Consider the following 57671-nt stretch of genomic DNA (forward strand, 5'->3'; position numbering starts at 1 on the left):
TCCGCAGACACAGGGGAAAATTGAACGGTATCACAGAACGATGAAAAACGTAGTGAAATTAAACCACTTTTACCATCCAGAAGAACTTATCGAAGCCCTGGGAAACTTTGTGGACAACTATAACAACAGACGTTATCACGAATCGCTGCAAAACTTAACACCTGCAGATGTCTACTGTGGACGATCTGAAAGAATTTTGGAAAAAAGACAACAGGTAAAAATCGATTCTCTGAATAAAAGAAGACAATTGTATAATCAACAAAAATTAATAAATTTATAACTCGAAAGTCTCCTTAAGGTTTCATCCTAATGTGTCTAATTTAGTTTGAAGACGTACAGTCAGGATTCTTATATCTACTATCCATTTCCGCTGATCTCGGAAGCAGGTTCAGCTTGAAGTATTGCACATTTTTTGCATATACAAGGATGTGATCATGATTGTCAGAAAAGAAACGTGCATCATTCTGGGGTGCATATTTTTTTTGCCAAATTACATTTGCAATAAAATTTTCTCTACCAAAAATCTCATCACACACTATCTTCGCATAATGCACTTCTGTGTCATCAAGATTTATCCAAATCGAACCGTCTCTCGATAATAAAGGATATGCCGACTCCATTCTGTTTTTAAAAAAAGTTAACCAGGAACTGTGGTTGAAATTATCATTATAACCAAAACCATCGTTCCCTGTATTGTATGGAGGGTCGATATAAATTAGTTTGATTTGGTCTGAAAATCTTTTCTTTAAGGAGTGAAGAGTTAATAAATTATTCCCCTTTATGAGCATGTTTAACTCCTTGCCAAATGTTTCAACAGGCCTGATATCTGTCGAGGTATATTCTTTAAAAGAAGTCATTACTTTGACAGATAATAGCTTATCAATCTCATCAGGAGCTAATATTTCATTCCAAAAGAACTCACTTAATTTTTCATCCTCTTCACTTTGTTTTCCTTCTAAAACACAATCTTTATAAGGCCATGCGAGAACTACTTCTCTACCTTCGTTCATGTATTCATCATCCTCAATTAAACCAATCTTATTTTTGAAGGACGTATAACTATCTGGGAGAAATGCTTTATTAGTCACAAACTTTTGGAACTTGATTTTGTCGAATACTAAGATTCCATCCACATCCTGAAAGAAATATTGTTTGATGCTCGCGCTTTTTAAGAGTATTTTGATGAGGGAAGTGTCAAGTTGGAGCGCCAACTCGATAATTTTATTCTTCAGAAGCTTGCCATCTACGACCAGCCTTTCATCTTGCTGTAAAAGTTCTTTTAAGTCTTCTAAAAGGTTCTGCATACGACCCGTTATTCTTTATTTTGTTTTCAATTTCTCGATGGACTGCTCAAGGATTTCTTGTGCCAATGATTTGCTACTTATATCCGAAAGAAGTTTGTCGTATGGATTAACAATTGTCTTTCTCGTACCTGAAAAAGCATCAAACTCTTCCATTTGGCAATGTCAAACCTGACAGTTATTGCCAAAGATAGGAAACTAAAACGCAGTATAAAGTATTTTTTCATATGTTAAGAGGTGTTAAAACTGACTAACATACATACGAAAGGCACAGGAATTGAAGTTATAATAGTACTTCATAATTTAGGTTAATAATTGGTTAGTTAGTTAAAAATCCTAGAGCTCCCCGCTCTAGGATTTTTCATCTTCGATATTCCACTATTCGCGAGTAAGCTTTTTTAATTACATAAAACACAGAACGTTTCAAACGAAAATAAAATAATACAAGTATGGAAATAGTAACAAACGAGAAAGCGATCGTTATTACTGGCGGTCCCGGAATGGGTAAAACTTCTATAATTGATATGTTAAGACAAGCAGGGTATCCTTGTATAGGGGAGTCAGGCAGACAGATTATACGCCAGCAGCTTAAAATAAAGGGTACGAGCCTTCCCTGGGCAGACAGAGAAGCTTATGCAATGGAGATGTTTCGAACAGGGCTTACTGATTATAAACTGGCTTCGGAAAATGATACGTATACATTTTTTGACAGAGGGCTTCCGGATGTAATTGGGTACCTAAAATTATGTGAGTTACCTGTTCCCGATCATCTGTGGTTGGCTACAAAACGAAATCGTTACCATAACAAAGTTTTCATTACGCCTCCTTGGCCCGAAATATATGTGAATGATAAGGAGCGAAAACAGTCTCTTGAAGAGGCGATTGCAACCTATGAAGCGATGGCCGAGGTGTATGCTACACTCGGTTACACAATAATAGAAATTCCCAAACTATCTTTGGAAGAAAGGGTGAGTTTTCTTATAAATTTCCTTATCCTCTCCTAACCCGAACCGATGAAACCTGATGGTCCGTTCCACTTTTTTTTGCAAAAATTAAAATGTCGATTCAACAAGTTCCAACACCCAATTACCGGCGTCGTCGAGTATACCGTAAGTATGCTGGCTATTTCCATCGGTAAAATCATACTTATGCGCCAACATCTTCCCATTATGAAAATCATCCAAATAGGTATATACAAATTCTAAAACGACACTTCCGTTCTTATCTATTAAACCATAGGAAAAACCCTCCTTAAAAATACCTTTGCCATGATCAACGAGTTGCACTAGGGTCTCACTGATCTCATCTAGAAGTGGTCTTTTGTCAAAAGAAGCGGTTGCGTGGTTATCGACATACTGAATTCCTTTAGGAAACTCTGCCACGACTTGCCCCACGCTATCGATCAACTGTACTGGCGTTCCATACTTTTCCTGTACCAATGCATAACCTTTGTAAAAATGTGTGCAGTTCTGATATTTAGCAGGAATAACCAGTTCATTGTTTTTGTTGATATATCCATACTGCCGTTCTTTTGAAACAACAATTGCCCGACCGTTATGAAAATTGTACGGTTGTAGAGAATACATGAATGGTATAACTTCCTCACCTTTTGCATTTATAAATCCCCAATTATGCTCCTCATTTTGAACGGCCGCCAAGCCATCGTAAAAATGTCCGACTTGTTTATATTTAGCTGGTATTACTTCTTCAAATTTTTCGTTGGTAAACCCATATTTCTTGGTCGGAAAGTGTTCAAAAGAGGTTAATCCTTCTTGACTGAATGGTGGAAAATTATCTCCTTTGAAAAGCGTTTTCTTCGCCAAGAAACGATCTCTTTCCGAAAAACTATTACCGATACCGCAAAGCGTTTCATATTTTTTGTCCAGTAAAGCAATCTGTTCTCCTTTGCGATTGATATAAGCCAATTCTCCGGTATGCAGGATAACAATAGTATTGTCCTCGGAAAGAAAAGGTGATGTTTTGCTAAAAGAAAGCGTTCCTATACGTTGTCCGTGAACATCAGCCAAAATTGTTTTCCCCTGTTTGTTCTCTACGAAAAAAACACCTTTTTTGATCGAAAGATCCCCGCTTCCAAATAACGACGAAGACACGGGCTTTATCCCGCTCGATAATACCTTACCTTCTATATCGATAATGGAAATGCCTTGATTTGTTTGCATAGTGAGCTCATTATTGACAAACTCGGAATTAATCTTTCCTCCACGCGTCAGAAAGGTACCTTCTACTGTTTTGTGTTGAGCAATAGCGGGAAGTTCGACGAACAAATAGAAAGTAATTAAAATTAGTATGCTGCGTTGATCTACCATATCTTTGATATTTACGGCAAGTTAGAAATATTCTTCCTAAAATTCTAACTTTTTTACCTAGATGACAGCAGATTATGCGCCCCATTTCTTGTCCTGTGGTAAGTCTATTATAACGCGTAATCAGTATTTTTGATATTAACTCCTACACAACGGTCAGCGCCAGGTAGCATTGAATATGTAGAGAGTAGACACGTGCTTGATAACTTAATAGAAAAAAAAGATGAAACTAAAAACAATTGATCAAACTATTCAGATCAATGCGACGGCCGAAAAGGTCTGGAAAGCATTATGGGATAAAGAACATTATAAAAAATGGGCGACAGCATATATGCCAGGTTCACATTATACCGGCGATCTGAAACAAGGTAACCGAATAAAATTTCTCGACCCCAACAACAATGGTATGGAAAGTAATGTCGAGTCACTTACGGAACACCGTGAAATAACCTTTCATCACCTCCATGAGTTGGAAATCGGAAAAGAAGGTCAAAGTCTCGGAAATATGCGCGAAAAATATACGCTTGACGAGCAAAATGGTACAACCACTTTATCGTTGAGTTCGGAGATGCCTGAGGAATATTTCAATGAAATGGACGAAGCAACTAAAAAGGCCTTGCTGATAATAAAAGAACTGGCCGAAGCATAAAATACGTTGGGAGAGTATCCTCTATATAAAGTTCTTGATGGTTAAGGAAAACCGAGTTGCTCGTAGGCGGAGAGATTACCTAACGTAGGTAAACAAATTCATTTTATATACATTGCATATATAAAATGAATTTCGTTAAGTTTGCGCTAAATAATTTAGTAAAATGAAACGAGCAGGAACAGCGGATCTTCCCTTACATTATGGCAAAGTTCCACCCTGGCTGTATGAACGCATGTCTTCTTTAGGATTTTCGATAATTGAAGCCATTTTAATCGATTATGGTAAGGAGGAAGTTTTGCGGAAATTAGCCGATCCGTTTTGGTTTCAAAGCTTCGGAGCGGTGATGGGTATGGATTGGCATTCCTCCGGAATCACCACCTCGGTTATGGGCGCCCTAAAACGCGTCATAAATCCGGCAGCCTCGTCGTTGGGCATCTATATATGCGGAGGAAAGGGCAAACTATCTCGGGAGACACCGGCAGAACTATTACGGATTGCCGATCGGACGGGGCTAGCAGGTGATCATCTCGTCAGAGCCAGCAAGTTATCTGCCAAAGTGGACAATACTGCTATACAGGATGGTTATCAGTTATACCAACATAATTTTATCTTGGCCGACAATGGGAGTTGGACTGTAGTCCAACAGGGTATGCATGACCGGGACGGCACCGCTAGAAGATACCATTGGCATTCGGAAAACCTTAAATCATTTATCGAAGAACCACATACAGGAATAAATGGTATTTCGCAGGGGTACATCTTAAACCTGACGGCTGCAGAAGCCGTCAATAACCGTCAGGGCATCCTCGATATTTCACGTGGGGGGCCGGCAAAGGTAATGGAGGATTTTGCTCGTTTAATCTTACCGGGACATCATGATGTTCGCTCTTCTGATGTAGATCTTAAAAGATTGGGAGCACTTTTATATGTGACGCGGGAATTGCATCCCAGCAACTTCGAAGATCTTTTGATGCTACAGGGTGTGGGACCACGCACGATGCAATCCCTTGCCCTCGTGAGTGAAGTGATACATGGCTCACCTTCCAGGTTTAAGGATCCCGCTCGTTTCTCATTTGCACATGGAGGCAAAGATGGGCACCCCTTCCCTGTGCCGATCGACATCTACGACGACAGCATACGGATATTACGAAAGGGCATTGAAAAGTCCAAACTCGGAAATGCAGACAAACTAAAGACAATCAACAAATTACACAAAATCGTACTGCAAGCAGAAGCCAATTTCGCACCGAAATTTGATGTACAGCAGGTTATTGAGCAAGAACGTAGAGATTCGTGGAAATATGGCGGAAGGACTGTTCTTGGAAAAGCAAAAAAAACTTCTTTACACGCATCGGGTGGTCAACTTTCATTATTTTAACTACACATTTAACCTTATAACGCTTATTGTTCTTTCATTACCGCCATGCCGTGACTTTATTCGCACGTACTATGCTAGAGCTACCCTTAGGTATAACGGATATAACCTCTGGACTGGAATCCAAATTATACGTTTTGCCATCAGCAGGAATAATCTTCAGAAACCAATGGCTATTGCTCGAAGCTGGCAAATGTACATAGTCTGCGGCAATCAGTAAATATTTATCATCCGGCGAAAATTCAGCAAACGCTTCATCTGCATTGCTTTCGGTTACTTGGACCAGATTTTCCCCGTTGATATCCATCATATAAATATGCTTATTGATATAAAAACTCATTCTCTGACCGTTATTGCTGATACGTATATTTCCCCAATTTTCGTAATTCATTTCTTTCACTAGGCTTAAGCTTGTATAAGGAGGATCGGAACGCAGTATTAATCGATCTTTAAAGCGCACTAAAATACTGTTATTCGGCAACCAAACCGCATCGTCTTCCGATGTAAACGATTCATTTCCAATACCCGACATCTCATATTTGACATTTCCGTCCATATCGAGGATAACAATTCCGTTATCACGATCGGGGGTAACCATAATCAACGAGTTATCAAAAGATATCTTACCCAGATTGCTTGTACTGTTTCCGTAGCGGGGTACATAATCAAATTCCTTTGCAATTGTTTCATCAGCAGTATTCACGACGGTAAAATGATTACGGTCATACGTGCCTGCTTCTCTGGTTGAAACGATACGAAGCTTTCCGTCACGACTCAATCCCCAACCCACCGTGCCATACGCGTTATAAGAAAAGAAAGCGGACTCTTCTCCGGTACGCATATCTAATTTCATAACATCACTTGTATATTGATGGTATATATGTCCCGGAAAACTCCCCATTTCTGTGCCCCCATTATCCCCATTATCTTTAGAACACCCCATCAAGAATAATGAAAATAGACCGACCAGCGTAGGAAAAATAAAGATTGTTCTTTTTATCATAATTATCAATCTTAATATATAATAGCATGGAACTTTCTCAAATACGCACGACAATCACCACTCCATATGCAGAAAATGTAACAAAAAAGATACCAAATAAGTTATTTCCTTCAACTATAAACAAATAAGCCTTTAATAGAAAAATAAATCTATTTAAAAAATGTATATTGCTCTAATATTGAAGGATACATGTCAAATTCATGAAAAAAAATGCGACACTACTTTTTATATTAGGTATACTGCTCATCAGCGGGGGCATGTATTACTATCCCTACAAGAAAATAAATCACGCAAGTGAACCTAAAGAAAAAAATCATATTCAAACGCAGCAGGAGCAGAAAATTCCGCGGTCCGGAGATTTAATATTCCAAACCTCGTTATCACAGCAAAGCCAAGCTATACAGCTGGCTACCCAATCCCCGTATTCTCATTGTGGCATTGTTTTCGAAGAAAATGATCAACTATATGTCTTGGAAGCCGTTCAACCCGTTAGACGAACCCTATTGACCGAATGGATAAAAAGAGGAAAAGACGAGCATTATGTCTTAAAACGTCTAAAAGATGCTGAAAAAACGTTGACGGATTCAGTAATTCATGAGATGCAAACGATAGGGCGAGCCTGGGAAGGGAAAGACTATGATTTAACTTTTGAATGGACCGACGACAAAATGTATTGTTCTGAGCTCATATGGAAAATTTACGACCGTACGACCGGTATAAAAATTGGTCAACCGGAACAACTAAAAGACTTTGATTTAAACAGTGAAATAGTAAAAAACAAACTTACAGAACGATATGGAAATGATATTCCGCTAGACGACACGGTTATTTCACCAGCAGCCATTTTTAACAGCAAACTATTAGAAACAGTTCAATTGTAATTTTTGTTTTCATAAGTATCCAATTTTGTTTTCTTTCTACAAAATTTTTATACCTTTGCGAATCTTGGTTAAGTATTATTAAGCTAAATCGCAAGTAAGATTATATAAACTACAAACAAATACACGAAGACAGACAATGCAGAGTAAAGGGCTGATTAAATTTTTGGTAATAGTGGTGTCAATAGCATGCCTCTATTCCCTATCATTCACATTTGTTACACGAAAAGTTGAACGAGACGCTGCGGAATATGCGAAAGGCGATATGGCCAAAGAAAAGGCATATCTGGATTCCATAGCTGGTGAGGAAGTTTACAATTTAGGGGTGGCTAAATTCACCTACAGAGAGGCGAAAGCACATGAATTAGCATTGGGCTTAGACCTTAAAGGCGGGATGAACGTCACGATGGAGATATCATTGGACGAACTCATCAGAAATTTGGCAAATAATCCGAAAGATGAAAACTTCAATAAGGCACTTGAATCCGCTCTTCAAAAGAGTAAATCCGTAAACAGGAGTGTCGTGGAGCTCTTCGTCGAAGAATATAAAGCTTCTGGGGCTGGTACGCCATTGGCTACTTTCTTCGCAACAACAGATAATGCTTCCCTTATTAAAGGAACTAGCTCAGATAACGAGGTACGCAGCTTCTTAAATAAAGAAGCGGATAATGCTATCGAAAACTCTTTCAAAGTATTACGTACACGTATCGATAAATTTGGTGTGGCTTCGCCAAACATTCAGATTCAACAAGGAACAAACCGTATTTTAATAGAGCTTCCGGGTGTTAATGACGAAGAGCGTGTCCGTAATCTCCTACAAGGGTCTGCCAAGTTGGAGTTCTATGAAACACATGACAACTATCAGGTTTATCCACTATTGGAAAACCTCAACAATATTTTAGCCAGTTCATTAAAATCGGCAACACCTTCGACTTCAGCTCCGGCTGCGACAGTTGCAAACGATTCGACCGCAACAGATAGTGTTGCTAATGATGACAACTTGTTGGCTAATTTAGGAGCGGCTCCCAAAGATAGTACGGATACGGCTGGAATCTCTGCAGAACTTGCAGCAAGCAATCCTTTGTTTGCGGTTTTGAATCCAGCTACTTATATGGAGCAAAACGGTCAGCCAAACCTAACACCTGGTGCTATGGTTGGTATTGCTAACCTAAAAGATACTGCTCGTGTTAACGAGTACTTAAACCGTCCAGAAGTAAAGGCTAATATTCCCGGAAATTTGAAATTCTTATGGTCGGTGAAGCCAGAACAAAGAACCCCTAACTTCCTTTCCTTATATGCAATCAAAACATCCGGATCGGAAAATGGCGCTGTATTGACGGGTGATGTGATCACGGACGCGCGGGACGATTTTGACCAAAACAACCGCCCTGTTGTTTCTATGTCTATGAACACCGAAGGTGCTCGTCAGTGGCGTAAGATTACAGCACAAGCAGCGCAAAATAATAACGCTGCCATCGCTATTGTACTCGACGGTGTCGTATACTCCGCTCCTGGCGTAAACGAGGAAATTCCGAACGGAAATTCGTCTATATCTGGTAACTTCACTATTGAAGATACAAAAGATTTAGCTAACGTATTAAAAGCTGGTCGTCTTCCAACTACCGCAAAAATTGTAGAGGAAGCGATTGTAGGTCCTTCATTAGGACAGGCTGCTATTGATGCAGGTGTCAACTCTTCTGTTATTGCGCTTATCGTGGTGATGATATTTATGGTTGCTTACTACAACCGTGCTGGTATAGCGGCCAACATTGCGGTATTGTTTAACGTGTTTTTCCTTATGGGGATTTTGGCTTCCTTAAATGCCGTACTCACCTTACCGGGTATTGCGGGTATCGTATTGACCATGGGAACCGCGGTTGACGCCAACGTACTCATATACGAACGGATCCGGGAAGAACTAGGCTTAGGAAAATCCATCCGACAAGCCATTGCGGATGGTTATAAAAATGCAATGCCTTCTATTCTGGACTCGCAAATAACAACTTTCTTAGTAGGTCTTGTCTTATTTTTCTTCGGTAGTGGTCCTATCTTAGGATTTGCCACCACGTTGATGATCGGTATCGTTACTTCGTTGTTTACGTCTATCTTTATTTCGCGTTTGATTTTCGAATACATGCTATCGAAAGACTGGAAAGTATCTGTATCGTTTCCTTGGTCTGCAAATACATTGAAAAATGCAAATTTCCAATTTATCAAAAAACGGAAAATATTTTACGGTATTTCGATCATTGCTTCTATTATTGCTTTGGCAGCGATATTCACCAAAGGTTTCACACTCGGTGTAGATTTCAGCGGAGGACGCAGCTATACAGTCGCGTATGAACAAGGGGTCGATTTGGAGGATGTACGTCAAAACCTCGATGAGGTGTTCGGTTTAACAACCGAGGTAAAAACCTTTGGTAGTGAAAACCAAGTACGTGTTACCACAACATATCATGTGGAGGAAACCAGTGATGAAGCAGATGCGGAAGTATTAGCTAAATTGAACGAAGGCCTATCAAAAATCGAAGGTAACGGTTACGAGATCCTTTCTTCTCAGAAAGTTGGTCCTAGTATCGCAACGGATATAAAAGACAGAGCGATATGGTCGGGTGTATTCTCCGTATTGATCATTGCAGGTTATATTTTGGTACGTTTCCACAAATGGCAATATTCCGTTGGTGCAGCGGTATCAACTGTTCACGATGCGATTATATTGTTTGGAGTGTTCTCTATTTTGGATGGCATTGTTCCATTTTCTTTAGACATCGATCAACATTTTGTAGCAGCAATCTTAACCGTTATTGCTTATTCGGTAAATGATACGGTGGTTGTATTTGACCGTTTAAGAGAATATGTAAGCAAACCACATGCCCACAAAGTAGACTTTGGCGATACTGTTAATAGTGCGATCAATTCTACTTTGAGCCGTACTATCATTACCTCATTGACGATTATCTTCGTATTGGCGGTATTGTTTGTATTCGGCGGAGAAGTGATCAGAGGATTTTCTTTCGCGATATTGATTGGTATCATTGTAGGGACTTATTCTTCCGTTTTCCTTGCCGCACCGTCGGTTTACGACCTTAGAAAAGGTAAAAGTATTGCCGAAGAAAAGCCAGAAAAAGTAAAAGTTGTTACTCCTTAGTACGTACAACTATATGTAATTAACAAAAAAGGCTTCTGATAAATCAGAAGCCTTTTTTGTTCCGCATCATTTTATCATCATTTAATAATTTTGACTAGCTGATTGGCACAATTTTTCCTAGCTTTGGTACGCAAATATAATTGTAGAATGAAAGCAGCATGGGTTATGTAAGGAACATCTACGAGATTAACTCCTGTAAGCTTCGTTAGCTTTAAAAAATTATTTTAATGAACTTTTTAGTCACTAGTATCGCTATCGGCACACTCACCTTCTTTAGTGCCTGTCAATCCAATAACAATAATACGGGAAGCGCACAGCACACGGTAGAACATCAAACAGATCAACAACAACAAGCCTCTGCAACCTCACAACCAACCTTACCTGTGGCAAAAGAGCCTGCACGGCAATTACCAAACTTTAAATTTTATAAAGTCAAATCCGGTATAGGGTTTACGAATGCCGACGTACCTGCAAACCGAAACACGGTATTTATCCTTTTTGATCCAAGCTGTGGTCATTGTCAAACAGAAACGGGGCTTTTGGCTAAAAATTATGAAAAGCTCAAAGATGTTAATCTGTATTTTATTTCTATGAACGACCCTGCACTTATGGCGTCTTTTCTGGAAACTTTCGGCAAAGAACTTGTCGGTAAGCCGAATGTGGAAGTGTTGTATGATAGAAACCAAGAATTTATTCAAAAATTCCATGTGCCAGCACAGTTTCCGGCGAACTACATATATGGAGCGGACGGCACTTTAAAAAATAGCTGGGACGGAGAGAAAGGTATTGATTTTGTTATAGCAGAATTTACGAAATAATGAATGTTGCAATCAATGGCTTTGGAAGGATTGGACGCAATACCTTGCGCAATATTTATCGACGTGGCGTTCAAAATGAAATCAGGGTCGTTGCTATCAACGACTTGACGGATACGGCTACCTTAGCCCATTTGTTGAAATACGATTCGGTCCACGGACCATTTCCATTTACGGTCCATTATGACGCAGAGCATCTTTTTATTGAAGGACAGTCTATTAAGGTATTAAAGGAAAAAGATCCTCTCCAACTCCCTTGGCGAACAATGGATATTGATGTTGCTATCGAATCAACAGGTGTCTTTACCAATAAAGAAAAGGCATCCTTCCACCTAAAAGCCGGTGCAAAACAAACCATCATATCGGCACCATCACCAGATAAAGAAGTTCCTACCGTCGTTTTGGGTATTAACGATATGACATTTGATTGGCAAGCTCCCCTGTTTTCAAACGCCTCTTGTACAACGAACAATGTAGCTCCTTTGGTCAAGATCCTAGATGAGAATTGGGGAATTAATGATGGTTATATCACGACCGTCCATTCGATGACAGGAGACCAAAACCTGCATGATGCGCCCCATCGAGACCTACGCAGAGCCCGCGCGGCATCCTCGTCTATTATACCGACCACAACAGGTGCTGCAAAGGCAATTACCAATGTGTTTCCACATCTCGACGGAAAGCTTGGCGGTGCGGGTATACGTGTTCCCGTCCTCAATGGTTCCCTAACGGATTTTACCTGTACGTTAAAGAAACAGACGACGGTAGAAGACATAAATGCAAAATTTAGGGAAGCGGCAGAGGGTCCTTTAAACGATATTCTTTATTATACAGAAGACCCAATTGTCTCTGTTGACATTCTCAACAATCCTTATTCCTGTATTTTTGATGCACAACTCACCTCTATCGTCGGTGGATTGGTAAAGGTAGTGGGATGGTATGACAATGAGTTCGGTTATTCCAATAGATTAGTAGATTTATTGGTTAAAGTTCACCTATTACGCCGATACCAAACAGTGCAAAATCGTATTTAACGGGGTCCTCCGGATCGAAGCGTTTTAAATTTTCTGTCAGCTCTACGGCGGTTTTCCAATTGACTTTATCCGCAGTAATTAACCCGAACTTACGAGCAACACGTTCTACATGTACATCACATGGACAGATAAGATCACTCGGTTTTATTCGATTCCATATGCCAAAATCAACTCCTTTATCGTCTTTACGGACCATCCAACGCAGGAACATATTCAAACGTTTGCAACTGGATTTTTGTAAAGGAGAGCTGATATGCTTCCTCGTGCGAATGGGGTAATCGGGTAAAGAGAAAAAATAAACTTTAAATTCATTTAGGCTTCGCTCCATTGAAAAGGTCTTATTTATTTGATTATCAATTAGAAAAGCATCTTCTAATGAAGAAAACTGGCTATAATGAAAACGTAAAAAAGAAACGAAATATAACAAATCGGTATCATTAAAAGTACGATGTTTGAACCCTAAAAGATTTTTTAAATCCACTTCCTCATGCCCCATGATGAAATCCGCAGGCTGCTGGTCAAAACGTTCGATCAGTTCTTTACATTTATTAATAATGGTTTTACGCTGTCCCCAAGCCAAAATAGCAGCGAAGAAGCCCATAATCTCTATGTCTTGCTTCTTCTGGAACAAATGAGGAATACATATTGGATCATTTTCAATAAATGTGGGTTGATTAAACGATACAACTTTATCGTTTAAAAATTGCTTCATATCAAAGTCAGCCATGCACTTGAATATTTATGCTTTAATTTGCCCATAAAGATACCCTTTTCCGGGTTTATTATCCGACCAATGGCCGATTAAATAATGGTCATGGGTTTAATGTACCAACCCCCTTTTATCATTAAAGGTCGCATCAAAAATTTTGAAACATGTAGGAATATTCTTCTAGCATTACCCATCCTTTTAAAATTTTTAAGCGACGATTTTTTTGATTCTTTTTTGAGGGAAAAAAGAATATATAAAAGCATTACCTTTGCATGAAATTATAAGTATATGAATTCTAAGAAGAAGAAGAACGTATTACATCCCAGAAACATACATCAATCCGGATATGATTTCCCTAAACTAGAAGAAGCAAATCCGGCATTGAAAGATTATATTATCGAAACGGCATTTGGTACGATATCTATAGATTTTGCTAATCCCAAAGCGGTCGTTGAACTTAATAAAGCACTCTTGAAAGCTTACTATAACGTACAAAACTGGTCTATTTTGAAAAACAGTCTCTGCCCTCCTATTCCGGGAAGAGCAGACTACGTACATTATGTTGCTGACCTACTTGCTGCCGATAACAGTGGTATTATCCCGACAGGCTCCCAAATAAATGTGTTGGACATCGGGACAGGCTCTTCCCTTATCTACCCCATCTTAGGAGAGAGGATATATGCTTGGAGTTTCCTAGGCACAGATATCGATGTCACGGTATTAAATCACGCCAGATCACTGATTAAAACGAATAGCGGACTGTCTAAGAAGATTACCTTGCAATTGCAGGAAAATAAAGGACATATTTTTGACGGTATCCTTCGCAAAGACGATTACTTTGATTTAGTGATGTGCAATCCCCCTTTTTATAAATCAAGAGAAGAAAACTGGCAAAAAACAAGTAAAAAATTCCACAACCTAAACAAAAGCAAAGAGGCGCTTCCTGTACAGAACTTCGGTGGACATCCCAATGAACTCTGGTGTGAAGGCGGGGAAAGAAAGTTTGTTCGTGATATGATTAACGAAAGTATGCGATTCCAAAAACAATTAGGGTGGATCACAAGTTTAGTTTCTAATAAAGAAAACCTGAAACCCCTCATCGCTGTTTTGGAATACAATAAAGCATCCAAAGTTGAAATCATCAATACGGCACAGGGACAAAAGGCTATCCGTATTTTAGCTTGGAAATGGTAGTATAAGGTTAAGGTTTATCCTCTAGTTTCCGCACGAAAAGACTGTAGTTCTCATGTTTTTCGACGTACACCTCTTCTCCTGCATCGATAAACCCATCCAACGCAACAGCATCATACCAAACCCCGTCAATCTCAATTTTACCCGATGGTCTTAAAACCGTTCGGGCAATACCATTTTTATACAGCAGATTTGTTTTCTGTGGAGACGAGGTATATCCTACGTCGGCTTTCTGCTCATCGTGGAGCACTAATCGTCTAAAGGCAGACGATTTCAGGATATTTTTGCCGAAAATAACCATTAAGATAATAGAGAGCACCATTGCTCCCGTTACAATTAAAAATGACTCCATCAATAATCCTGGTTTGGCTAATTTAAAATCAAAAAAGTTATTGTCTACCATAGAGAAAGCAAGGCCGCAAAGCACACATATAATCCCCAGTATACCCGCAATACCAAATCCCGGTATGACGAATACTTCCAGCAGTAGCAGTGCGACTCCCACTATAAATATAGCGATTTCCCAATGGTCTGCCAGCCCCTGCAAATACAGGGGTGCAAAAAACAGCACACCGCATATAATTGCAACTACTAGTGCAAAGCCAATCCCCGGCGTTTGTAACTCAAAATAAATACCGCCAATAAGGCCTAATATTAAGAAACCGCTGACCATCGGATTAACCAAAAAAGCGATGATGCGATCCACCACGGTAATATGGTGCTGTACCACTTCAAGGTCACCGTTTTCAACCTGTTTGTATACTTCTCCTACATCTCCGACTACGGCTTGAACAATACCCGATTTCACTCCTTCGGAAGCCGTTAATGTTAATAGCTTACCATCAGGCTTTAATTGCGGGACAGAAACTTCAGGATCTACAAATGCTTCCGCTATTTTAGGATCTCGTCCTTTTGCTTCGGCTGTAGCCCGCATCAACCCTCTCATATAAGATTGGTACTTTTCCGGCATAATCTCCCCACTTTGATTGACCACACTCGCTGCCCCCATACTTCCGCCTTTTTGCATAAAAATTTTATCCGAAGCCAACGAAATCAACGCGCCTGCGGAAGCCGCATTGTTGTTAATATACACCACCGTATGCATAGAGGAACCTAAAAGCTTGGTACGTATAGAATCTGCAAAATTCACTGCTCCGCCAAATGTATTCAACTCTATCAAAAACATTTCGGCCTGCAGTTCTATTGCTTTCTGATGGGCCAAATTGACTGTTCGCCATGCATTTGGACCGATATCTTCTTTGATATCCACTTTGTATATTTTTTGTGCCAATGCCGAAGAAAGCATAATACAAAAAGTAAAAAGAAAAGCAAAAAAGGATTTCGTAATTTTGTTCTCCATGGATTAATGTTCTTGCTATAGTAATGACTAAATATACAACATTCAAAGCATTTGAAAAAAACTTTCCTTATCAAATATGGAAAATTGTAGCAGATGCTGCCTCCCGACAATTTGCTGTAGAGCTCCGAGACACGGAGTCTACGTATGCCATACTCTATGTCTTTGATTTTGACGGAAAAGAGATGTTAAAACATAGACAAATTGATGAGAAAGAATGGACGTTGGAGGCCATCCAACATCATACCATCGTTCTGAAACGTGTAGGTGATACACAGCCGGTGAAAGAAGGTATTTTATTTTTAGATATGCAAGGCAATCCCCGTCATCTATGGCAAGAATATACCTGGATAGATACTTATCGTGATGTTGTCAAGGTGAGGCATCGTAATTTCCAAAGTGGTTTTGAAGAATATATCGATATAGAAACACTAAAAAAAACTTCCGATACGGGAAGAATACAAGAATATTGCAGTGCTGTCAAAATGCCTGTTCCTTATAACGGTGCCTTACCCCCCTATCTACAACATATAGCTATCCAAGACCTACCTTGGATTAGCCGTGCAGCAGACCATATACTTTGGTCGTATCACACCAAAGAGCATGCACATTATCATTTAAACCTTTCTATCGCCGATACATCCAAATTATTGTCGACACAATGTTTATTATCAGATATGCCCAAAATGATTCCACAACCGTACTTTCAGATAGAAAATCAAATATTTTTAATGTCATATAATAAACGGAAAATTGTTTCGTATTTAGTATAATTGTAAAACATATGGCAAAAACAAAAGCTTTTTCGACCACTATAAAATTAGGAGTCATTGGGGTATTATGCTTCCCTCTTTTTCTGACAGCCAAATCCGTTGATTATAACGTTAATAAACCCTCTACTGTATCTATCGCACCGGATTCAATAGGCGTAGAAGTTGTAAATGGCGAAATAAATATTATCCACCGTATAGCGCGAAAAGAAACATATTATGCATTGAGCCGTCGATATAATATTCCGGTAAATCGTATTATGGAGGTGAATAGTAAAAAGAGCCTTAAACCGGGCGATACCGTAAAAATTCCTACCGGCCGGCAAGACACACCTCCAACAGCAGCTCCATCAACTCCTGCTGCAAAAGCTCAACAGCAGGAACTACCTAAGGTGTTAACTGAATATAAAGTGGGTAAGAGTGAAACACTATACGCCATTTCTAGACGATTTGGCACAACGGTAGAGGCCATTAAGAAAATGAACGAACTCCGTTCGGATTCGCTCAGAGAAGGTATCACCTTGAAAATCCCAAATGCGGATTATCGAGAACCAATTCCAGCAGTTCCGCAACAACCGATTGTTCTCGACACATCATCCGTCCCGGAACTAACACCGGAACAAATTATTGCCGCAAATCGCTATGGTATCCGTGAAAAACAGGAAAAAGGCATCGGCGTGTGGATCAACGATCTGGAAACAGATGGTAAAAGTAACCTCGCTCTTCACAAAACTGCGCCAATAGGTACCATCTTAAAAATCACGAATCCTATGACACGGAATGTTACATACGCAAAAGTAGTTGGAAAGTTCACCGACACGGCGGAAACAAAAGATGCCATTGTTGTCCTGTCAAAATCAGCAGCTGCTTATATCGGTGCACTTGACAGAAGATTTTTGATAGAAATAGCATATGGCGTACCTTTACAGTAATCAAATTTAAGAAGGTATAGATGGATAAACCATACGTAATCGGTATTGCAGGCAGCAGCGGATCAGGTAAGACGTTCTTTCTAAGACGCTTTCTAGACCATTTTCAACCAGATCAGGTTACGCTTATTTCGCAAGACGATTATTATATCCCAGCGAACACCAAAACAAAAGAAGAAAATCGGTTATACAATTTTGACTTGCCCACCGCCATCAATCGGAAATCTTTCTTCCACGATATAAAACAACTCTTCGACGGGCACACCGTTTATCGGCAAGAATATACATTCAATAACCCCGATATTATACCTAAAATGCTCGAAATTAAACCTGCTCCGATTCTTATTGTAGAAGGATTGTTTATTTTCCACTATGAGGAGGTTAACGAGCTATTGGATTATCGGATTTTTCTGGACGCAGAAGAATCAGTTGCACTGGAAAGGAGATTGCAACGAGACCTCATTGAAAGAGGATATGATCATGACGATGTTATGTACAAATGGATAAACCACGTCGTGCCAGCTTATGAACAGTATTTGGTTCCGTTTAAATCAATATGCGATTTGGTTATCATCAATAATACGAACGATCCAAAAATCATTGATGACGCCGCCCGTGAAATTTCGAGTGAGCTTAAACCTGCATAAATTGCCATAAACAAAAGAATATAAACAATTTATGCAAGCTTTATTACCATTAAAGAACAGGTTATTCGAATGGAAATTATTTAAATTCAATCTAAACAATTATCTTTGTACCCGAGATGGAAAAGATAATAAATCCGTTATTTTATATAGAAGATGGGAATTCCTTTTTTGATGAAGTCAAAAAAGGAATAAACTGCAACCCTGATTTGGGATGCTGTGTCTTTAAAAAATGCTGTAAAAAATATAAGCGGGGCAAACGTTGCAAGAAATGTCCTAAAGGCTAATTCTATGCCTTACTCTTCCATATAGTTTAAATCTTTATTGAAACTCTCTTCCAGCTTAGTCAAAGCAAAAATCGCAATAATAGATAATAGTATCGTAACAGCCATTGCAGCGTGAAGTATACCTATCTTTGGCACTAACCAACCATATAGGAGTGTAGATGGAATCAACGCCCCCCGTACAAAATTTGGTGCGGTTGTTGCCACTGTAGCGCGGAGATTTGTACCAAACTGTTCGGCAGCAATGGTGACAAACGTAGCCCAATAACCGACACCAATCCCTAGTAAAAATGCCAGTAACAAAAACCTATTCTCTGATATCCCCATACTGGATAAGTACCACACCGAAAATAAGATAATGAGCACCTGACAGATAAAGACCACTTTTTTTCTTGATTTAAACCATTGCGCAAACAAGCCTGCAAAGACATCGCCCAATGAAATGCCAAGATAAGTAAACATCACTCCTTTACCTGCGCTCAAAGGTACTTCGCTCTGCAAAGCACGCCCGATTTCGGGTGCTTGCGTAACCAAAACACCCACGACAAACCAAATGGGCAATCCAATACAAAGGCAATATAAATAGCGAAGGAAACGCTCCTTCTTGTTGAACAACATAAACAAGTTTCCTTTAACTGCTTTCTGATTGTCTTGCTTCTTAAACAATCCCGACTCAAACGTTCCGACACGCAACAACAAAAGGCAAAGCCCCATGCCACCACCAACAAAATACGCTGTCCTCCAGTCAAACCATTCGGAAACATAGTAGGCTAAGATAGCACCCAACACCCCCAACGCTGCGACAATCATGGTACCGTATCCGCGTTTTCCCTTATCCATGCTTTCGCTTACCAATGTAATCCCGGCGCCCAATTCTCCCGCAAGACCTATACCCGCCACGAAACGAATCCACGCGTATGTATTTACATCTTGGACAAAGCCGTTGTATATATTAGCCAGTGAATATAGTACGATAGATCCGAAAAGTACTTTCAGTCGTCCGAATTTGTCAGCAATAACACCCCAAATAATTCCACCAAGCAGTAATCCCGCCATTTGCATATTCAATACAAACTCCCCATCGGATCGCATTTGCTCGTCCGGAATACCAATATCTTTAAACGATTGTACCCGTACAATAGAAAAAATAATTAAATCATAAATATCCACAAAGTAACCGAGCGAAGCCACCACGACCAATAGCCATACTTTACCAGGTTTAGGATTACTTTCCATAATAGTTTAACGTTGATGCAGACAATTTACAATCTTTTCCATTTATTACAAGAATTAAACAATCATAATCCGCTAAAATATTAACGGAGTCCTATATTTGTAACTTCGAACATCAATACTAAAAAAACGAACATGATGAAAAAGTTCACTTTAAGTGCTTTAGCATTGGCACTATTCCTAGCGAGCGCTTGCCAAAACAACGCACAAAACGAAGAAGCAAAGAAACTGGCAACCGAAGCCATCGAAATACATGATGAGATCATGCCCCAGGTTTCAGCTTTTGACAAACATGACATTTTGATCGATTCTTTATTACAAAACCTTTCGATATTAAAAACGGTGGATGCAGACCTTGATACCGTAGAAACCCGGGAAAAGTTCCACACATTGAAAGCAAATTTGGAATCCGCGACAGATAAAATGATGGTTTGGATGAAAGAATATGTGGCAGACAGTACAGATGTAGATTATCAAAAGGCTGAAGTGGAAAGCATTTCGGAGTTGAAAACGGAATTTGAACAAGTGAAGTATGAAGCGGAGAGTTTACTAGCTCCTTTTAAAAAGTAGTCATGAAACTTAATCTTACAACATGTCTCTGTGCAATTGCACTTTCTTCCGTTTTATTCGCCTGCTCGGGAACAGTCGAAAAGAAATTACCTATTATCGGTGAACGTGCGACGGAAGAGCGGATCGTAGAGGGTAAAACTGTGGTGGATACAATTTATCATCAGATTCCTGCATTTACTTTTCTCAATCAAGATAGCGTAGAAATCACGGACAAGGATTTCGACAACAAGGTTTATGTTGCAAATTTCTTTTTCACACACTGTCCAAGTATCTGCCCTACCATGCAGCGTAACTTGTTAAAAGTATATGAAAAATATAAAGATGATGAGCGGGTTGCTTTTTTATCCCACAGTATAGACTTTAAATATGATTCACCGAGTGTACTCAAATCTTATGCAGAAAAATTGGGTGTTACGAACGAACAATGGCAATTTGTAACGGGTGAAAAAAAGGATATTTACGGCATCGCTGATAAATATCTGGTTTACACGAAAGAAGACGAGAATGCTCCGGGTGGATATGACCATCAAAGTTATCTGGTATTGGTTGATTCGCAGAAACATATCCGTGGTGCTTACGACGGAACAAATGATGAACATGTAGCCCAACTCTTTAACGACTTGGAAATCCTATTGAAAGAACAATAGATTAATAAATGCGAAATACGATATTTTCATTGGCGGGAATAAGCATACTTATCGGTATGCTTATTTTTGCTTGCCAACCCAATGTGAGTATCGAAACAGCACAATATGCTGTAAACGGCCAAAAACTTTACGTCACGCATTGCAAAAGTTGCCATGGCGCGAAAGGCGAAGGATTAGGGATGCTCTATCCCCCATTGACCGACACGACATATTTGCTAAAACACAGAGACCAACTCGCGTGCATTGTTAGGAACGGCATGACAGGCCCTATTGAAGTTCATGGCAAAAGCTATGAAGGTGATATGCCTGCAAACCCCGAGTTGACCAATGTGGACATTGCGTACATATTGACCTACATCACTACCACATTCGGTAATAGTACAGAAACCTACACACAAGAAGAAGTAAAAAGAAGTCTTGCCGATTGTCAATAATTTATTGCACTATAATTCGTATACATTCGGTTCTTTCCATCGATCCAAAAAAAGAAGGTTTCCAAACGGGGAGAATGGAAACCTTTCTAAACTAACCAATTATAAACCTAAATTATGATAGGACAAATATAAGGTCGATTCAGCGATTGTGCAAATAAAACAGTCCCAAAACCGAACATTTAACAAAAAATTAACATTAGTGTCATTATTACACTAACCAAAGCTACTTATATAACAAATATTTGACATTTGCGGTTCCATTTTTTTACTACATTTGCACCCGAATGAACGTTCAATTGCTAAATAAGAAAGAGGCTATTTTTGAAAGCACGCTTAAGCTCATCAATGAGCATGGCTTTCATGGTACGCCGATGAGTCAGATTGCTGCTCACGCGAATGTGGCGACAGGTACAATCTACCATTACTTCAGTTCCAAGGATGAATTGATTCTAGAGCTTTTTAAATATTGTCGAGAAAAAACGAATGAGCATATCTTCAACTTTAATGAAGATTTATCCTATAAAGAGAGGTTCTTTTATATTTGGAACCGTTTGGTGGATTACTACGTGGCGCATAAAGAGACGTTTTGGTTTATCGAACAATTTTACTCATCGCCGTATTACGAGCTTATAAAACAGCGGAAGACTACCTACTATGGTGTCGACAAAATGCATTTATTTTTTGAAGAAGGTATAAAATCCGGTATTATCCGAGATGTAAGCTTCTACACCTTGATATCTATTTACATCGGCTCAGCTACGTCCCATGTTAAAATGGTGACTTATGGCTTTTGTAAAATGCAGGCTAAAGGTCGTGAAGATTTAATTGAAATAATTTGGAATGGTGTTAAAAATCAATAATATGAAGTTCAAAAAAGTTGCTTTATCGTTGCTTCTTGCGTGCTCTATCGCGGGATCTACACAAGCACAATCTGTTAATAATAATGGGGAATCTGAAAAACTCAACAGCAATGCTACGCTGGACGAGCTCATTGACTATGCCCTACGCAACAAAATTGAGTTAAGACAGGCACATATCGACCAAGAAATTGGAGAACGGCAAATTGCTTCGGCTTTATCAGGTTGGTTTCCGCAAATTAACGCTTCCGCTTCTCTGGTCCACAATATACAATTGCCCGCCATGGTGATCGGAGGCGAAACGATAAGAATGGGTCAAAACAATACCAGTACGGTAGGATTTCAAGCTGACCAGGCAATCCTTAGCCCGGAATTATTCCAAGCCTCCCGTGCTGCCAAATATATACGTCAGCAAAACAATCTAAATATAGAGGACACTAAAATCAACACAGTGGTGGATGTAAGTAAAGCCTATTACGATATACTTACTTCAGAAGAGACTATTAAAATCATTAACGAGAATATTGTCCGTCTAAAACGCCAATATACGGAAGCCAATGCCCGCTATGAAACCGGATTGGTGGACAAAATAGATTACAAACGGGCGCAAATATCGTTGAACAATGTAAATGCACAATTAAAATCAGCCAACGAGGCTCGAAAATATAAATATGATTATCTAAAATCCCTTTTAAATATTCCTACAGCAGAAGATATTTCACTATCCTTTGTCAATCAGTCGTTGGAATCTAATATTTTACTAGACACTTCAGAATTACTGCATATTGCCAACCGTGTAGAATACCAACAGTTGGAAACATTGCAAGAGATTCAGAAATTGAACACACAATACCAAAAATGGAGTTTTATGCCTCGACTGGGTGCTTATGCCAACTATAATATGAACTACTTCGGCAACGAATTTAGTCAGTTATATAGAAACAACATCCCGAGTTCATCTGTAGGTTTATCCTTATCTCTTCCGATCTTTACTGGGACAAAACGTATACAGGAAATCCGCAGATCGCAATTGGAAGAAGAAAGAATTGAGTGGGATTTGAAGAATCTGGAGAATATGATCAGTGCGGAATATTCTGCAGCCATGGCGAGCTATCGTTCCAATATGAACGAGTGGAGAAATGCGAAAGAAAACATGGATCTGTCCGAAGAGGTCTATAACACGATCAAGTTACAATATGATGCAGGGGTGAAAACCTATTTAGAGTTGATGACTGCCGAAAGCGATCTTCGAACAACACAATTAAATTACCTCAATGCTTTATATGCTGTTCTTTCCAGCAAGTTAGACATTCAAAAAGCGTTAGGTACAGTAGAAACAACACTATAAAACAAACCTTATCATTCAACCACGAAATACACGAAAACATGAATAAGAACTATTTATTTTCTGCGCTAATTATAGGTTCGGCTTTGTTCTGGCAATCTTGCGGCTCCAAAGATGGAGCAAAGCAGCAACAAGGAGCGGCTCAGGGAGAACGCGCTGTCCCCGTGACGACAACGACTGTTGAGAAACAGATTGTTTCCGGTATCAAAAATTACCCTGCTAGTGTTGTTCCCCTTCAAGAAGCTAATTTGTTGGCAGAAGTATCCGGCTATGTGACTAAAATATATGTAGCGGACGGTGCTACCGTAAAACAAGGACAACCCTTGTATGAAATTGACCGCATCCGTTATCAAGCGTCAGTCGATCAAGCGAAAGCTAATTTGGAGATTGCGAAAGCAAATCTTCAACGTATCGAAAAAGATTTGACACGTTATCAAACCCTTGCGGAGCAAGATGCGATTGCAAAGCAGACTTTGGATTATGCTTTTACAGATGTAAATAACCAAAAAGCACAAGTACAAGCGGCACAAGCGGCATTAACGACCGCGCAAACCAATTTGGATCGATCTATTATACGCGCCCCATTTAGCGGTGCTGTAGGAATTTCGCAGGTACGTACGGGTGCATTGGTTTCTCCCGGCACAACACTTTTGAACACGATCAGTGCCATTGATCCTATTGCCGTGGAATTTCAAATCAGCGAGAGAGAGATTTCCGAATTTGCCGCTTATCAGTCAGGGCGATCCTCTACTGAAATCAGTGTCTCTTTACCGGATAGAAGCACTTATACACAAACGGGAAAAATCGCGACCATGGATAGAGCGGTTGACCCGACTACCGGAAGATTGAAAGTACGTGCATCTTTTGCCAATCCGCAAAACGATTTACGTGCAGGCATGAATCTCACGATGAATGTAAAGAGTACCTCAGCTACGGAGCAACTGGTTATTCCATTTAAAGCGGTGCAGGATCAAATAGGTGTTTACAATGTATATGTGGTCAATGATAGCAGTCAGGCGGAGATACGTCCTGTAGAACTCGGTTTAAAACTAGAAGACAAAGTAGTGGTAAACTCGGGTGTAGAAGTAGGAGACAGAATCGTTGTAGACGGCATTTTGAATGTACGGAGTGGAGCAAAAGTTGTTGAAAAAGAAGAAAGTAAATAAGAAATGATATCAGAAGTTTTTATAAGAAGGCCCGTCACGGCAATCGTTATCTCTATATTGATTATGATTATAGGTACGATTTCCATTCTGACGTTGCCCATCAGTCAATATCCATCCATCGCTCCTCCCACCGTTACCGTGACGGCAAACTATACCGGTGCAGATGCGCAGACCGTTGAACAAACGGTGACAACACCAATAGAAAGCCAGATTAACGGTACGCCGGGCATGATTTATATGTCTTCTAACAGTACCTCAAACGGGCAGTCGAGTATCACAGTCACTTTTGAAGTGGGTACAGATATTGATATCGCTACGCTCGATGTACAAAACCGTGTCGGTATCGCCGAGCCGGCTTTACCCGAGGCTGTACGTCGTTTAGGTGTAACCACGCGTAAAGCAAATACAGATATCCTAATGCTCGTTTCATTAGTATCGCCGGACGGAACACGTGATGATAAATTTTTAGCTAATTACGCCAACTTGTATGTTAGGGATGCCATCATGCGGGTAAAGGGTGTGGGTGACGTGACTGCCTTTGGCCAGCCCTTCTCCATGCGGATATGGCTTGATGCCAACAAGTTAGCAGCATTAAACTTAACCCCTGCCGACGTTTCTAGTGCAATCGCAGAACAGAACTTGCGGATGCCGGGTGGTTCGGTCGGTGCTCCACCCCAGCACAACTCTCAAGTATTCGAATATCCGGTCATTACCGATTCTGATCTATCTTCCGAGGAAGATTTCGAAGAAATCATTGTCAAAACAAATCCCGTTGACGGCTCTATCGTACAACTGAAAGATGTGGCACGAGTAGAGTTGGGTTCGTTTGCCTATTCAACCACTACACGAGTGGATGGCATGGTCTCTACCGGGATGATGGTTGCCCAGACACCGGGCGGTAATGCCGTGGAAACAGCCGAGGGTATATATAGTGCCCTGGAAGGATTAAAAAAATCATTCCCTGAAGATGTGGATTATGTCGTGGGATATGAAACCGTTTCGGTTGTCAAAGCATCCATTTCGTCCGTTATCCATACGTTGGTGGAAGCACTGATATTGGTTACGATTGTGGTATTTTTCTTCTTACAATCATGGAGAGCTACTTTAATCCCGGTACTTGCTATTCCGGTCTCTATCGTTGGAACATTTATCTTCTTTACGCTGTTTGGATTTTCCATCAACAACTTGACATTACTAGCCTTCGTTTTGGCTATTGGTATCGTGGTGGATGATGCTATCGTCGTGGTGGAAGCTGTTCAGCATTATATCGACCATTACAAGATGGATGCGAAAGAAGCTACCCGTCATGCAATGAAAGATATTACAGCTCCGGTTATCGCCATTGGTTTTATCTTGGCCGCCGTATTCGTACCCGTTGGTTTCATTCCCGGAATGGTTGGACAGCTTTATCAACAGTTTGCCATTACCATCGCGGTGTCCGTATTATTATCTGCTTTTATCGCGCTATCGCTGACACCGGCATTATGCTCCATTATGATGAGACCTACTGCGGTAAACAAAGATGCTAAAGGCTTGAATAAATTTTTCTATAAATATAACCTTTGGTTCGATCGTGTAACGCATAAATATTCTAGAGGTGTAAAAGCCGTTATTCGCAAAGCTCCTTTGGCGCTTATTATCCTGGTCTGTGTATATGTGGGTACCGGATATATGTTTAATGTAAAGCCAACAGGATTTATTCCTACAGAAGATAACGGAATGTTCTTTGCGGGGGTAACGTTACCTGAAGGAGCTTCTGCGGCTCGTACAGCACAGGTGCTGGATGAATTAGAAACAGAACTAAGAAAAGACTATCCCGAAATCAAACACGTAACACTTATCGCCGGTATTAATATCTTAAACCGATCCTTTAAGTCGAATGGAGCAACATTATTCGTCTCTTTAAAGCCTTGGGCAGAGCGTACACGTACTGCTGCCGACGTCGCGGGTGGTATTATGGCTAAATATGCAGGATACGATAAAGCGAATATTTTGGCGGTAACTCCACCGGCTATTCCAGGATTGGGAACATCGGGCGGATTCTCCATGATGATACAAGACCATCAGACCGTCGATATCAAGCAGTTTGAAGGAGTTGTCGGGCAGTTTTTAGCGGCGGCAAACCAACGGCCTGAAATAGGGATGGCCTATACACTTTTCAGCTCAAATTCCCCCAACTTCAAAATTACAGTAGACAGGGAACAAGCCAAAAGAATGTCGGTTCCTATATCATCCGTATACAGTACGATATCAGCTTATCTCGGTTCAGCTTATGTCAACGATTTCACGCGCTATGGACGTAACTTCCGTGTCGTAACACAAGCTGATCAGGACTATCGCATGAATATAGAGGATCTCAATAAATTATACGTTAATAATGTGAAAGGAGAATCTGTACCATTAGGTGCCCTTATCAATTGGGAACTAGTGCAAAATCCATCTATTATCAATCACTACAACATCTTCCGGAGCATTGAGGTCAGTGGGTCTGCAGCTCCGGGATACAGTTCCGGGGATGCACTCCGTGCTTTAGAGGAAGTTGCCGCACAAACCCTACCCGATGGATACGGTTATGATTTCTCTGGATTATCTTTACAGGAAAAACAATCCGGTAACATGACGATTATGATTTTCGGCTTGTGTATCGTGTTTGTATTTTTACTATTGGCTTCCCTCTATGAAAGTTGGTCAGTTCCTTTCTCTATCTTGTTATCGGTACCCATTGGGGTATTTGGTGCAATCTTGACCCTGTTGTTTATCCCAGCATTGGATAACAATATTTATGCACAAATTGGTTTAGTAACTATTATCGGACTTGCGTCAAAGAATGCGATCCTTATCGTTGAATTTGCAAAAGAGCGGGTCGATATTGGTATGCCGCTAATGGAAGCAACCTTGGATGCCGTTAAGTTGAGATTGAGACCTATTATCATGACATCATTTGCTTTTATCTTGGGTATTATCCCGCTGATGTTATCAACCGGTGCAGGAGCCTTTTCACGCCAAACAATCGGTTGGACAGTGTTCGGTGGTATGAGCGTTGCCACATTGCTTGGTATATTTATCATTCCCGTACTATTTTATGTTATAACCAAAATGGCTTACGGAAAGAAAAAGCTTGCCGAATTAGAAGCTAATTTTGATGAAGAAAAAGCGAAGAATTTAAGTTCGCACTAATACAAAAAGAGCTGTCTTAAAAAAGTCAGCTCTTTTTTTAAACCCTTCTAGTCCTATTTCCGACGTTGTGCGATATACTATATAATATAGTAATTGCTGGCTTAAGAAATAATCAAAAAATGCATCTTAAAAATTATGTTTTATTTATCGCTACCTGTTGGATTTTAGTCTGTTTTTCTTTTTCTCTGCATGCCCAACACACGAGAACGATACCCGCCGAATTTGAAGTAAAAGGCTTCCATTTGGATCTTCGGATACAGGTGATGACAATGCCGGCGTTAAAAGCTTTCGCAAAAAAATTAAGTGAAAATGGTATCAATACATTGGTCATGGAATGGGAAGGAACTTACCCATTCGAAAAACAACCTTTAATAGCCAATAGGTTTGCTTACTCTCGGGAAGAAGTCATTGATTTCATCGCATATTGCAATCAACTCAAGATTGATGTAATACCGCTTCAGCAGAGTTTTGGTCATGTAGAATATATCCTTAGGCATTATCGTTATAAGGATCTTCGAGAAGATCAAAAGGATTATTCCCAGGTGAATCCTTTGAAAGAAGAATTAAACCGAGAGCTATTTACGGAACTATATCGAGACCTTATTTCCACGCACACATCAGCGTATATCCATATAGGCGGAGACGAAACATATTTACTTGGGCATTCGTCGGAATCAAAGAAAAAGGCAGCAGAAGTAGGCAAAGGCAGGCTTTATGGTGATTTCATCAAGCTACTTTGCGATATTGTCGTAAGCTTAGGAAAACGCCCCGTGCTCTGGGCCGACATCGCGTTGAAGTACCCGGATGCACTACAAGGTTTACCTAAAGAAACGGTATTTGTAGATTGGAATTATGGCTGGGATATTAATATGTTTGGTGACCACAACAACTTATTGAATAGCGGTTTTGAGGTATGGGGCGCTCCTTCTATCAGGAGTCATCCCGACAATTATTTCTTGACACAATGGGAGAAGCACTTTAGAAATATTAGGGATTTTATTCCGCTGGCCAGAAATTTTGGTTATAAAGGTCTTATCATGACTTCCTGGTCAACATCAGGTTTATATTCTACCATATGGGAATCTAGCAGAGATGCGTCTGATCTACAGGCTATCCGGCGTGTTTATCCAATTACGGGCTTCAACTTATTAATCGAGGCTTTCTTTGAGGGTACGAATAATACTGGACCGTTAGATATAGAGCCATTTGTTCTTCAATATGCGCAGAGACAGTACGGTTTTGATCAGCAACAGGCAAAAGATTTTTGGACAGCGTTAAAAGCTATTCCGTATGAAGTTGTACAAGGACGAATCATCGATACGCATCTGTCCATGTCTACCCTCTTAGACAGTGCTCAAATAGTAGCTTCTACATTGCACGGCTTACAACCAAACCTAAATCATAACGAATTTGAGCATTATCGTCTAATGGCAGATATCCGATTACAATATTTGACTTATACGGATATTGAAATGAGGGTAAACTCAGCTGATTTTAAAGAGGAAGATATACCAGAAGTATTAGCAGCGTTGGAAGCTTTGAATACGGTAGATTTGGATAAGCGTTTTATCCGCTTGAATAAACATTCGTTTTACGAAGCAGAATTGAAACAGGAGAATGACTATCGGAACAGCAAAATTCGGTTATTACACCGGCGCCTATCCAGAAATAAAATAGATTGATTCACGCCGGACACTATCAAATTATTTTGGACAATATCGGCTAACTGACTTAATTTAATGTTTGGTAATGACTGTTTTTATTTCATATCTTTGAAATAAAAATTCGTTAAAACGAATATTTTTGATTAATAATCTCTACCAATGGCCTGACAAAATAAATAATGAAAGAGGTGTCTGAAACGGTTTTAGCGGACTTTAGAGCGGGGTACTCGAACGCTTTTAGAATAATATTTGAGATGTATCATCAAGTTATTCTACAATATGTTTACGGGTTTTGCCATCATAGGGAAGAAGCCGAAGAAACTACGCAAGATACCTTTACCCAGCTTTTTATTTATAGGAACAAAATACACGGGGCAGAAAGTATACTGCCCTTTCTTTATGCCGTTTCTAAACGGATTGCTATCTCTCATTTTCGCAGGAAGGTAATCCGCGAAGAGGCCTTGGGACATATCGGCACACTTTCTAATAGAAATCCACACGACACGCAAGAGGCTGTACTGATAAAAGAGCTAAATGACAGCCTGCATAAAATTATAGAAGAACTACCCCAGCAACAAAGAAAAGTATTTGTACTCAATAAGATGGAGGATCTATCTTGTCAGGAAATTGCTGACCAGCTTGCTATTTCCAAGAACACAGTAAAAAACCATTTGGCTGTCGCAACAAAAACCGTTCGGATCAAGCTACAGAGATTAATATGCTTTTTTCTAATTTTTTAACAAACACCTAGTCCTATTTCCAATCTTGTGCGATATAATAACAATAAAGCACATAAAATTGGACAGACAACGTTTAATATATCTCATTAAGAAACGTCAGCAGGGCAAATGTTCTGCTGCTGAAAATGCCGAACTGCATGAATTGATGCAAACTCCACGCGTTGAGAAAGAGATTTTGCTCCTATGGGATCAATTACATGAAGAAAAAACTTTAAAAGTTTCAACTGATGACAGCAAAAAGCTGTACGATCGTATACTCGTTAATCCGGAGATAGTTGCTATTATTCGGAACAGGTCGGTTGGCAAAGCAAAGAAGCAACGACAAAGGAAATATCAAAAGATTGTTGCAGCACCAGCTGTACTTGCCATTTTTTTAGGTATCTATTTTATCCTTTTCCAACCAAGCTTAGAACAGGAAGAACGCTCTCCCAAAACGGCTGACACAAATACAGCGGTGCACCCCGGCAGTAATAAGGCCAGAATTATATTTGAAAACGGTACGTACCAGGAACTGGGGAACAATTCGGAAACTGTAAACATAAACAGGGACAATTTTTTTACAGTCAACGATAAAAATGGAAGTATCTCCTATCTCGAATCTTCTACTATCAACACAAGAGTAGCTAAAACGCATACACTTATTACACCAAGAGGTGGAGAGTATGTCATTCAATTGGCGGATGGAACGAAGGTATGGTTAAATGCAAATTCCACCCTCAAATACCCTGTTTCGTTCAACGGGACTACTGCTAGGGAGGTAGAATTAGAAGGTGAAGCCTATTTTGATGTGACAAAATTAGCGGTCAATAACAAGCATGTCCCATTTTTGGTAAAATCAAAAGGACAGGTCTTGGAAGTAATGGGCACTGAATTCAATATAAACACGTTCCGAAATAAAGTAACAACGACACTAATCGAAGGAAGCGTAAAGGTAGCATTTGAAAGTAAATCCACCGATCAATTTTATATACTCCAACCCAATGATCAATCGGTTTACGATAACAAATTAGAAAAAGTAAGCGTTGCACAAATAGACCCGTATTATGTGACCGCCTGGAAAAGCGGAGATTTTGCGTTTGACAATGCACCATTGGAAAACGTTATGGAGGATATCGCCAGATGGTATGATGTCCATATAGAATACAAGTCTGAAGTAAGTGATGTAAGGTTTTCGGGCAAGGTATCTAAATTCGAAAACATCGAAACACTGCTTCAAACGATAGAATGGACTGGATCTGTAAAACTCAAACTGAACGGAAGGAGGATAACAGTAATGAAATAAAAAGATCGTCTATAAAAAATAGGAGGTGTTACCAGCACCTCCCATAGCTTAGTCAATTTGACTAAAGATTGAAACTAACGTGTTAAATTATAAATCAACCGAATGCAAATGTATAAAAAAAATTGGTTGGGCATATTGCTATGGGAAATATGCCGTACGAACAAAAATCCTGTAGTAATGAAATTATCCTTAGCCCTCCCCTTTCTACTTGCGGCAACATTGCAGGTCAATGCATCTGCTATTGGACAGGAAATTACCCTTCACAAGAAGAATGTTAAGTTAGATTATGTACTTCGTGAGTTACAAAAACAAAGCGGGTACAACATTCTGTTTGACCAACGGATTATTCCCGAATCAGCACGGATAAACGTAAACTACAAAGATGATCATCTTTATAAAGTACTAGATGACGTGCTGTCTCCTTTCGAAATTAAGTACAAACAAACCGGAAAAAACATCGTCTTGAACAAAGAGACAACATCCAACCCGAAAACTGTCCCTATAAACAAGCAACAAACGATAGTTCAAGGTAAAGTGCAAGATGCAGAAGGGCAACCTATTGCCGGGGTTACCGTACAACTTAGCGGAGGAACAAATAATGTTACATTAACAGGTCCAGACGGTACTTTTTCCATTGCCGCCACACCACAAGATAGACTTACATTTTCGTTTGTTGGTAAAGCACCGGTTACGGTAACGGTAGGAGATCGAAAAGAACTATCCATTGTACTCCAAGATCAAACTGTAGAGATGGATGATCTGGTCGTGGTAGCTTACGGACAGCAGAAAAAAAGGAATTTGACCGGATCTGTTGCTTCGGTAGGCAGCGATGAAATCGAAAAAACCACACTTCAAGATCCAATTTCGATTTTACAGGGACGTGCACCAGGTGTACAGATCACGTCCAATTCGGGTGCTCCCGGAGGAGAAATGACCATTCGGGTTAGAGGGAATTCTTCACTAAATTCTGGTAACAACCCGCTTTTTGTGGTCGATGGTGTCCCAATAGAGTCCAATTCGCTATCATCTCTAAATGGAACGGAAAACTTCGGGTTAAACCCATTGGCTGATATCAACCCGGACGATATTGCTTCAATCGAAATACTAAAAGACGCGGCGTCCACCGCCATTTATGGATCACGTGCTGCAAACGGCGTGGTATTGATCACCACTAAGCGTGGCGCAGAAGGAAAAGCACAAATAACAGCGAACTTCATGACGGGAGTAAGTTCGATCACACGGCATTTAGGCGTCTTGAATGCCAGTCAATATCGAGCAGCGGTAATCGATTCGTATAATAATATGGATAACCCCGAAGAGCCATTCTGGACAATAGTAGATTCATTAAACCCCTCCAACAATGGTGATATCGACTGGCAGCGAGAATTGTTGCAAAGTGCCGGGCAGTACAAAGTGGATTTGGCCGTTCGCGGAGGGAGCGACAAGGTACAATATTCATGGAGCAATTCTTATCTGGATCAGGACGGTATTATTATCAGTAATAATTACAAACGCATCACTTCCCGATTGAACGTTGATTTCAATGTATCCAATAAGTTGAAAATCGGGCAAAGCATTGCTTACACCAATGCCACAAACAATCGGATTAATGCAGGTGGAACAGGAAACTTGAGCGTTATTCGTGAGCTCTTGGTCAGACCTCCGGTAATGTCCATGTATTTTCCCGACGGATCACTGAATGGCTATCAATTGGGACGACGAAACCCAGTAGGTATTGCCATGCATGCTACACACAATAATAAAAGCCATCGAATTATCGGAAGCGAATATTTGGAATACGAAATTCTGGACGGTCTGAGTTTTCGCAGTAACCTACATTTCGATTTCACCACGATGAAGGAGAACGAATTCATGCCGTCGATATTAGATTACAGAGAAGGTTACAATACGGGAGCCGTCAGAAGTACAAACAACATCACTTGGGCAAATGAAAATATTTTACGGTACAACAAAGTGTTCAATAATGATCATAATTTCGGGGCTTTACTTGGATTCAGTTTGCAAGACTGGAGATTTGAGCGTACGGGGCTAGATGGTATGTTTTTTCCAAGTGATGACATCCGGACAATAAACGCGGCGAGTGTTATTTCCAATCAAGGTGTCAATGTGGAAGCCGAAAGTGCCATGTTATCGTATTTTGGTAGAGCATCGTATGACTATCAAGGAAAATATCTAGCTGAAGTTAACTTAAGAGCAGATGGTTCTTCGCGATTTGGTCGCGACAAGAGATTTGGTTTCTTTCCTTCGGCTTCCGCGGGTTGGCGTTTTACGGACGAGACGTTTTTGGAAAGTATAAGGAATGTGATGAATGATGGAAAGATTCGCTTTAGCGTGGGTAGTACCGGAAACCATGCCATTGGAAATTATACATCTCAAGGTGAATTTTTGGTCGGAATCAATTATTTGGATTATTCGGGCGCAGCACCGTCAGTGATGCCAAATGCTAGTTTAACTTGGGAAACCACCGTGCAGTACAACGCCGGTATAGACTTATCGTTTCTGGCAAATAGAATTACGCTAAATGCAGACTATTATGTCAAAAATACTCGCGACCTGCTCTATGAAGTACCTATTCCCACGACGACTGGATTTAGTACAATCACCCAGAACATCGGAAACATCCAAAACAAAGGTGTTGAGTTCTTGTTATCGACCAAAAACCTGGTAGGTAATTTCGGATGGTCAACAAATTTCAATATCAGTGCCAACAGAAATCGGATTGTATCCCTTCCGGAAAATTTATTGACCAATGGTTATATACAAAATGGGGCGTATCATATTTTGCAGGAGGGACAGCCTATCGGTATTTTCTACGGATGGAAATTTGACGGTGTATACTCCCGTGATGCAGACAATGTAAATGGGGTTACAAACGGTGCACTGGGTCCTGTTTTCAAAGGAGGAGATCCCATCTGGCACGATCTAAACGGAGATAACATTATTAATCAGGATGATAGGCAGATCATTGGTAAAGCGGAACCAAATTTTTTTGGCGGTATTTCCAACGATTTTAGTTACAAAAATTTCTCTTTGAATGTACTGTTTCAATTCTCCTATGGCAATGATATATACAGTGAGATCAATCACCAGCGAAATACCATCGTGCGGTACAACAATCTTTCTACTGATGCCTTGAAAAGATGGCGTCAGCAAGGAGATATTACCGATTACCCAAGACCTGTACGGGATGATCCTATGCAAAGCGAAAGCCGTGTGCAGAGCCGCTGGGTAGAGGATGGTTCTTATATCAAGTTAAAAAATGTCAACCTTCGTTACCGTTTCTCCCCCACCTTGATCAACAGAATCGGTATAAGGAGTTTAGATGCATTTGTCACAGGGACGAACCTAATCACTTGGACGAAATATACAGGCTTTGATCCGGACGTAAATTCTTACGCAGGATTGCGGGTAGGCGTGGACGAAGGTTCATATCCACAGAGCCGTACGTTCATTTTTGGTTTTAATATAGGTCTTTAAATTGTAGGTTATGAAAAAAAATATAATAAAATGGATTGCCTTTTTATCCGTTCTATTGATGGGTTCCTGTTCTTTCCTGGATAAAGAACCAATTAGTAGTTTCTCCGCGCAGGGTTTTTACAAAACCGCGAGTGACGCACAGGCAGGTGTTTATGGAATATATGATGCTATGCAATCTTCGTTTCGACTTAATTTTGCCTACTGGGGAGAAGGAAGAGCAGATGCGATCGAAACCAACCATGCGGGAGATCCTTTTGCACTTCGCCAGAATACGTTGACACCTATTATCACATCATCCAATTGGAATAACCTGTATACCGTAATCAGTCGTGCCAATTATGCTATAAAATATATTCCTGAAGTTTTCGAAGACGAAACTGGTGCCTTACGGAATCAATTGATAGGCCAAGCAAGGGCGTTGCGTGCTATAGCATATTTTTATTTGATCAGGGTGTGGGGTGATGTCCCTTTCACCCTGGAACCTTATGAGAGTGTACAACAGGATTTATTTGTGTCCAAAACGGATAAAGAAACTATCCTTAACCAAATTGTTGACGATCTATTGTATGCGTCGGAATTCTGTGCACCTAGTTACGGAGGTGAACGAGATCGAGTTTTGATTACAAAAGGTAGTGCTGATGGTATGCTCACACAGGTATACATGTGGCGTAAACAATATGAACAAGCGATTACAGCTGCAGAACGCGTCATCGATAATCCAGTGTACTCTTTGGTTTCCATCAGCAATTGGAACAATATGTTTTCTGCGGGATTGAGTAGCGAAAGTATATTCGAAGTCGGTTACAATGAAGTTCAAACGAATGCTATGCGGGTACTCTATGCCTTAGGTAATGATGCAAATTATTTTCCAAGTGAGCAATTTATGACTTCTTTCGAAGAAGGAGATTTGCGCAAACCCAAGATTTGGGACAATACCCAGGCACAACCGAGAAAAATCTGGAAATTTTTTGGCGAAGGTTTTAATGATGAAAGTCCAGATCCTTCCCAAAACAATATTATTTTGGTCCGGTTAGCAGATATTATGTTGTTAAAAGCGGAAGCACATGCTCGTTTGGATGAGAATAGCCTTGCGCTCCCTTTATTGAATAGTATCCGTAGTCGGGCAGGATTGGAAGCATTGACTGAAGCAACGGCAACGCAAGAATACGGTAATGTCGTCTCGGCAATCATGCACGAAAGGTCGATAGAGCTATGTTTCGAAGGGCATCGCTGGTTTGATCTCGTCAGGACTGATAAAGCTATTGAGGTGATGCAACCAATCAACGGATTAAGCGATCCGCGTAATATTTTATGGCCAATACATGAGGATGCTATCAATCGTAATCCTAATCTGGTACAAAACGAATTTTACAGATAATTTGATGCAAAGACATTGATAATAAAGAAAATTTATTATGCAAACGAAGATAATTTTAAACCGATTTTTAACAGCTTGTATCACGACTGTATTATTGATGACAAGTTGCGAGATTCAGGAGAACTTTAAATACGAGCCTTCTGGAGTGGACGGTGTATTAGATGTGACGGCATGGAGCTTTATCCAAGCAAACGATGATTTTGATCAGCTGGAAAGGGCAATCACACGCACCGGACTTCAAAATCTCTATCAAGATGAGGAAAGGACCTTTATCGTTCCTAATAACACGGCTTTCGAAGCCTACCTGCAAAGCAGTGGTTACAGTTCTATCGAAGATATTCCTCTGCCTATTCTGCGAAACATGTTACGATACCATATTGTAAAAGAACGTGTTATTTTTACTGATCCGACCATCGTCCGTGACCAACCGCTCCCCTATGAAACGGAAAACGGACAAACGTTGTTCCTTTCCCGGAATAACAATTATGTAGGATTGATCAATCAAGGGACAGCGAGGCAATGGGAAATCCGCACGTCCAATCTAGAACCAACAAATGGCGTGATACATGCAGTCGATTTTATCGTCTATTTTTCTGCTCCGGCTATTGATGACAGCGAGGATCCTACGCTCGTGAGAGACACGATATATCCTTTAGCTGATTCGTTCGTTGCTGGTGATAGCCCGGGAGAACTATATGCGAACACGAATTATGGAGCTAATCCTCTTCTTAGACCGAAATACTCCAGCCCAGCACTTAATTCTGCTTATGATAGGTTTGCGTATCTCATGTTTAATCTTGATGATTTCGAAAAGCCAGGAATCGTTGTGGATATGCGACTCAGATTGGCTGTTAGTTTCACCACGGGAGATGGCTACCCGCTAAACCTTTATCAAGCGGCGAACAACAATTGGTCAGAGTCCACCATTACCTTTAATAACGCACCAGGTCGAGTCGGAAATCGTATTTCTTACTTGACCACGTCAAAAGTAGATGCTTTCAATTTTGATATCACGAATTTTTATAAAAATGAATCCCCAAGTGGAAGGGTATCCTTTATGCTGGAAAGCGGGGCTGCCCCTGCAGGTAATAAAACCGACGATTTGGCTTCAAAAGAACATGCTACGCTGCCCCCTCCTATGATTATCGCTACATTGGTAACAAATCAAAATGTCTTGGTCGTGGAAACAAATGAACCGATCTCCGTATCAAACGGCGGATCAGTAGTCATCAATACAGATCTGCTGGAGTTATCCGGCGCTGATGCTGCAGATATCATCTATACCGTGGAAGTCGCGCCAGAAAAAGGTTGGCTCATTAGAGGTGCGGATATCATCGGGCAAGGTGGGGAATTTATGCAGACGGATCTCCGGTCGTTGAGTCTGCTATATATTCATGATGGCGAGAGTAACGGAGAAGATACCATGCTATTATCTGCAAGAGATAGGACTGGTGCGGAGATAGAAGATATAGAGGTTAAGATAAATATTCAATAGTTTTTAATATGCAATTCCTTTTAAACAGCTTTAAAATATACCTTAGTGCAACGGTGCTATTATGGTCTTGCTCATCAGAGGCAAATGAACCCGATGAACAAGTGGTGCGAACGGAGCGGATAATCAAGTTCTCGGGTTACGAGTGGATTGTCCGGACATCGAACGATGATAGAGTCGGCCCCGGGCCGAACTACTTTTCAGATTCGGAAGATAATGTATGGGTCGATGAAGATGGCAGACTACACCTAAAGATTATACAGCGAGGAGGTATCTGGTATTGTTCGGGAATAATTCTAAAACACCCCCTGGGTTATGGCCAATATGTTTTTTATCTAGCTAGTGATGTGAGCAAATTAGACCAACATGTCGTGGGAGGTTTGTTTACCTACCTCAATGATGAAGAAGAAATAGATATTGAGTTTTCAAGATGGTCAGATCCGGACAATCAAGATTCCCAATTTGCCGTGCAACCTTCAAATCGTTCCGGCAACAAAGAACGCTATGATTTGAATTTATTAACAGAACGTTCGACCCATTCCTTTAATTGGCAATCGGATAGAATCGATTTTTTCAGCCGTCAAGAACATGGTTTAACCGTTAATGAAGACAACCGTATCCATGAGTGGATTTATCAAGGGAGCAATATCCCACCTAATAGGGGAACCGAACGATTGAGAATCAATCTATGGCTTTTCCGGGGTCAAGTCCCATCGGACGCAAAAGAGCAGGAAATGATTGTGGAGAAAGTCGAGTTTATCCAAGGGGATTAGGCAGAAACGTAAAGTGTTCAGATTATTGGATAAAATACATACAAAATCCCCGTTTGGGGATTTTGTATTTGGGGTCGGTTATTTTATTACACAGACTTAAATGCTACAAAAGACGCAAAACATAGATGCTTATGTAACACATCCACCTTTTTAAATCCAACTTTTTCCAAAAGCTGTAATTGATACATTAAACTACGTGGTGAGTCTTCTTTCTCAATATAATCTAAAACGTGGTCCCGGTATGCTTTATCTTTCAGACTTACAAGATACTTTCCATATAAATCATGATAGATATATCGCTGTAACCTACTATCTGCTTGATGCACCAAATCAAATATCCAAATGCTTCCATTATCGTTTAGCAAATCAAATAATTTCTTAAACGCAAACTCCCAATCGTTATCATCTCTAAGATGATGTAACACTGCTGTAGCTATGATGACGTCGAATTTTTCCGTACCAAAATCAACCGTCCTAAAATCGCCTTTTCGTGTATGCACTTTACCCATAGTAACTGCTCCTACCCTCTCCAATGCCCTATCTAACATCGGCTGACTTAAATCTAGCAATGTAATATCAATGTCGGTTACTTTTTGTGATAGTTTTACCATATAATTTCCCGCACCACACCCTATATCCAACACGGCATTAAGCTGGGGATAACACCGTTCAATAGATGCCGTTATGAGTTCCATATTGAACGCTGCGTCGAGGGTCGTTTGCTGTCCCGTTTCCAATTGAGAGAACCGCTCCACATCCTTATCGAACCGTTCTTCGATTTCTTGAATTGTTGATTTCATCCTTCTAATTATTTTTTACAAAGCTACATGCGCTATCGATACTTTAAAAATATTATATTTATCATATATTAATACTTTAAAAGTATGGAACTTCGTCATTTACGTTATTTTCTCACGCTTGCCGAAGAGCTTCACTTTGGCAATGCAGCAAAACGCCTTTTTATCTCTCAGCCGCCATTGAGCAGACAGATTAAAGAATTAGAGGAAGAATTGGGGGCGATATTGTTTTTCCGCGATAATAAACGTGTCGAGCTTACCGAAGCGGGCAAATTTTTCCGCAAAGAAACCGAGATGCTTATGAAGAAATTAGCATCTGTACAACAACAGACCTATCAAATTCATCATTCTCTAGCCGGTGAAATTAAGATTGGTTATATCAGTTCTGTAGATAAATCAAAACTAGGTCTGTTAATTCAAAAATTGCAAAAGCTCTATCCTTACGTACAAACCAAACTCTTCGAATTATCTACTATTCGACAAATAGAAGCATTAGATAATGGGAAAATGGATATTGGTATTATACGCAGCCCTAGTTCATCTCCTCATCTCGCTACCGAGCAGCTGTATAAAGACGGATTTTGTTTAGCTGTTCCAAACGCTTTCGATCTCCCCGCTACCTTCTCTACCTTAGCGAAAGAACCTTTCATCTCCTACCACGCCAAATATGCTCCGGTTTACCACAATGAGATGCTCGCTTATTGTGCCCAAATGGGTTTTATGCCGACACTACATCACGAATGCAATAACATTTCCTCTATTCTCGAATTGGTGCATCTAAATGCCGGAATCACTGTCGTACCACAATCTGTACAATATCAATATAGCCATCTCGCTATTCGCTTTATTAATGTGGATAAGATAGCTATCAAAACAGACATTCTTCTGGCATATGCAAAGGAAAATGAACATCCGGTTCTTCCCATTATGCGACAATTTATACTGGACTTATTTAAGAAGAGTTGAACTCGTTCATCTAAGAAAACTTGACTATTCTTCAGAAAGGTGGCAACCAGAGATCTAAAACAGAAATCCGAAACATCAAAGCAGCGTACCTTGTTGCGTAATCTAAACACTACATCGCCTAAAATATAAAGAGTCAAACTATAGAGAAACAGATTGGATTTCTTATTTTTATAATGTAACAAAAAAAGAAAAAAATGATTGACAAACTTCAACAAATAATCCAACAGGTGACAACTCAAGAGATTGACAATAATAACGATATTGCTAATAATCTAGCGGGTAATGTAGCTAAGGAAACGGGTTCGTCTTTGATTGACGGCTTAAAATCAGCCGTTTCTGGCGGCAATTTAAGCGATTTGACTAATATGCTTAGTCATACAGATACCAATGCCTTGACTTCTAATCCGGTAGTGAAAAATATAATTTCTTCACTCGCCTCTAAATTGGGCGTAAATGTAGGATTGGACAGCAGTACAGCAAGTAGTTTTGCAAGCGCGATTATTCCGCAGATCATCAGTATGATCGCCAGCAAAGTAAAAAGCGGCGATTTCAATATCAGCGACATAATGAATTCCTTTAACGGTGGCGGAGCGGGCGCTGTCTTAGATCAAAACGGTGATGGTAAAATCGGAATCGATGATGCAATAAGCGCTGTTACAAAAGGAAAATTAGGGGATACATTAGGTGGGCTCTTTAAAAAGTAAATAAGACAAAATTAAACCTGCATGAAACTATACACCATTGACACCGGATTCTTTAAGCTAGACGGTGGCGCGATGTTTGGTGTTGTACCAAAATCATTATGGCAGCGCACCAATCCAGCTGATGAACGCAATCTATGTACTTGGACGAATAGATTACTGCTTATTGAAGATGGCAAACAATTAATTTTAGTCGATACCGCCATAGGTGATAAACAAGACGAAAAATTTTTCAGCCATTATTTTTTGCACGGCGATGCCACCTTGGATAATTCGCTGGCTAAATATGGCTTTCATCGCGATGACATTACGGATATCATCCTTACCCATCTCCATTTCGACCATTGTGGTGGTGCTATAAAACGAGAAGGCGAACGTCTTCTTCCGGCGTTCAAAAATGCACGTTTCTGGAGCAATGAAAAACATTGGACGTGGGCAGTACACCCGAATCCCAGAGAAAAAGCGTCATTCCTTAGGGAGAATATCCTTCCAATACAAGAGAGCGGTCAGTTGCATTTTATAAAAGAGGGAGAATCTTTTTCGCCGAACATTGACATTCGCTACGCACATGGACATACCGAATCCATGATGCTTCCCCAAATCCGCTATCGTGGAAAAACAATCCTCTACATGGCGGACTTACTGCCTTCTGTTGGACATATTCCACTTCCCTATGTGATGAGCTATGACGTCAGACCCCTGACCACTATGGAAGAGCGACAAGATTATTGGCAAGAAATCGTTGATAACGAATACATATTATTTCTGGAGCACGACCCTGTAAATGCGTGCTGCACCTTGCAACAAACAGAAAAGGGTGTTCGATTGAAGGATACATTCCGATTAGAGGATGTGTTTGGCTAAGTTTGCTTAACGTTAAGGTATTTCAAGTTATACAAGTTCTATATTCTGCGCATAACAATATCCTTCGATATTGTCCGTGCGAATAAGCCACCAATAGACGTTGGCACGACTCATGACGGTAACGACTTCTCCTTTGGTTACATTGCCTATAGTAGGTAGTTCTACCCCGGGACCTTTGTGAACATTTAAGGTCGGCTCGTCTACAATTAACCGTGCTTTACAGCCCTTTACCATAGACAAAACATCTATGTCTAATAAAACTTCCCCTGAAATAAAATTAGGATCAATTTGGCTATAGATGTCCCAAAGCTTATTTTTCACTTCTGCATTGGGCGCTACACCTCGAATAATTAAAACGCCATTTTGTTCCATAAACTGCAAATCGTCGGTTATTATATCCTCCGCTGCATCTAAAAGCATTTTATATTTATCGAATAGTGCCATGGTCTGGAATACTTACTTAACAATGAAACAATAAATCCTATAGGATTGTTTGGAATATTGTCGATTATACATCTTTAATAAACAGCTGTTATAAGCTGTTTAACACCGTTAAAGAAAATATGGTCACCTACCTCGGATCCCAGTAGCAATTTACCTATAGGTGAAGAGGGAGAAATCACCATAAAGTTCATCCCATCGACTTGCTGTTGTCCTAGACTTATAGCCATAAAATAGGTTAGCTTCTCCGTCACGACTATAGTACCCATTTCTGCTTTTTCTTTGATTCCCGTCTCTATTTTTTGGAGTAATAGCCAATCTTTTTTTGCCTGCGCTAACTGCGTATGATAACGGTTCAGATCCTGCTGTATCATTTCACGCGATGTTTCATATTTGTCGCCGGCACTACTTTTGGTTTCACTTTCTATTGCCTCCTGTGCCTGTTGGATGGCAAAAGTAACTTCAGCGATTCGTCCTTCAATCTGTTGAAGACAGCGGCTTAACAATTGGTTTTTAATATTAATATCCATCTCCTATATGAAAACTAAAAAAACCTCCCAATTATTCAGGAGGTTTAAAGTTAAATTCCGGCGGTTAGACCTGCTCTTTCAGACGAGCTAGGAATACCGTATTTTCTACCGATTTTTTAAATCTTTTACTTTCTTTTCCGCATCATCGGCGATTTTGTTTGCTTTCTCTCCGGTTTTTTCTACTGCGTTATCAATTGCTTTTCCGGTAGCATCCGCTGCATTTTTTGTAGCGTCAATCGTTTTATCATATGCTCTATCTAGTGCATTTCCTGTAGATTTAGCTGCGTCTTTAGTTGCATCTACGGCTTTGTTTGTGCCTTCTTCTATTTTAACACCCGCTTCACGCGCGGTCGCTTTTGTTTTGTCCCAAAGGGTGTTCGCTTCATCCAACGCTTTGCGGGCATCCTCTTCAGCTTGCTTATCTCCTTTCCGGATAGCTTCATCCAAATCAGCTTTTGCTTTATTCACTTTCTCTTCTGCTTTCGTTAGCTCTTCCTTCAAAGTAGCATGAGCGTGATCCTTATGTTCATCTAGCGTTTCCAGTGTTTGGTCCAATTTTTCACCTGCTGTCATCTCACTGTCTGTATCGCTGTTTTTGGGATTGTTATTACACGATGTAGCAACGATAGTACCCGCAATTGCTGCTATTAACATTAATTTCTTCATGTCTTTTTCCTTTTAAATCTAACTGTTAATTAAGGTGTATACACAATTACTATACCAAAAATCAATCGTATTATTTAGAATAGACCGTACCTTTTGCAGCCTCCAGCGTATTTTTCAGCAAGCCCACAATCGTCATCAGTCCTACTCCACCAGGCACAGGCGTTATCCAAGACGCTACCTTTGACACCTCATCAAAATCAACATCTCCATAAAGTTTAAAACCAGATTTCGTTTCCGTAGACTCCTCCCGGTTAATACCTACATCGATTACAATGGCTCCTTCTTTCACCATATCTGCCGTAACAAACTGCTTACGACCAATAGCTGCTACGACAATATCCCCCGCAAGTACCTCTTCTTTTAAGTTTGCTGTACGGCTGTGGGTTAAAGTGACCGTACAATTTCCTGGATTACTGTTACGAGCCAATAAGATGCTCATCGGTGCCCCAACGATATTACTACGCCCCACTATTACTGCTTTCTTACCTGCTGTATCAATGCCGTAATATTCCAGCATTAGCATAATACCATAAGGTGTCGCTGGGATAAAACAAGGTAGATTGCGTTGCATCCTTCCTAAATTAATCGGATGGAAACCATCTACATCTTTACGATAATCGATAGTTTCTGTAATCTTTTCCGGGTCAATATGTTTTGGCAGGGGCAACTGTACAATCAGGCCATCGATTTCCGGATCTTGATTAATTTCCTTGATTTTTGAGATCAGCTCATCCTCCGTAATATCCACATCATAGCGAATATTTGTTGATTCAAAACCAACTAATTCGCAATTGCGCATCTTACTAGCTACATACGTTTCACTTCCTCCATCATTTCCGACCAAAATAGCCACCAAATGTGGTTTACGTCCCGATTGTGCTGTAAATGCTGCAGCTTCCTTTTTTATATCTTCTTTAATCTTTGCTGATACCAGCTTTCCGTCCAGTAAATTCATTTATATTTCGTATTATGTCAATATAGATATTCGATTATCTTCAGGGAGCCCGCCTATGTGTGGGATTAATTACATCACTACTTCTTAATCCAATTTCAAAACTGCCATGAATGCTGATTGCGGAATCTCCACGTTTCCTACTTGGCGCATTCTCTTCTTCCCTTTTTTCTGTTTTTCCAACAACTTACGTTTTCGGGAAATATCCCCTCCATAACATTTTGCTGTTACATCTTTACGTAAAGCTGAAATAGTTTCACGCGCAATAATTTTTGCGCCGATAGAGGCTTGTATACGAATTTCAAATTGTTGACGCGGCAGAAGCTCTTTTAGTTTCTCACAAATTTTCTTTCCAAAATCATAAGCATTGCTTCGATGGATAAGAGAAGACAAAGCATCTACAGGTTCATCGTTCAACCGAATATCCAATTTTACCAAATCCGACTGTCGATATCCTATTTGGTGATAATCAAATGATGCATAACCTTTAGAAATCGTCTTTAATTTGTCATAAAAATCAAAAACAATTTCGCCCATAGGCATCTCAAACGTAAGTTCCACACGGTCGGAGGTTAAGTAAGATTGATTAATAATCGTTCCCCTTTTTTGAATACACAACGACATTACCGGACCTACAAAGTCTGCCTTAGTGATAACATTTGCCTTGATATAAGGTTCTTCGATAAAATCTAACTTGCTTGGATCGGGCAAATCAGATGGATTATGTACAATAACTTCTTCTTTATCTTTTGTAAGAAATGCCCGGTACGATACGTTAGGAACGGTAGTAATCACCGTCATATTAAACTCTCGCTCCAAACGCTCTTGGATGATCTCCATATGAAGCATTCCCAAAAACCCACATCGGAAACCAAATCCCAATGCCGCCGAAGATTCGGGTTCAAAAACCAACGAAGCATCGTTCAGTTGCAAACGATGCATGGATTCACGGAGTTCTTCATAATCTTCGGTATCGACCGGATAGATCCCTGCGAATACCATCGGCTTAACTTCCTCGAATCCTTGGATTGCCGCTGCACAGGGCCGTTCACGATGGGTTATGGTATCCCCCACCTTCACTTCACGCGCTTCCTTTATACCCGAAATAATATAACCTACATCACCTGTTTTTATAACACTTTTAGCAACCTGGTTAAGTTTAAGTGTGCCGATTTCATCAGCAAAATATTCTTTTCCAGTGGCCACAAATTTTACTTTATCCCCTTTTCTGATCTCCCCATTTTCTACCTTAAAGTAGGCCATGATTCCTCTAAACGAGTTAAAGACAGAGTCAAAAATCAAGGCTTGTAAAGGTGCATTCGGATCACCAACCGGTGGTGGAACACGCTCCACAATAGCGCTAAGAATATCTGGAACACCCATTCCGGTTTTACCCGAAGCTGGTATAATTTCTTCGCGCTTACCGCCGATCAAATCGATAATTTGATCTTTCACCTCCTCCGGCATAGCACCGGGCAAGTCCATTTTATTTAATATCGGAATAATTTCCAGATCGTGCTCCAAAGCGAGATAGAGATTGGATATGGTTTGTGCCTGAATACCCTGCGAAGCATCCACAATTAACAATGCCCCCTCACATGCCGCGATAGAACGCGAGACCTCATAGGAGAAATCGACGTGTCCGGGAGTATCAATCAAGTTCAAAATATATTGCTCGCCATCTTGCGTGTATTCCATTTGAATAGCGTGCGATTTTATCGTTATCCCACGTTCACGCTCTAAATCCATATTGTCCAACAGTTGCGCTTGAGCCTCCCGTTGTGTAATGGTGTTCGTAAACTCCAACAGGCGATCGGCCAATGTGCTCTTCCCGTGGTCGATATGGGCGATAATACAAAAATTACGTATATGCTTCATACAGGTCCTTATCCAATATTCTAATTGGCAAATATAGATTTTTTAAAGGAGATATTGGTGTTAAAAAAGGGAAGACACAACAAAAAAGACCGATTTTCATCGGCCTTCTCCATTGTTTAGTTAGTAAATGAGTAGTTTTTAATTTCCATTAATTATTCGCATCATACGAAAGTCTTTCGCCGTGTTGGGATAAATCCAGCCCTTCTTCCTCCTCTTGCTCGCTGACACGCAAAGGCGTTATCACATCTGTTACTTTTAGAAGAATGAATGCCATCAAAAGAATAAATACGATAGAACCTACAAGACCGATAAGGTGTGCGGTAAACAGTCCTGTTTCGCCATAATATAAACCATTCGTTTCCACTGCTCCATTGATAGCGGAGTGTGCGAATACACCTGTTAATATCATACCGACCATTCCACCCACACCGTGGCTGGGAAACACATCCAGCGTATCATCGATATTCGATTTGGTGCGCCAGTCGATCAACAATCGGCTTATAATAGCTGCTACTGCACCGATAACGATAGAATGTGGAATACTCACAAAGCCCGCAGCAGGTGTAATAGCGACCAAGCCGACAACCACACCGATGCAGGTTCCCATAGCAGATGGTTTAATGCCACGCGCAGCATCGAAGAGAATATACATAATGGCTGCCGCCGCAGATGCTGCCGTGGTGGTCGCCATAGCTGTCGCAGCCAATGCATCTGCCGCAAAAGCTGATCCCGCGTTGAAACCAAACCAGCCAAACCATAGTAAACCTGTCCCGAGGAGCACATACGTTATCCTCGCCGGTGTATGCTCTTTTGCCGTTTTACCTTGTTTTAAGTATATCGCGGAAGCTAGTGCGGTTAAACCGGCAGACATGTGCACTACTGTTCCGCCAGCAAAATCTAAAACACCCAATTGGAGTAAAACACCATCCGGATGCCAAGTGGCGTGTGCTAATGGCGCATAAATAAAAATAAAGAATAGACAAATGAAAAGAATATAAGATGTAAAACGAATACGCTCCGCAAAAGCTCCTGTAATAAGCGCCGGCGTTATAATAGCAAATTTAAGCTGAAACATAGCAAACAGCACGAAGGGAATGTTAGGCGCGCCACCCCAGGGTTCCCGGTCCAATACACCGTTGAACATAAAAAACGTCGTTGGATTTCCTATGATTCCGCCAATCGATTCTCCGAATACCAGGCTGAATCCGAACGCAAACCACATAACGGCTACGACCGCCATACAGATAAAACTTTGTAACATGGTGGAAATAACATTTCTCTTCTTGACCATTCCGCCATAAAAATAGGCCAAGCCAGGAGTCATGATTAAAACAAGCGCTGTTGAAGTCAGCATCCACGCTACATCTGCGGAACTATACTCATATTCAGCCGATCCTGTAGGCAAAGCAGGGTTAAAAAATGCAATAACCACCAAAACAACCATCAACAAAAATGGTAAAAAAGATTTTTTTTGATAAATAGACATATGTTTACAATTTTTATGACGCAATAATATGCAAAATATTCAAAAAATAAACTTTTTATTTATAAAATTTTTAATTTTTTAATGCATTGGATCAAATTAAAACAAAAAACAACATCAAAAACCAACACACAACATGAAAAACTTATAAAAATAAACACAATTTGCACTAAAAATAAAAAAATAGGTAAAACAACCGATTACCGTCAATTAAAAAAGGGCAAACTTGAATGTTTGCCCTTGCCATATTGTTTTGATCACCCTACGCTTTTTACACTTCGATTCTACGAATATCGGCTCCCAAAGCTCGCAATCTTTCCTCAATATCTTGATATCCGCGCTCAATTTGGTCTATATTATATATAATAGATTTTCCTTGTGCCGATAGAGCCGCAATCAACAGGGAAACTCCTGCCCGGATGTCCGGTGAGGTCATTTCAATACCCCTTAATTTTACTTGCTTATTCAGTCCGATGACAGTTGCACGATGTGGATCACAAAGAATAATCTGTGCCCCCATATCGATTAGCTTATCGACGAAAAACAAGCGGCTTTCGAACATCTTTTGATGAATCAATACATTTCCTTTTGCTTGGATAGCGGTCACTAAAACAATACTCAATAAATCAGGTGTGAAACCCGGCCATGGTGCATCAGCGACTGTCAATATAGATCCATCAATAAAGGTTTCAATTTCATAAGAGTCTTGTGCCGGAATAAAAATATCATCACCCCGCAGCTCAAACTGTATCCCCAGTTTCGCAAATACGATCGGGATAATTCCTAATTCTGAAAAACAAACATCTTTAATGGTGATTTCCGATCCAGTCATTGCCGCCATGCCGATAAAAGATCCAATTTCAATCATATCCGGCAACATACGATGGTTTGTCCCTTGCAATCGATCGACACCTTCTATCGTCAGCAAGTTTGATCCAATACCGGATATTTTAGCCCCCATACGGTTTAACATCTTACACAACTGCTGTAAATAAGGTTCACAAGCAGCATTGTAAATGGTCGTTATCCCTTTAGCCAATACGGCTGCCATCACAATGTTTGCCGTACCAGTTACCGATGCCTCGTCCATTAAGATATATGCGCCTTTTAATTCCGACGCATCCACGTTAAAGAAATTTTTTTCGGCGTCATAAACGAATTTCGCACCTAATTTCTCAAATCCCAGAAAATGCGTATCCAATCGGCGTCGACCTATCTTATCTCCGCCGGGTTTTGGAATCGCCGCTTTCCCAAAACGAGCCAACAAAGGCCCAACAATCATAATCGAACCCCGCAATCCCCCTCCTTTGTGCTTAAACTCTTCCGACTGAAAATAATCTATGTTAATGTTTTTCGCTTCAAAAGAATAAGTATCTTTATTAATCCGTTCGACGGAAACCCCCAACGCCGCTAAGAGGTCAATCAATTTATTCACATCTTTGATATCCGGAATATTGCTTACAACGATTTTCTCCTCTGTAAGCAACACCGCAGATAGAATCTGTAATGCTTCGTTTTTTGCTCCCTGCGGAATAATTTCTCCTTTTAATTTCTTTCCGCCGATTATTTCAAATGCGCTCATACTTACTATAGTATTATCTAATATTAAAAAACAGAGAGCAACTGAATAACGATTTTCGCTACACAATTGCCCTCTTATTTAAACAGTCAAAACAGCTTACCTTCTGTACGAAACTTTTTTAGGTCCACTTTTCTTCTTCACCATATTCTTTTTACCGTTGCTTTTTTGATGATTACTTTTTTGGTTATTGTTATTGCTAACGGTAGAACCACTTTTTGTACGACTACCTGGAGGCGGTGTTTTAAAATCGAGTTTTGTCAAGACCGTATCGGCAGGCAATGTCAATTGTCCGTTGGAAAGTTCTGCCAGATTTTGGATAATATGCTCATCTTGCACGGAATCCTTATTCCACGTCATATAAGCCATTTTCATAAAATTGGCTATAGCTACTGCCATACGCTGCGTATTCTCAGGAGTAGACTGCGACAAGGCCTTTTCAATCATACGTTCGACGGTATGACCATAGTGTTTGTAACGAATCGCATGTTGTGGATAATCCAATAAATCGGGCTTCTTATGGATGGCATCACGCGCCGGAACCGGATATGGAGAATCTACATCAATCTTAAAATCAGAGATGATCTGCAAATGATCCCATAGCTTGTGTTTAAAATCCGAAACATCCCTTAGATGAGGGTTTAATACGCCCATCATGTCGATAACGACCTGCGCATATCGGTTTCTCTCCTCTTTCGTGGGAAGCGTGCATATATAGTCCACCATATTTTGCACATTTCTTCCATATTCTGCCAAAATTAATTTTGGCCGGGTACTATTGTAGTCGAAATCCATAAAGTGTAGTTTTACGCTTAGAAAACGTTATATAAGCGTAGTTTATTGTTTTATATTATTATTGTACTATTCTAAGTTTTGCAAATTTAAGCAACAATTGTTTCTGTCCCAACTCTTTAAAGAAAATAGTTGCTTTTATATCCGGCCGGTTACCTTCGAGATTCACTACTTTTCCAAATCCGAAGCGTTCATGCTCTACTTCCATTCCCACTTGCAGCGTTGATGTATCCGAAGGTGCAAAGCCCGGAGTAGGCACGTGGGCCTTAGGTAATATCGAGGTCGTTTTGACTACTTTTGGCTTTGGCTTCGAAAATGATTCCGTATCTTTTTGTTTCCAGGCCATACGCTCCGATTGAAAATTACCTCCTGCTTCCATAACCGTACTACGCGGTTTGAAATCAAGTTCCAGACAGGCGGGATTGAGTTCATCCAAGAAACGACTGGGCTCACAGTTGTTGAGTGTTCCCCAGCGATACCGGGATGTAGCATAAGACAAATGGAGCTTTTTCTCCGCACGCGTCACCGCTACATAGAAAAGTCGTCTTTCTTCCTCCAGTTCTGACCGGGAATTGAGAGAGAGCTGCGAAGGGAACAAGTTTTCTTCCAACCCCACAATAAACACCACGGGAAACTCCAATCCCTTTGATGCATGTATCGTCATCATAGACACCGTGTCTGCATTGGGATCTTTATCGTTATCATCATTAGTCAACAAGGCAATATCCTGCATGAACACATCCAAGCCTTTCTCCTCAATGTCTTCCCGTTCTGAAAACTCCTTGATACCGTTCAACAATTCTTGGATATTTTCATAACGGCTAAGCCCTTCCACCGATTTATCCTCATATAGATCCTTTAATATACCGGAATGTTGTGCGATATGCATCGCGGTATCAAACGCCGAGTTGGTTTTTGCCATCGCTTGGAAACTTTGAATCATCAATCCAAAATTACTTACCGCATTGGCACTTCGTCCATCGAGAAACGTCTGCGCGTTAACTACCACATCCCACAATCGGTACTGTTGCTGATCGGCAGCTACCAAAATTTTCTCCAACGTAGTATCCCCTATCCCTCTACGCGGATAGTTGATGACCCGCTTCAAAGCTTCTTCGTCGTTAGGATTGAACGTCAAACGAAAATACGCAATCAAATCTTTGATTTCCTTACGTTGATAGAAAGACGTACCACCGTACAATTTATAAGGAACATTAATTTTTCGTAACGCCTCCTCCATCGCACGGGATTGCGCATTTGTACGGTATAAAATCGCAAAATCTTTATATCGCAAATTTTTTAATGCACGTTCTTGTGTAATAGCTTCCGCTACGATTTTCCCCTCCTCATTATCGGAAAACGCACGAGCTACTTTTATTTTTTCCCCATCCTCATTTTCTGAAAAAACATTTTTCTCCAACTGATTCTGGTTCTTCTCAATCACGCTGTTTGCCGCGTTGACAATCATTTTTGTAGAGCGGTAGTTCTGTTCAAGTTTAAAAACCTGAACGTCTGGATAATCTTTTTGGAAATTTAGGATATTTTGAATATTCGCCCCGCGAAACGCATAAATACTCTGCGCATCATCCCCTACCACACAGATATTTTCATTAACCGCTGCGAGTCTTTTTACGATAAGATATTGAGAAAAATTTGTATCCTGGTACTCATCCACCATCAGATATTTAAATTGATGTTGGTATTTGTGCAGCACTTCCGGGTATTTATTCAACAATACATTTGTCTTAAACAGAAGATCATCGAAATCCATGGCTCCCGCTCGATAACAACGTTGTGCATAAGTCAGATAAATTTGTCCCATTTGTGGACGTCCATTCGCTATATCTTCGGCCATTATAGCCTCGTTCTTATTATATTCTTGCGGGGATATCAGATTGTTTTTAGCCGAGGATATACGTCCATATACATGGTTGGCATTGTACAGCTTATCATCAAGGTTCATTTCTTTGAGAATGGCACGAATCAAACTTTTTGTGTCGTCCGTATCGTATATCGTAAAATTTCTGGGATACCCGATAAGTTCTGCCTCCACACGAAGAATACGGGCAAATACAGAGTGAAAAGTTCCCATCCATATATTCTTCGCTTCCTGCCCTACAACGCTCATGATACGTTCCCGCATCTCTTTTGCAGCTTTGTTGGTAAAAGTAAGCACCAAGATATTAAAGGGATCCACACCTTTCCGAATCAAATGTGCTACACGATAGGTAATGACCCGCGTCTTTCCCGAACCTGCACCGGCAACGATCATCACCGGTCCTTCCGTCTGCTCCACAGCTGCCCGTTGCGAATGGTTTAATCCTGCTAAATAATCCAAATTTTCTCCTAATTTTTTATGACAAGCATTAACAAAAAGTAGCGGTAAAATTAAGAAAAATAATCGACTAAAAATAAAGGTTTCTATCCGGGCGAATAGAAACCTTTGTAAAACCAATTATAACTTACCGCCATGCTCTAGCGGCCTGAATTATGAATTACTAATATAAAAACAACTTTGCATGTATGCAAGAGATTTTATATATTTTTAAAAAAAATCGAATGGACACATAATATTTTATGATATGAAACCCACTATCACCATTTTATATTGCCCCAAATGTGGATGGATGCTCCGGTCTGCTTACATGGCACAAGAACTATTAATAACGTTCGTAGATGACATTTATGGTATCACTTTGGTGCCAAGTGAAATCAGTGGCCGTTTCTCGGTAGCCATTGGCGAAGAGGTTATTTTTGACAGAAAAATAGCCGGACGGTTTCCTGAAATTAAAGAATTAAAGCAGTTAGTGCGCGACGTTGTTAATCCAGATAAAGATTTAGGGCATTCAGATAAGAAATAAAGAGATGGCATAGTTTTTCGGCAACTAATTAAAAAAAACACACAAATGAAGATATTACATACTAGCGACTGGCATTTAGGTAAACGGTTGGACTATTTCTCGAGATTGGACGAGCAGCGCGCGGTATTAACGGAGATATGTGAAATAGCAGATACAGAAAATGTAGACGCCGTTATCGTGGCGGGAGATCTTTTCGATACATTCAACCCACCCGTTGAAGCCGTAGAGCTACTTTACAAAACCTTGAGGCGGCTTAGTCATGAAGGACGACGCCCTGTCATCGCTATTGCAGGAAACCATGACAGTGCCGACCGTATCGATGCACCTGATATACTCGCCCGTGAATGTGGAATTATTTTTATCGGTTACCCACAGGCAACTATTCGCCCCTTTCACATGAAAAACGGGTTCTCTATTAACACCGCAACAGCAGGATTTCTGGAAATATCCTTACCGCAACATAACTATCCGCTACGTGTCATCCATACCCCATTTGCGAATGAGCTTCGATTAAAACAGTTCTTAGGGTTGGACAATAAAGCGCAACAGCTCAACGAAATTTTAAGAAAACATTGGCTTGCCATCGGGAATATACATTGTGACAATCGAGGCGTAAACCTATTGACGACCCATTTGTATATGTTACAACGCGGCGGAGAAATACTAGAAGAGCCCGAGGGAGAAAAGCCTATTAAAGTCGGGCATGCGGACCTTGTATATTCCGATGCTATCCCACCGCAAATTCAATACACCGCATTGGGACACTTACATCGGTTTCAGAATATCGGGGACCAGCAACGCCCGGTAGTTTATCCAAGTAGCCCACTTGCCTACTCCTTTTCAGAAGCCGAACAGCAAAAGGGCCTTGTCATTGTAGAGGTCTTTCCAGAACAAGCTGCACAACATCGTTTTATCTCTCTATCTTCTGGAAGGAAACTACACCGCAAACGCTTTGAAGATATTGATGCCGCCGTAGCGTGGTTAAATGAAAATCCCAATACATTAGTAGAACTGACACTCGTGAGTCATACTTTTCTTAGCTCCGCCGACATGAAGCGCGTACATGAAGCACACGATGGCATCATTCATATCATCCCTATTGTCCAGCAAATAGCATCTGACCCCACGCATATACGCGCTATCAATCTCGATCAGGATATGGATGTACTTTTTAAAGATTACTTTCAGTATAGACTCGCACAAGAACCCAATCCGGAATTGATGGATTTATTGAATGAGGTTATCAATTGTGAAACGGAAACGGAGGACTAAGCATGCTACCCATTTATTTAAGTATAGAAGGATTATATTCTTATCAAGATAAACAAGAAATTGATTTCGCCCACTTGACAGAAGCCGGACTATTTGGCATTTTTGGGAAAGTAGGCTCCGGTAAATCGAGTATACTCGAAGCCATTAGCTTTGCTTTATATGGAGAAACGGAAAGACTCAACAAACAGGAGAAAAGGGCTTATAATATGCTCAATCTCCGCTCGGATGTCGCCAATATCGTGTTCGAATTCCTAAATTACGAAGGACGAAAATTCCGATTTACCGCGCAGTGGAAACGACGAAAAAAATTTGAGGACACCACATCATTGGAACGCTATGCCTACGAATGGAAAGAAGGTGCGTGGGTGCCTTTGGATTCGAACGATGGAGCAATCGTAACGCAACTTACCTACCCGAACTTCCGGCGCACCATCATTATCCCGCAAGGACAATTTAAAGAATTTCTAGAATTGCGGGGTAAAGACAGGTCCGAGATGATGAAAGAGATCTTTAACCTCTACCGTTTTGATTTAGGCCCCAAAGTAGCGATACTGCAACGACAAAACAACAGTAAACTGGAACAACTAAACGGAGCGCTCTCTGGCTTTGATACTGTCAGTGTGGAAATACTGAACAATAAGCAACAGGAACTCGAAACTGCTCAACAACATCTGAAATTTGTCAAAGAGGAGACCACATCCCTGGAAAAAGAGGTCAGCCGACTTCTGGAGAGCAAAAAGACACGAGAGGAATTAGCCCACAAAAAGGAAGAAGTACAGCAATATCTTCTGGAGCAGCCACGAATTTCCCGCTTGGAAAAAGAATTGCAGACGTATGAGGTCACCCAACGAGCCTTCAGGGAAATCCTAAATACCACGCATAACTTAAACAAAGAGAAAGAACAACTCACGTATAAAATTGAACAGCTTACGACCCGTAAGAGTGAAATTTTAAGCCGCTTGGAAAAAGAGGAGGCCGAATGGGAAAAGATAGCACCCGACTATCAGCGGTTGGATGTATTTAAAGCGGAGTGCGAAGATTTGAAGCTGCTCATCAGTATCTTTCAAAATCAGGAACAGCAGAAAACACTCAACAAACGTATAAAAGATGGACAACCCCATCTCCTACAAGCCCAAGAAGAGGAAAAAGAGCTTTTGACAGCGATAGAAAATGAGGAAAAGCGGTTGGAGGAACATAAAAGCACACGTGTAGATACTTCCATATTGCTTGCGTTAGAAGCCTGGTACCAAACCGATGACAATATCAGCAACGGTATCGCAGAAGTAAAAGCACAAACCCAACAGCTTCAGCATGAAATAGCACAAACAGCAAAAATTTTTGAAGAACAGTCGACAGCAATTGACGATTGGGAATCCGTCTTACTTCAGCAGGAAACAAATTTAAACGTGGAATTTTCATCCTTACAACAGGAGGAAACCCAATTGAAAGTACAGGCAAAACTATCAGCATTTGCCGATAATCTGACTGATGGTCAACCCTGTCCCTTATGCGGCGCGTTAGATCACCCCTATCCTATGGTGGGCCACAATATGGCTACCAAACTACAGGAAGTCCTTGATAAACAAGCGGAAATAAAACAGCGTCTGCAACAACTAAAGTCAAGTCATCATATATTAACAGCGGCATCCATCCGCTGGAGAGATAAGCATACACAATTAGCGCAGCTAGAGTCTACTATCCAACAGATGGAGGAAAAACTTAAAATCCACCATAAACAATTCCGGTGGGAAGCGTTTCTACCGACCGACAAAACGGCTTTTCTCGCTTATAAAGATAAAAATCATCTTGCAGAGATAAACATCAAATCGGGCGAAGCCACATTGAAAAACCTCCGCCTGCAGTGGCAAACCTGTCAATCGAAAACAGAAAAATACAAAAATTCTCTTGTAGAATTTGAACAAAGCGTTACCGTACTCGATCAGCTTAACCAACAAAACAGACTGCAACTCAAACGGTTAAAGACAGCTGATTTTGAGCAACATAACGAAACAGCACTTCTAAAGAAGAAACAGGAAACCGAAAATAAGGTTAAATCACTGGACGAAACCCATAAACGACTTTCCGAATCTATTCAAATCTTGAGAACGGATTTTGCACACATCAACGGAGAACGTACAGCAGCAAAAGAACAATTTCAACAACTCTATCAACAGCTTAGCGGCAAACAGTCCGAAATCTCCGCCCTGCTGAAAGAATATGATTACAGTGATATTATGCAGGTACAGCATATTCTGCAAAAGAATATTGATGTGGAGCGTAACCGCAAGATTATACAGGAATTCAATTTGAATTTACAGATCCTTTTACGCAACATCGCGGATTTGGAAAAACGTATAAACAACGATGCTTACGAGGAATCTACCTATCAAGAAAAGACCGCCCTTTACACGTTAAAACGTGAAGAGTTGGAATTACAGATTCGGGTCACGGGAGCAGTAGAAAAAGAATATGCTCGCCTACGTGTGGAATTTGAGAAAAAAGAGAAAATACTGGAAGAATACGAGAAACTGACACTCCGAAAAAGTAACTTGACCACTTTGGAAAATCTGTTCCGTGGTTCTGGTTTTGTCAACTATGTATCCAGTATACATTTGCAACGCTTGTGTGAAATTGCCAATCAGCGTTTCCACCGCTTAACAAAAAATAACTTGAGCCTCACCATTAACGAAAGTAATGAATTTGAGGTCGTGGATTTCTTGAACAATGGGTTTAAGCGTTCCGTAAAAACGCTTTCGGGAGGACAAGCATTTCAAGCTTCGCTCTGTCTAGCCCTTGCATTGGCAGAAAACATCCAATCTATGAACAAAGCAGACAGGAATTTCTTCTTCATCGATGAAGGTTTCGGCACCCAGGACCCCGAAAGTATGAATACCGTATTTGAGACATTACAATATCTCAATAAGGACAATCGTATCGTTGGTATTATCTCGCACGTAGAGGAACTGAAAGAAAGGATTCCGCGAGCTATTACGGTGGTAAACGATACAGAAAAGGGAAGTCAGTTGCATTAATTTCCCTTTTTTGTCCGCAAAAAAGGGAGAAAAAACTCGTCGCTTCGAATGTTTTACATTTGGGGTAGTACTATGGATGAATTTGTACAGTTGTAAAACATTCGGATGCGACATTGAAAGTTAAGGAAGGAACAATGCAATTGCACAATCCTCCATTCACATTGAAGGTCGCCTCCGGATATTTGAGGTC

At 40.4% G+C, this 57671-nt stretch carries 48 protein-coding genes; 32 read left to right on the forward strand and 16 right to left on the reverse strand.

Features of this window, described 5'->3' with window-relative positions; translation table 11 throughout:
* The coding region (locus FXV77_RS12945; RefSeq protein WP_148919659.1) for an integrase core domain-containing protein at positions 1-280 on the forward strand (280 nt) is incomplete at its 5' end.
* 40 nt (positions 281-320) lie between these two features.
* Here FXV77_RS12945 and FXV77_RS12950 read toward each other — a convergent pair.
* Complete coding sequence (locus FXV77_RS12950) at positions 321-1304, reverse strand: DNA methyltransferase (RefSeq protein ID WP_148919660.1); 984 nt, start codon at positions 1302-1304, stop codon at positions 321-323.
* A gap of 446 nt (positions 1305-1750) precedes the next feature.
* Here FXV77_RS12950 and FXV77_RS12955 point away from each other — a divergent pair, with 446 nt between their 5' ends.
* Complete coding sequence (locus FXV77_RS12955; RefSeq protein WP_148919661.1) at positions 1751-2305, forward strand: AAA family ATPase; 555 nt, start codon at positions 1751-1753, stop codon at positions 2303-2305.
* Between the two features lie 48 nt (positions 2306-2353).
* On the opposite strand, the gene FXV77_RS12960 is transcribed toward FXV77_RS12955, so the two are convergent.
* Positions 2354-3628: a WG repeat-containing protein gene (locus FXV77_RS12960; RefSeq protein ID WP_148919662.1), complete on the reverse strand. Its 1275-nt coding sequence runs from the start codon at positions 3626-3628 to the stop codon at positions 2354-2356.
* A gap of 220 nt (positions 3629-3848) precedes the next feature.
* On the opposite strand from FXV77_RS12960, the gene FXV77_RS12965 reads away from it, so the two are divergent.
* Both FXV77_RS12965 and FXV77_RS12970 read left to right on the forward strand, forming a co-directional pair.
* Positions 3849-4274 (forward strand): SRPBCC family protein, encoded by a 426-nt coding sequence (locus FXV77_RS12965; protein WP_148919663.1) that lies wholly within the window; start codon positions 3849-3851, stop codon positions 4272-4274.
* A gap of 163 nt (positions 4275-4437) precedes the next feature.
* The gene (locus tag FXV77_RS12970; protein ID WP_148919664.1) at positions 4438-5652 is read left to right on the forward strand and encodes a DUF763 domain-containing protein; all 1215 of its coding nucleotides are present in this window, start codon (positions 4438-4440) and stop codon (positions 5650-5652) included.
* Between the two features lie 37 nt (positions 5653-5689).
* Here the strand turns inward: FXV77_RS12970 and FXV77_RS12975 are convergent, their stop codons facing one another.
* Complete coding sequence (locus FXV77_RS12975) at positions 5690-6652, reverse strand: TolB-like translocation protein (RefSeq protein ID WP_148919665.1); 963 nt, start codon at positions 6650-6652, stop codon at positions 5690-5692.
* A 200-nt stretch (positions 6653-6852) separates the two neighbouring features.
* Here FXV77_RS12975 and FXV77_RS12980 point away from each other — a divergent pair, with 200 nt between their 5' ends.
* The 4 genes from FXV77_RS12980 to gap all read left to right on the forward strand — a co-directional run bounded on the left by FXV77_RS12980 (position 6853) and on the right by gap (position 12527).
* A complete protein-coding gene (locus FXV77_RS12980) occupies positions 6853-7533 on the forward strand; it encodes a YiiX family permuted papain-like enzyme (RefSeq protein ID WP_246162462.1) in 681 nt (226 codons plus the stop codon).
* A gap of 136 nt (positions 7534-7669) precedes the next feature.
* Positions 7670-10678, forward strand: a complete 3009-nt coding sequence (secDF, locus tag FXV77_RS12985; protein WP_148919666.1) for a protein translocase subunit SecDF — start codon at positions 7670-7672, stop codon at positions 10676-10678.
* Between the two features lie 227 nt (positions 10679-10905).
* Positions 10906-11496 carry a peroxiredoxin family protein gene (locus FXV77_RS12990; protein ID WP_148919667.1) on the forward strand — a complete coding sequence of 197 codons (591 nt, stop codon included), beginning with the start codon at positions 10906-10908 and terminating at the stop codon, positions 11494-11496.
* The gene (gene gap, locus FXV77_RS12995) at positions 11496-12527 is read left to right on the forward strand and encodes a type I glyceraldehyde-3-phosphate dehydrogenase (protein ID WP_187444127.1); all 1032 of its coding nucleotides are present in this window, start codon (positions 11496-11498) and stop codon (positions 12525-12527) included. Before FXV77_RS12990 ends, gap begins: the two co-directional genes overlap by 1 nt.
* Here gap and FXV77_RS13000 read toward each other — a convergent pair.
* Positions 12478-13239 (reverse strand): TIGR02757 family protein, encoded by a 762-nt coding sequence (locus FXV77_RS13000; RefSeq protein ID WP_394344146.1) that lies wholly within the window; start codon positions 13237-13239, stop codon positions 12478-12480. The genes gap and FXV77_RS13000 overlap by 50 nt on opposite strands.
* A 285-nt stretch (positions 13240-13524) precedes the next feature.
* Here FXV77_RS13000 and rlmF point away from each other — a divergent pair, with 285 nt between their 5' ends.
* The gene (rlmF, locus tag FXV77_RS13005; protein WP_148919670.1) at positions 13525-14430 is read left to right on the forward strand and encodes a 23S rRNA (adenine(1618)-N(6))-methyltransferase RlmF; all 906 of its coding nucleotides are present in this window, start codon (positions 13525-13527) and stop codon (positions 14428-14430) included.
* A gap of 7 nt (positions 14431-14437) precedes the next feature.
* Here the strand turns inward: rlmF and FXV77_RS13010 are convergent, their stop codons facing one another.
* The gene (locus FXV77_RS13010; protein ID WP_148919671.1) at positions 14438-15787 is read right to left on the reverse strand and encodes an NfeD family protein; all 1350 of its coding nucleotides are present in this window, start codon (positions 15785-15787) and stop codon (positions 14438-14440) included.
* Between the two features lie 23 nt (positions 15788-15810).
* On the opposite strand from FXV77_RS13010, the gene FXV77_RS13015 reads away from it, so the two are divergent.
* From FXV77_RS13015 to FXV77_RS13025, 3 genes are read left to right on the forward strand one after another with little or no spacing between them, the layout of a single operon-like run.
* The gene (locus FXV77_RS13015) at positions 15811-16557 is read left to right on the forward strand and encodes a hypothetical protein (RefSeq protein ID WP_148919672.1); all 747 of its coding nucleotides are present in this window, start codon (positions 15811-15813) and stop codon (positions 16555-16557) included.
* 11 nt (positions 16558-16568) lie between these two features.
* Positions 16569-17486 carry a DPBB and LysM peptidoglycan-binding domain-containing protein gene (locus FXV77_RS13020; RefSeq protein WP_148919673.1) on the forward strand — a complete coding sequence of 306 codons (918 nt, stop codon included), beginning with the start codon at positions 16569-16571 and terminating at the stop codon, positions 17484-17486.
* Between the two features lie 20 nt (positions 17487-17506).
* On the forward strand, positions 17507-18130 hold the full coding sequence (locus FXV77_RS13025) for a uridine kinase family protein (RefSeq protein ID WP_148919674.1): 624 nt from the start codon (positions 17507-17509) through the stop codon (positions 18128-18130).
* Between the two features lie 293 nt (positions 18131-18423).
* Here FXV77_RS13025 and FXV77_RS13030 read toward each other — a convergent pair whose 3' ends face one another.
* Complete coding sequence (locus tag FXV77_RS13030) at positions 18424-19647, reverse strand: MFS transporter (protein ID WP_148919675.1); 1224 nt, start codon at positions 19645-19647, stop codon at positions 18424-18426.
* Positions 19648-19779: 132 nt separating this feature from the next.
* On the opposite strand from FXV77_RS13030, the gene FXV77_RS13035 reads away from it, so the two are divergent.
* The 14 genes from FXV77_RS13035 (at position 19780) to FXV77_RS13100 (ending at position 38667) form a co-directional block, all read left to right on the forward strand.
* Positions 19780-20214 (forward strand): hypothetical protein, encoded by a 435-nt coding sequence (locus tag FXV77_RS13035; RefSeq protein ID WP_148919676.1) that lies wholly within the window; start codon positions 19780-19782, stop codon positions 20212-20214.
* Positions 20215-20216: 2 nt separating this feature from the next.
* Positions 20217-20861, forward strand: coding sequence for an SCO family protein (locus FXV77_RS13040; protein WP_148919677.1), 645 nt, complete (start codon positions 20217-20219; stop codon positions 20859-20861).
* 8 nt (positions 20862-20869) lie between these two features.
* Positions 20870-21295 carry a c-type cytochrome gene (locus FXV77_RS13045; RefSeq protein ID WP_148919678.1) on the forward strand — a complete coding sequence of 142 codons (426 nt, stop codon included), beginning with the start codon at positions 20870-20872 and terminating at the stop codon, positions 21293-21295.
* A 284-nt stretch (positions 21296-21579) separates the two neighbouring features.
* Positions 21580-22155: a TetR/AcrR family transcriptional regulator gene (locus tag FXV77_RS13050; RefSeq protein ID WP_148919679.1), complete on the forward strand. Its 576-nt coding sequence runs from the start codon at positions 21580-21582 to the stop codon at positions 22153-22155.
* A 1-nt stretch (position 22156) separates the two neighbouring features.
* Positions 22157-23500 carry a TolC family protein gene (locus FXV77_RS13055; protein ID WP_187444128.1) on the forward strand — a complete coding sequence of 448 codons (1344 nt, stop codon included), beginning with the start codon at positions 22157-22159 and terminating at the stop codon, positions 23498-23500.
* Between the two features lie 38 nt (positions 23501-23538).
* Entirely contained in the window at positions 23539-24663 is a 1125-nt protein-coding gene (locus tag FXV77_RS13060; RefSeq protein ID WP_148919681.1) for an efflux RND transporter periplasmic adaptor subunit, read from the forward strand.
* A gap of 3 nt (positions 24664-24666) precedes the next feature.
* Entirely contained in the window at positions 24667-27840 is a 3174-nt protein-coding gene (locus FXV77_RS13065) for an efflux RND transporter permease subunit (protein WP_148919682.1), read from the forward strand.
* A gap of 119 nt (positions 27841-27959) precedes the next feature.
* A complete protein-coding gene (locus tag FXV77_RS13070; protein WP_148919683.1) occupies positions 27960-29522 on the forward strand; it encodes a beta-N-acetylhexosaminidase in 1563 nt (520 codons plus the stop codon).
* Positions 29523-29683: 161 nt separating this feature from the next.
* Entirely contained in the window at positions 29684-30244 is a 561-nt protein-coding gene (locus FXV77_RS13075) for a sigma-70 family RNA polymerase sigma factor (RefSeq protein ID WP_148919684.1), read from the forward strand.
* A gap of 58 nt (positions 30245-30302) precedes the next feature.
* A complete protein-coding gene (locus tag FXV77_RS13080; protein WP_148919685.1) occupies positions 30303-31526 on the forward strand; it encodes a FecR family protein in 1224 nt (407 codons plus the stop codon).
* Positions 31527-31703: 177 nt separating this feature from the next.
* A complete protein-coding gene (locus tag FXV77_RS13085) occupies positions 31704-35024 on the forward strand; it encodes a SusC/RagA family TonB-linked outer membrane protein (RefSeq protein WP_148919686.1) in 3321 nt (1106 codons plus the stop codon).
* A 10-nt stretch (positions 35025-35034) separates the two neighbouring features.
* Positions 35035-36402, forward strand: a complete 1368-nt coding sequence (locus FXV77_RS13090) for a RagB/SusD family nutrient uptake outer membrane protein (RefSeq protein ID WP_148919687.1) — start codon at positions 35035-35037, stop codon at positions 36400-36402.
* Between the two features lie 37 nt (positions 36403-36439).
* A complete protein-coding gene (locus FXV77_RS13095) occupies positions 36440-37897 on the forward strand; it encodes a CBM96 family carbohydrate-binding protein (protein ID WP_222867793.1) in 1458 nt (485 codons plus the stop codon).
* A gap of 8 nt (positions 37898-37905) precedes the next feature.
* The gene (locus FXV77_RS13100) at positions 37906-38667 is read left to right on the forward strand and encodes a glycoside hydrolase family 16 protein (RefSeq protein ID WP_148919688.1); all 762 of its coding nucleotides are present in this window, start codon (positions 37906-37908) and stop codon (positions 38665-38667) included.
* An 86-nt stretch (positions 38668-38753) separates the two neighbouring features.
* Here FXV77_RS13100 and FXV77_RS13105 read toward each other — a convergent pair whose 3' ends face one another.
* Complete coding sequence (locus FXV77_RS13105; protein WP_148919689.1) at positions 38754-39467, reverse strand: class I SAM-dependent methyltransferase; 714 nt, start codon at positions 39465-39467, stop codon at positions 38754-38756.
* Between the two features lie 84 nt (positions 39468-39551).
* Between FXV77_RS13105 and FXV77_RS13110 the strand changes: the two genes are divergently transcribed.
* The 3 genes from FXV77_RS13110 to FXV77_RS13120 all read left to right on the forward strand — a co-directional run bounded on the left by FXV77_RS13110 (position 39552) and on the right by FXV77_RS13120 (position 41995).
* Complete coding sequence (locus FXV77_RS13110) at positions 39552-40430, forward strand: LysR substrate-binding domain-containing protein (protein WP_148919690.1); 879 nt, start codon at positions 39552-39554, stop codon at positions 40428-40430.
* A gap of 194 nt (positions 40431-40624) precedes the next feature.
* The gene (locus tag FXV77_RS13115; RefSeq protein WP_148919691.1) at positions 40625-41134 is read left to right on the forward strand and encodes a hypothetical protein; all 510 of its coding nucleotides are present in this window, start codon (positions 40625-40627) and stop codon (positions 41132-41134) included.
* Positions 41135-41155: 21 nt separating this feature from the next.
* A complete protein-coding gene (locus FXV77_RS13120) occupies positions 41156-41995 on the forward strand; it encodes an MBL fold metallo-hydrolase (RefSeq protein WP_148919692.1) in 840 nt (279 codons plus the stop codon).
* A gap of 27 nt (positions 41996-42022) precedes the next feature.
* On the opposite strand, the gene FXV77_RS13125 is transcribed toward FXV77_RS13120, so the two are convergent.
* The 9 genes from FXV77_RS13125 to FXV77_RS13165 all read right to left on the reverse strand — a co-directional run bounded on the left by FXV77_RS13125 (position 42023) and on the right by FXV77_RS13165 (position 52654).
* A complete protein-coding gene (locus FXV77_RS13125; RefSeq protein WP_148919693.1) occupies positions 42023-42439 on the reverse strand; it encodes an SH3 domain-containing protein in 417 nt (138 codons plus the stop codon).
* A 74-nt stretch (positions 42440-42513) separates the two neighbouring features.
* A complete protein-coding gene (locus FXV77_RS13130; RefSeq protein WP_148919694.1) occupies positions 42514-42966 on the reverse strand; it encodes a hypothetical protein in 453 nt (150 codons plus the stop codon).
* 105 nt (positions 42967-43071) lie between these two features.
* Positions 43072-43632: a hypothetical protein gene (locus tag FXV77_RS13135; protein WP_148919695.1), complete on the reverse strand. Its 561-nt coding sequence runs from the start codon at positions 43630-43632 to the stop codon at positions 43072-43074.
* A 70-nt stretch (positions 43633-43702) separates the two neighbouring features.
* Positions 43703-44587 carry a bifunctional 5,10-methylenetetrahydrofolate dehydrogenase/5,10-methenyltetrahydrofolate cyclohydrolase gene (locus FXV77_RS13140; protein WP_148919696.1) on the reverse strand — a complete coding sequence of 295 codons (885 nt, stop codon included), beginning with the start codon at positions 44585-44587 and terminating at the stop codon, positions 43703-43705.
* Positions 44588-44671: 84 nt separating this feature from the next.
* A complete protein-coding gene (lepA, locus tag FXV77_RS13145) occupies positions 44672-46462 on the reverse strand; it encodes a translation elongation factor 4 (RefSeq protein WP_148919697.1) in 1791 nt (596 codons plus the stop codon).
* Between the two features lie 148 nt (positions 46463-46610).
* Positions 46611-47948 carry an ammonium transporter gene (locus FXV77_RS13150; protein ID WP_148919698.1) on the reverse strand — a complete coding sequence of 446 codons (1338 nt, stop codon included), beginning with the start codon at positions 47946-47948 and terminating at the stop codon, positions 46611-46613.
* 268 nt (positions 47949-48216) lie between these two features.
* Positions 48217-49527, reverse strand: coding sequence for a UDP-N-acetylglucosamine 1-carboxyvinyltransferase (murA, locus tag FXV77_RS13155; RefSeq protein ID WP_148919699.1), 1311 nt, complete (start codon positions 49525-49527; stop codon positions 48217-48219).
* A gap of 96 nt (positions 49528-49623) precedes the next feature.
* The gene (locus FXV77_RS13160; RefSeq protein WP_148919700.1) at positions 49624-50319 is read right to left on the reverse strand and encodes a DUF4290 domain-containing protein; all 696 of its coding nucleotides are present in this window, start codon (positions 50317-50319) and stop codon (positions 49624-49626) included.
* A 58-nt stretch (positions 50320-50377) separates the two neighbouring features.
* Positions 50378-52654: an ATP-dependent helicase gene (locus FXV77_RS13165; RefSeq protein ID WP_148919701.1), complete on the reverse strand. Its 2277-nt coding sequence runs from the start codon at positions 52652-52654 to the stop codon at positions 50378-50380.
* A 244-nt stretch (positions 52655-52898) separates the two neighbouring features.
* Here FXV77_RS13165 and FXV77_RS13170 point away from each other — a divergent pair, with 244 nt between their 5' ends.
* From FXV77_RS13170 to FXV77_RS13180, 3 genes are read left to right on the forward strand one after another with little or no spacing between them, the layout of a single operon-like run.
* Entirely contained in the window at positions 52899-53177 is a 279-nt protein-coding gene (locus FXV77_RS13170) for a SelT/SelW/SelH family protein (protein ID WP_148919702.1), read from the forward strand.
* Between the two features lie 45 nt (positions 53178-53222).
* On the forward strand, positions 53223-54449 hold the full coding sequence (locus FXV77_RS13175; protein ID WP_148919703.1) for a metallophosphoesterase family protein: 1227 nt from the start codon (positions 53223-53225) through the stop codon (positions 54447-54449).
* A gap of 2 nt (positions 54450-54451) precedes the next feature.
* Complete coding sequence (locus FXV77_RS13180; RefSeq protein ID WP_148919704.1) at positions 54452-57481, forward strand: AAA family ATPase; 3030 nt, start codon at positions 54452-54454, stop codon at positions 57479-57481.
* Positions 57482-57671: the final 190 nt, after the last annotated feature.

It is taken from the genome of Sphingobacterium phlebotomi, from assembly GCF_008180195.1.
In the GTDB taxonomy this organism is placed as follows: domain Bacteria; phylum Bacteroidota; class Bacteroidia; order Sphingobacteriales; family Sphingobacteriaceae; genus Sphingobacterium; species Sphingobacterium phlebotomi.

Excerpts from the sequence above, each read along its gene's own strand:
- FXV77_RS13085 (WP_148919686.1), top strand. The coding sequence starts at position 31,704 with ATGAAATTATCCTTAGCCCTCCCCTTTCTACTTGCGGCAACATTGCAG.
- FXV77_RS13140 (WP_148919696.1), bottom strand. The coding sequence starts at position 44,587 with ATGAATTTACTGGACGGAAAGCTGGTATCAGCAAAGATTAAAGAAGAT.
- FXV77_RS12975 (WP_148919665.1), bottom strand. The coding sequence starts at position 6,652 with ATGATAAAAAGAACAATCTTTATTTTTCCTACGCTGGTCGGTCTATTT.
- FXV77_RS13175 (WP_148919703.1), top strand. The coding sequence starts at position 53,223 with ATGAAGATATTACATACTAGCGACTGGCATTTAGGTAAACGGTTGGAC.
- lepA (WP_148919697.1), bottom strand. The coding sequence starts at position 46,462 with ATGAAGCATATACGTAATTTTTGTATTATCGCCCATATCGACCACGGG.
- FXV77_RS13040 (WP_148919677.1), top strand. The coding sequence starts at position 20,217 with ATGAAACTTAATCTTACAACATGTCTCTGTGCAATTGCACTTTCTTCC.
- FXV77_RS13070 (WP_148919683.1), top strand. The coding sequence starts at position 27,960 with ATGCATCTTAAAAATTATGTTTTATTTATCGCTACCTGTTGGATTTTA.
- FXV77_RS13055 (WP_187444128.1), top strand. The coding sequence starts at position 22,157 with ATGAAGTTCAAAAAAGTTGCTTTATCGTTGCTTCTTGCGTGCTCTATC.
- gap (WP_187444127.1), top strand. The coding sequence starts at position 11,496 with ATGAATGTTGCAATCAATGGCTTTGGAAGGATTGGACGCAATACCTTG.
- FXV77_RS13090 (WP_148919687.1), top strand. The coding sequence starts at position 35,035 with ATGAAAAAAAATATAATAAAATGGATTGCCTTTTTATCCGTTCTATTG.
- FXV77_RS13045 (WP_148919678.1), top strand. The coding sequence starts at position 20,870 with ATGCGAAATACGATATTTTCATTGGCGGGAATAAGCATACTTATCGGT.
- FXV77_RS13065 (WP_148919682.1), top strand. The coding sequence starts at position 24,667 with ATGATATCAGAAGTTTTTATAAGAAGGCCCGTCACGGCAATCGTTATC.
- secDF (WP_148919666.1), top strand. The coding sequence starts at position 7,670 with ATGCAGAGTAAAGGGCTGATTAAATTTTTGGTAATAGTGGTGTCAATA.
- FXV77_RS13020 (WP_148919673.1), top strand. The coding sequence starts at position 16,569 with ATGGCAAAAACAAAAGCTTTTTCGACCACTATAAAATTAGGAGTCATT.
- FXV77_RS13035 (WP_148919676.1), top strand. The coding sequence starts at position 19,780 with ATGATGAAAAAGTTCACTTTAAGTGCTTTAGCATTGGCACTATTCCTA.
- FXV77_RS13150 (WP_148919698.1), bottom strand. The coding sequence starts at position 47,948 with ATGTCTATTTATCAAAAAAAATCTTTTTTACCATTTTTGTTGATGGTT.
- FXV77_RS13160 (WP_148919700.1), bottom strand. The coding sequence starts at position 50,319 with ATGGATTTCGACTACAATAGTACCCGGCCAAAATTAATTTTGGCAGAA.
- FXV77_RS12970 (WP_148919664.1), top strand. The coding sequence starts at position 4,438 with ATGAAACGAGCAGGAACAGCGGATCTTCCCTTACATTATGGCAAAGTT.
- FXV77_RS13115 (WP_148919691.1), top strand. The coding sequence starts at position 40,625 with ATGATTGACAAACTTCAACAAATAATCCAACAGGTGACAACTCAAGAG.
- FXV77_RS12965 (WP_148919663.1), top strand. The coding sequence starts at position 3,849 with ATGAAACTAAAAACAATTGATCAAACTATTCAGATCAATGCGACGGCC.
- FXV77_RS13060 (WP_148919681.1), top strand. The coding sequence starts at position 23,539 with ATGAATAAGAACTATTTATTTTCTGCGCTAATTATAGGTTCGGCTTTG.
- FXV77_RS12955 (WP_148919661.1), top strand. The coding sequence starts at position 1,751 with ATGGAAATAGTAACAAACGAGAAAGCGATCGTTATTACTGGCGGTCCC.
- FXV77_RS13135 (WP_148919695.1), bottom strand. The coding sequence starts at position 43,632 with ATGAAGAAATTAATGTTAATAGCAGCAATTGCGGGTACTATCGTTGCT.
- FXV77_RS13125 (WP_148919693.1), bottom strand. The coding sequence starts at position 42,439 with ATGGCACTATTCGATAAATATAAAATGCTTTTAGATGCAGCGGAGGAT.
- FXV77_RS13180 (WP_148919704.1), top strand. The coding sequence starts at position 54,452 with ATGCTACCCATTTATTTAAGTATAGAAGGATTATATTCTTATCAAGAT.
- FXV77_RS13000 (WP_394344146.1), bottom strand. The coding sequence starts at position 13,239 with ATGAAGCAATTTTTAAACGATAAAGTTGTATCGTTTAATCAACCCACA.
- FXV77_RS12990 (WP_148919667.1), top strand. The coding sequence starts at position 10,906 with ATGAACTTTTTAGTCACTAGTATCGCTATCGGCACACTCACCTTCTTT.
- rlmF (WP_148919670.1), top strand. The coding sequence starts at position 13,525 with ATGAATTCTAAGAAGAAGAAGAACGTATTACATCCCAGAAACATACAT.
- FXV77_RS13120 (WP_148919692.1), top strand. The coding sequence starts at position 41,156 with ATGAAACTATACACCATTGACACCGGATTCTTTAAGCTAGACGGTGGC.
- FXV77_RS12980 (WP_246162462.1), top strand. The coding sequence starts at position 6,853 with ATGAAAAAAAATGCGACACTACTTTTTATATTAGGTATACTGCTCATC.
- FXV77_RS13030 (WP_148919675.1), bottom strand. The coding sequence starts at position 19,647 with ATGGAAAGTAATCCTAAACCTGGTAAAGTATGGCTATTGGTCGTGGTG.
- FXV77_RS13025 (WP_148919674.1), top strand. The coding sequence starts at position 17,507 with ATGGATAAACCATACGTAATCGGTATTGCAGGCAGCAGCGGATCAGGT.
- murA (WP_148919699.1), bottom strand. The coding sequence starts at position 49,527 with ATGAGCGCATTTGAAATAATCGGCGGAAAGAAATTAAAAGGAGAAATT.
- FXV77_RS13075 (WP_148919684.1), top strand. The coding sequence starts at position 29,684 with ATGAAAGAGGTGTCTGAAACGGTTTTAGCGGACTTTAGAGCGGGGTAC.
- FXV77_RS13105 (WP_148919689.1), bottom strand. The coding sequence starts at position 39,467 with ATGAAATCAACAATTCAAGAAATCGAAGAACGGTTCGATAAGGATGTG.
- FXV77_RS13110 (WP_148919690.1), top strand. The coding sequence starts at position 39,552 with ATGGAACTTCGTCATTTACGTTATTTTCTCACGCTTGCCGAAGAGCTT.
- FXV77_RS13130 (WP_148919694.1), bottom strand. The coding sequence starts at position 42,966 with ATGGATATTAATATTAAAAACCAATTGTTAAGCCGCTGTCTTCAACAG.
- FXV77_RS13050 (WP_148919679.1), top strand. The coding sequence starts at position 21,580 with ATGAACGTTCAATTGCTAAATAAGAAAGAGGCTATTTTTGAAAGCACG.
- FXV77_RS13100 (WP_148919688.1), top strand. The coding sequence starts at position 37,906 with ATGCAATTCCTTTTAAACAGCTTTAAAATATACCTTAGTGCAACGGTG.
- FXV77_RS12960 (WP_148919662.1), bottom strand. The coding sequence starts at position 3,628 with ATGGTAGATCAACGCAGCATACTAATTTTAATTACTTTCTATTTGTTC.
- FXV77_RS12950 (WP_148919660.1), bottom strand. The coding sequence starts at position 1,304 with ATGCAGAACCTTTTAGAAGACTTAAAAGAACTTTTACAGCAAGATGAA.
- FXV77_RS13095 (WP_222867793.1), top strand. The coding sequence starts at position 36,440 with ATGCAAACGAAGATAATTTTAAACCGATTTTTAACAGCTTGTATCACG.
- FXV77_RS13170 (WP_148919702.1), top strand. The coding sequence starts at position 52,899 with ATGAAACCCACTATCACCATTTTATATTGCCCCAAATGTGGATGGATG.
- FXV77_RS13015 (WP_148919672.1), top strand. The coding sequence starts at position 15,811 with ATGACTAAATATACAACATTCAAAGCATTTGAAAAAAACTTTCCTTAT.
- FXV77_RS13010 (WP_148919671.1), bottom strand. The coding sequence starts at position 15,787 with ATGGAGAACAAAATTACGAAATCCTTTTTTGCTTTTCTTTTTACTTTT.